This is a genomic window from Celerinatantimonas diazotrophica, from assembly GCF_004339545.1.
In the GTDB taxonomy this organism is placed as follows: Bacteria; Pseudomonadota; Gammaproteobacteria; order Enterobacterales; family Celerinatantimonadaceae; genus Celerinatantimonas; species Celerinatantimonas diazotrophica.
This window is the reverse complement of record NZ_SMGD01000017.1, coordinates 1-57671: the sequence shown is the minus strand read 5'-3', so window position 1 is coordinate 57671 and position 57671 is coordinate 1. Positions and strand designations below refer to the sequence as shown.

Sequence of the window (57671 nt, the reverse complement as noted above, 5' to 3'; positions counted from 1 at the left end):
ATGGCCCCGCCGATGTCAACCAGTTTCATGCCGCTGGCGGCGTCCCGTTGCTGTTGAAAACGCTCAACGAGCAACAAATGTTACACACCGATGTACTGACCTGCTATGGCACGCTGGCCGATTACTTTAAAGTTCCGACTCTCATCAATGATCAGTTAGTTTGGCAGGATGTTCCAAAGAGCAGCAATCCTGAAATTATTGCCAGCGCCAGCGAACCATTCTCGAGCCATGGTGGGTTAGCCCTTTTAGCTGGGAATTTAGGCCGAGGAGTGATGAAGATCAGTGCGGTTAAGCCAATTCACCGTAAAATATGTGCACCCGCTCGTGTTTTTGATTCGCAAAATGCTGTTGAAGCTGCCTACAAACGGGATGAATTTCAACAAGATTGTGTGATTGTGGTACGTTATAATGGCCCTTCAGCCAACGGCATGCCTGAGTTACATAAGTTAATGCCAATTTTAGCTAACTTGATGAAACAAGGGTTGCAGGTAGCTCTGATAACCGATGGGCGTCTGTCAGGAGCCTCGGGGAAAGTCCCCTCCGTGTTGCATATCACTCCCGAAGCCAAGCGCGGTGGCCCGCTAAGCCAGTTAAAAGACGGCGACATCATCGCTATCGATGCTGAATCGGGTTCGATGATGTGTCACAGTGACTTGACTAACAGACCGATAACCGGACCTCAGCAGTGGCAGCAACAAGGATGTGGTCGAGAGCTTTTTACCGCATTTCGTCATTGTGTAACGAGTGCTGAGCAAGGCGCAACAATTTTGTTTAACCCTGAGTTTTAATGGGTGCCTGAGCGACAATGTCGCTGCAAATAAGAATATTTCGACACCAATTGAGCGCGGGTAAAAGCCAACTCAACAATTAAGGAATCATTATGTCAAAAGTGACTGCCGCTCAGGTTTTTGCGGCTTCTCCGATCATCCCGGTGATGGTTATTGACGATGTTAAAGATGCACTTCCATTAGCTAAAGCCTTGGCTGACGGCGGTATTAATGTCTTTGAAATCACGCTGCGAACAGATGCAGCCATTGCATCCATTGCCGCTATCAGTCAAGAAATGCCGGATGCTATCGTCGGTGCTGGCACCGTGATCAACCCTAAGCAGTACCAGGCCGCATTAGATGCCGGAGCTCAGTTTGTTATCTCTCCTGGATTTAGCCCTGAACTGCTAGAATTCAGCCAAACTAAAGAAGTCCCTTATATTCCAGGCGTTGCAACAGCCTCGGAAATGATCACAGCACTGAGCTATGGTTTGGATCATCTGAAATTCTTCCCAGCTGAAGCCAACGGTGGCGCCCCCGTGCTCAAGGCGGTCAGTGCAGCCCTGCCGCAGATCAAATTCTGCCCAACAGGCGGAGTAAAAGAAGCGAATCTGGCCAACTATCTTGCTTTAGATTGCGTCGGCACAGTCGGTGGCACTTGGATGATTCCAGCCGCCGCGATCCAAAGTCAAAGCTGGGCAGAAATCACCCAGCTTAGTAAAAAAGCATGTGAATTGGTCGCATCTTTACGCGGCTAGTTAAATGCTTGCGCCACGCGCAATTTGAAAGCCTAAGTCGGTCATCGGCTTAGGCTTTATATCTTTTTCAAGACAAGCCAGTAACTGCTCAGCGGCTTTTTGTCCAATAGCCTCACGTGGCGTAATGACAGAGGCAAGCTTTGGCGTTAACGTTTGACCAATATCTAAACCATGAAATCCAGCAATGGCTAATTGTTTAGGAATCGCAATATTCTGGCGCTGGCACTCAAATACGGCCCCTACCGCTAAATCGTCATTGGTACAAAAAATACCGTCGCAATTTGGATATTGCGCCAATACCTTCCGTAGTAATTCAGAACCTAGAGAGAATGACGAGGGTTGTTCTGTCAGTACCGAATGCGGTTCGAACCCTGCCTCTTGCATCGCTTGCTGATAGCCTTGTTGCTTAAGCTTGGTTCGGGTATCGAGCCGTGCGCCTAGATAGATAATCTGCCGATAGCCACTGGCGAGCATTGTCGCAACCATCTGTCTGGCGGCTTCACGGTTATTAAAACCAACAACCGGATAATTCATGGGATCATCGGTTTCAACCATCTCGATGACGGGGATCCCCGCACTTGCGATCACTCGCTCCGTACGCGGGGTATGAATGCGATCGCTCAGTAACAGACCATCGATGTTATAGGACAAAAGTGATTCGATGCGGCGTTCTTCGATTTTTGGATCATAACCGTAGTGGGCTAACATCGTTTGATAACCACTGACTTCGGTGACTGATTCTAAACCGCGCAATAGTTCGGCAAACACTTGGTTGGTTAATGACGGCAGCAACACCCCAATCGCATGGCTTTTAGCATTCGATAAAATATCTGGCGCTCGACTGGGAACATAGCCAAGTTCATCGATGACCTCTTGAATGCGCTCGGCAGTTTTTGCTGCCACCTGCTTGGGATTGCGCAGATAACGGCTCACCGTCATCTTGGTAACCCCCACCAATTGGGCCACATCAGTTAAAGTTGGGCGTTTGTGAACTCCACTCATAAGCTTCAATGTTACAGTAACATTTCTCTATACTAACGAATTAGTGGGCAAATGCTAGTTTTTTCAATCACACTCGCCCATGTTGCTGTTCTTTTGTCTCGTTTTATTCATAATCTATTGTTTCATAATGATTTCATGCCTTTCGAAAAATCTAGGCATAACCCATTTTTCGGCAATGATAACAACCGACTATGCAGCCATTGGTAAGCTAATACGCCCTCAACTCCAATTAGATGCCACTGATTAATCCACCATCACAACGCACTTTGGAGCCAGTCACATAACTTGCTTGCTCACTCAATAAAAACGCGGCAACGGCGGCAAACTCTTCAACTTTGCCATAACGAGCCACTGGAATTTGGGCACAGGCTTGCTCCCGTATTTTTTCGATTGGCAATCCCTGACGTTGAGCCGCAGCCGCATCGAGTGAATCAACGCGCTGAGTATGAATTCGCCCAGGAATTAAAACATTGCTCGTAATGCCAAATGGTGCCAGCTCGTTGGATAAACTTTTTGACCAACCGACCAACGCACTACGCAATGTATTAGAAATACCGAGGTTAGCAATCGGTGCTTCGACGCCGCTAGAGGTCACCGTCAGGATGCGTCCCCACTGTTGAGCTTTCATCGGTTCAATAAACTGCCGAGTCATCTCCATTAACGAGGCGATCATCGTCTGAAAATAACTTAACCATTCCTCATGCTCGACTTCAGAGGCCATGCCTGGACGCGGACCCCCGCTATTATTAACCAGAATATCTAGCCCCTGCCAAGACGCTTTAACTTGATCGATAGTCGCTTGAACACTGTCCCAGTCACTTAAATCCACACAAGAGGTTAAAACTTCAGCGCCCGTTGCCGCATGCAGTTTGTCGGCCTGCTCTTGAAGTTTGTCACTCGAGCGACCACACAACATGACTTTAGCCCCTTCTTTAGCTAACTCACTGGCGATTCCTAGCCCTAAACCTTGTGATGAAGCCATCACCAGTGCTCGTTTACCTTGTATATGTAGATCCATAAAAACGCCTCAATTGTTGTCGGTTCATTGAATGGAGAATCATCGATTCTAACAGTTCAGCCACTTTAAGTTTACCGCTTAAAATCAGCCCGTTGTTTATAGTAACAGGTCATAACCTTGCGCCATATCGCCTCAAGCGAATCGCCCTATTCAGTGTTAGTCAACCAGCTGAACTGGTAATTTTTCACTCAAGCTAACAGTGCGGATTGCCATCACCATATCGAAGTTGCGACCATGCCAATCGTCACTGCCATTGAGACGGCTAAATGAATACGACAAGTGAGCCGTGATGACTTTAGCCCTTAATGAATTAAGTCGCTCTGAGGTCGGTAACTATGCTATGGTCTCTTTTTTATTGTTGATTTTTTATGCATGCTTCAATCACAGTCCCAAGCCTACATTTACGGCATCATTGCAGTCTTGCTCTGGTCAACTGTTGCGACCGCTTTTAAGTTAGCCTTAGGTTATCTAACCCCGCTGCAATTGATAGCCATCGCGTCATTCAGTTCAACGATTGTTCTTGGCGTGATGATCAGCATACAAGGCAAGCTCACTCTGTGTCTTAAGTATCTCAAACGTCATTTTGGATATTACTTACTGCTTGGGCTGATCAATCCTTTTGGTTACTACTTTATTTTATTTCAGGCCTATGATCGCTTGCCGGCCCAACAAGCCCAACCACTGAACTATAGCTGGGCTATCACACTAAGTCTCATGGCGGCGGTATTACTCGGACACAAACTGACCCGCGGCGATATTGGGGCAATGCTGCTGGGCTATTTGGGAGTGGTTGTCATTGCCACTCAAGGCAATTTTTTAGCACTGCACTTTACCAGTCTTAGCGGTGTTGCATTGGCGTTATTGAGTACCTTATTTTGGGCACTATATTGGATTTTAAACCAGCGCCGGAATGATGACCCAGTGGCTGGGCTGTTTTGCGGATTTTTGCTCAGTCAGCCAGTAATTTGGGGCACTTGCCTGATAACTGAGCCGTTAATCCATCTGCATTGGCAGGCCCTCGCCGGCGGAGTCTATGTCGGATTATTCGAGATGGGGATTACATTTGTCTGTTGGGTTATGGCACTGAAAAAAACAGAGAAAACCGCACGAATTTCGAATTTGATTTTTATCTCGCCATTTTTATCTTTGTTTTTTATCAACAAATTCCTCCATGAAAATATTCACCATGCGACTTATACGGGGCTGATACTGATCATTGCCGGGCTGATGATCCAACAGTACTCGAACCGTCGCAGCGTAAAACCAATACCAGAGGATTGACATCTCTTTTGCTCACCTTATTATTAATATAAAACTCAATAACAAGGTGAAATAAGATGCGTTCGTTCACGTCAGCGATACTCCCCGCGATCTTCTCTGCCCTGCCTCTCGTCGTAATTGCCCATCCCATTTCTGTTCAATTAGCCATGAATTACCAGAACCAAGATGTCCTTCACTACCTCGTTAGTGAAAAGTACGATGGTATTCGCGCATATTGGGATGGGAAGCAACTCTGGACCCGCCATGGCAACCGGATTAAAGCTCCCAAAAGTTTCACGAAAGGTTTCCCCAATCAGCCGTTAGATGGCGAATTATGGATTGATTTTGGCCATTTCAGTGATATGGAAGGGTTAATTCAACAGCAGACCAGTACCGATAAACAATGGCAAAACGTCCACTATATGGTATTTGACCTCCCTGCAGATAAATCCCCATTTGCCATACGCTACCAACATCTACAAAAAGTGCTTACAGCCAAATCACCGCGTCATATTCAATTGGTCAGGCAATTTAGTGTTGAAAACACTCAGGCTCTTTTAAACCAATTGGACAAAGTCGTGGCGCATCACGGCGAAGGGCTCGTCTTACATCGCAAAAATGCACTCTATATGAGTGGCCGTAGCGGTCATCTTTTAAAATTAAAACCTTATAAAGATGATGAAGCAGTTGTCATCGGTTATCGCGATGGACATGGTAAATACCAAGGGTTAGTGGGTGCCTTAAAAGTAAGAATGGCCGATGGGACAACGTTTGCGATTGGCAGTGGCTTAAGCGATGAATTGCGTGTTCATCCTCCTAAACTAGGTTCCATGATTACCTTTCGGTATAACGGCATGACCAGTCATGATATTCCCCGCTTTGCTCGCTTTGTCAGGATGTATCATCGTTTATAAAAAGATATGAAAACGTCAGAACCGATTCGTGGATTGTCATTCGATAGACTTACCAGATAGATAGAATTAGGATATCGGATGAGTTCACTTAAAGGAGCATTATGTTAAGGCCTTTCATTCAACAGCTATTTAATCAGCCGCCCGAAGCGACTTTATATCACTACACGACTTTGTCCGGACTGTTAGGTATTGTCCGCTCTGAGGTGTTGTGGGCCAGTGATGTCCGCTATATGAATGATTCAGCAGAGCTACATCACATGCTCGATCTGCTCACTGAGGGGATCCAGAGTCGAATTATCAGCGGCGATCCTAAAGCACAATTACTGAACCATTTTGCGCAATGGATTAATGAACGACTCAATCAGGGCCATATGCTCTTTGCTGCCTCATTTCGTGCTAATGGCAACCTGTTGAGCCAATGGCGTGGCTACAGCAGCATAGGCAAAGGAGTGAGTTTAGGGTTTCACCCAGACCACATTAGCCATTGGGCAAAAGAGCAGCAATTTGAAATTGGCCGCTGTATCTATGATACCCACACCCAGACCCAACTAGTACAACAAGCGATTGACTCTGTCTGTCAGATTGATCTGCCTGAAGATGAATTATTTGCAGAGGTAGAAACCGATTTATTACGACTAGCAGTCTTATTGAAACATCCTTCATTTCGTGAAGAAGATGAATGGCGAGTCGTTTTACCCATTACCCATCAGGAACTGGATCCGCGAGTCAAATTTCGCGAGGGGAGCGCCATGCTAAAACCCTATACGGAATTTGCCTTATCCAGTCGTGATCAGCCGATGGCGCTAGAGCATGTTTATCTCGGTCCATCGCCTGATTCCACACTATCAATTAACTCATTACGGTTATTTTTCAGGCAGCATAAACTGATGCCGATTCGGGGAATAGAAGATAGCAAAATCCCCTTCAGGGCTTGTTAGGACACATTTAGGCACGTGATTTTTTAGCTCAAAACTCGCTGATAAAAATCAGTCATGGCATGTTTCGGATTGGGTTTTAAATAATGCCAGCCAAAGCGCTGATAATGTCTTAGGGCGCGTTGATTCGTGCGGCTCACCGACAATAAACAGCGCTGACAACCGGCGGCAATTAGCTCATTGGCAATATAATCTTGCAATTTGCCAGCGAGACCTTGTCCCCGATACTCAGCTTTTAAATAAATGAGATTCACATACCCGGTATGCTCATCGACATCGTCTATTTCACAGTAAGTTCGAAATTCCAGTTGGCCGATTATTTCACCTTCCAGCCAGATATGCCGATAAAACCAGCAGGGATGGTTGATGCGCGCAACAATCCGCTCCCGATATCCAGACAAAAAGTGCTCAAAGCCAGTCAACGACTGAAAACTACAAACGTATGCATCCCGACGAAACGCAACACATTGTGCAAAATCCTGCTCGACATGAATAGGTTTAAAAACCAGCGTCATCCATCCCTCCGACAGGCTTTCGCCTAACACGACGATGTTTCCTCAAATATAAGCTGCTTAGTGCTGATATCAATTATCGTTATATATTTCAGGTTGTTGCGAATTTAAGAACCCTGCCTTTGCAAGAATACTCACGGTAGACATTCTCTTTAATCATTGACAATTAGAAATGATAATAATTATCATTAGCATGATTATTATCATAAATTTTACTTTTCATTCTGTCAATAGCTCTGTCCCATTCATAAGAAAGTTTAAAAACAAGGAATATTAAGCATGAGGTTTCATCTAATACAGCTACTGCCTGCATTATCATTCGCTGTATTTATCCATACCGCCCAAGGCAGTACGCCATTACCCCATCAGCACCCGGACAAGGATTCAGCCACACCAAACAAGCCGCAAAAAACCAGTACTCATGCGCAACAATCCTCCAGCAATCCAGAAACGCTGGCTCCCGTGAAGGTTTATGCAAACACTTACCGCTCGACTGGCACCAAGACAGATCTAAGCCCGATGGAAGCACCAATGAGCTATGAAGTCTATGATGCTGATTATCTCAGGCAGCATCAGGTTGACAGTATCAACGAAGCGTTGCGCTATGTTCCTGGTATCACCACAGAGAATCGTAGTACTGCGACACTATTTGATCAATATACGATTCGTGGGTTTGTCAGTTATAACAATTACTACAATGGCCTACCGCTGCAATATATTCATAACTGGAACCTATACCCTCAGGTCGATGCCTTTGCGACCCAAAGCATCGAAGTACTCAAAGGTCCGACCTCATCACTGTATGGTTCCGCACCACCTGGGGGGATGATCAATCAGATCGGAAAACAGCCAGAACGCTATGAACATACACAGCTAAAACTCAGCACGGGCAACAATTATCTTCAAGAATTGGGCATTGATCACAACGGCGTGGTCAATGATGATTTCGACTATCGGATTGTCGCATTGGCCCGTAAACAACATGCTCAAATGAAGACCACCCGGCAAGAGCGTAAATTATTCGCACCATCTGCAACTTGGCGAATCACTCCCAAAACAACTCTGAATCTAAACCTTTATTATCAAGATGATCCCAAGCTCGTTCCATCCACACCACTCCCAGCAGCCGGGGCCGTTTATGCAGCCCCTTGGGGTAAATTAGCCAGTGATGCGTATGCCGGCGATAAAAACTGGAATAATGCGGCTCGGCGCGTCACGATGCTCGGTTATAAAATCAACCATCGTTTCAATAACCATTTAAAATTTTTACAAAATTTCCGTTATACCAAGGGCTCATTGCTACAACGTAATACTTATACGTCTAGCATTTCTGGCCCCATCTTAAATCGCAACGCCTATGAAACCGATGAGAAGATGAATGGCTATGCCATCGACAACCAATTAGCCTGGGATACAAAGTTAGGCAGCACCGAACATAAGCTGTTATTTGGGATCGATTATCAACGCTTACAATCATCAGTCACCTATCAGGATACTTTCGGCTCAGGCACACCGAGTATTAATTTAGCCGATCCCAATTATTATCAATTTAATCCCAGCAGCATTGTCAGTCACTTTACGTACAAACAAACCAGTAGTACTAAAAGCAACCAACTCGGCTTGTATGCTCAAGATGAAATGCACTGGAAGTCGTTCACTCTTTTAGGCGATATTCGCCACGATCACTACCGCAGTGATGATAATCAGATCACCAGTGGTAGCGCATCATCGACCAAGATTGATCAACACCATATTTCCACTCGCCTAGCGGGTATTTACACCTTTGATAATGGTCTTGCGCCTTATCTTAGTTATGCCACTTCTTACCAGCCCACCTCCGGTAGGGATGTCAAAACGGGTAAAACCGTCAAACCGACCACCGCCAAGCAATACGAGGTCGGTGTTAAGTTCAAAACACCCTCACGAAGTATCAAATTTACGGCCGCAGCCTTTGATATTATCCAAAGCAACATTGTCAAATATGACAGCGCCCCAGCCAATTACACCCAGGTCGGCGAGGTGACATCTAAGGGGATAGAAACCACGCTTTGGAGCCGCTTAACCGAGCAGTTGGATGTCCAGGCAAACTACACATATCAACATGTTGAGGTGACCAAAAATGCCGATTCAAGCCTGATCGGCAAAACCCCCGTGTGGGTTGCTAACACTAAAGCATCGATTTGGGGAACTTACTATATGAACCCAGCTTTTGATTTTAGCTTAGGGATTCGTTATGTGGGCAAAACCCCCATTGATGATGCCAATTCTGACTTTGTCTCGGGCCATACACTGGCTGATTTAGCCTCGACCTATCGCTTTAATGACAACTACAAAGTCAATTTCACGGTAACCAACCTGACCAATAAACGCTACGTGGGGGCCTGTTACGACACCACAAACTGTTGGATGGGGGCCGAACGAGAAGCCAAGCTTAGTTTGCTCGTGGATTTCTAACCCTAAAGGGAGCCTGATATGACCACATCCACCCAGTCGCTCTTTGCCATGGCTAAACGGTATCACCCTGCGCTGCAGGGCGATACGTCATTGCCATTATCTGACGCACTGCTGTTGGGACAAGACAATACTCAAGGGATCCGAACACTCTACCAGCATTGGCAACGCCAATCCCCCGAAGCGGGAAATCGTTATTGGGCCGCGCGCTGCTGGTCGTTGCTCATTTGGCAACCCATTTATCTGTCGATCGTGGCTGTGCATGGCTGCCAAATCAAAATACCACTTGAGCAGATCGTCCAACACCTCAAACAAGGGGTCGTCGCGGGCTACACCCTCACCCCAGACCAATTGCAGCACGCGCCAGAACAGCTGTGCCTATCTATCGCAGCCAACCAGCTGAAACAGATGCACCAAACTTTTTTCAACCAATGCCAGAGCATCTTTAATTTACGCCCCAACTTTGCATCACGTCTGGCGGCCGATATTGTGCTTAGCGGACTTATCCAGCTCACTACCATTGAACCGTCAATCACCAATAAACAGATTCAGGAATTAGCAATACAGTGGCTCGCTGAGCTGGGCTGGTCAAATGAAAGCCACTTAATGCTCATTTTTCTTAATGACGACACACCGCATCTGGCGCTGAATCGCAAAAGCTGTTGTTTTAATTATTGCCGAGCCGATGGGGAACTCTGTTCAACCTGCCCCAAATTATCGCTTGATGAGCGAAAACGGCGAATTGCCCAGGAATTATCCACTCATGCTTAAATTAGAAAATATCCGTGTGCAACGCTCTCAGCGCGACATTCTTTGTATACCGGCACTTGAGCTCCAATTGGACCAGTTAACCGTGATTCTTGGACACAATGGCTCAGGAAAATCGACCCTGCTCAAACTGCTTGCCCGCCAACTTTCGCCTGATGCTGGTGCGCTCAGCTATGACGATCGCCTTTTCAGCCAAATCAAGCAAAGAGAGTTGGCCCGCAAAATTGCTTATCTTCCCCAAAACCTGCCCGCCATCGCAGGATTAACAGTTACAGAACTCGTGCGCTTGGGCCGCTTTCCATGGCGCGGCAGTTTTGGTCGGTGGCGAGCGAGTGATCAAGAAATCATAAGCCAAGCCATCACCGATACACAACTTGCTGAATATTCGAATCATCAGGTCGACGAGCTTTCTGGCGGAGAACGCCAGCGTGCCTGGATCGCCATGTTATTGGCCCAACAGTCTCCTTTGTTGCTCCTTGACGAACCGACCTCGGCACTTGATCCGGCCCATCAGTATGAGCTGATGCAACTACTTGCGCACCTCAACCGAGAACAACAACGCGGTATTGTAGTGATCCTGCATGATATCAATCTGGCGCTGCGTTATGCCCAACGCATCATTGCCTTAAAACAGGGACAGCTCATATTTGATGGCACCCCCGAGCAGTTGTTAACCCCACAACACCTGCATCAATTATATGGCGTCGAGATGCAGATCATCGAACACCCGACATTACCGACCCCCATTGTTGCGATGAGTTAATTAAAGGAAGAACCATGTTAAAACGTCTCTATTTTCTATTGATCTGTTGCCCACTGTGGGCCTGTGCCGCACCTTCTGTAACCATTAACGATAGTCTTGGCCCACATACATTTAAGCAGGTCCCTAAACGGGTGATTGCGCTAAACTGGTCAGCGACGGGGAACTTGTTAGCCCTTGGGATTACGCCTGTCGCGATCGCGAATCCCGAAGGCTACCGAACTTGGGCCAGAGAGCCAGCTTTAGCACAATCTGTCATTAATGTTGGCACCCGCGCAACGCCCAATATCGAGAGAATTGCACAACTCAAACCCGATCTGATCATCATCGGCTCATCACAGTCGGGACTTCTGAGGCTATTGCGTCCAATTGCACCGGTTTTAATGTTTAAAAACTTTAGCCGCCACCATAACAATGCCAAAGCGGCTACTCGGACCTTTCTGACTCTCGCGACTTTATTTAATAAACGTCCCCGGGCCCATCGTCTTCTAGCGCAGATGGATCAGCAACTTGCCAAATGGAGAGCACAGATCAACGCGCACTTTCATGGACATCCACCGCGCGTGACGTGTGTTCGTTTTAATTCAACCGCATTAGTCTGGGTGTTTGGTGACAATTCAATGCCGCAATATGCCCTTGAAAAACTCGGACTCAAACCTGCGTTGGCTCAACCCACTAGCAAATGGGGCGCAACCCAGAAAAAAGTCATTGCATTGGCCGCTATCGATCACGGGGTTCTTTTATACTTCAAACCGTTCCCACAACAGCAAAAACTCTTTAAAACACCACTTTGGCAAGCCATGCCTTTTGTCCAAAATCACCGAATTGCAGCACTGCCGGCCGCCTGGACCTATGGCGGAGCTTTATCGATTCAAACGATGGCATCTGCCATCACCCAACAACTTTTAACTATCGAGCCTTAAACTGTGATATTTCGATCATTCGCTTATCTGGCGCTATTGCTCCTGAGCTTTTGGCTACACTTACAATTGAGCTCAGCGCTTGGCTTTGCCCAACAGTGGCACCTTATTTGGGGCGCAACACCTCATGGATTCCCAGAATTCCAATATCTTTATGCATCGCTTCCACGGGCAATCCTGGCGCTTAGCATCGGGGCAACCTTAGGATTTTGTGGCAGTCTGTTACAACAAATGACGCAAAATCATCTAGCTTCGCCTCTCACTTTGGGATTATCTGCCGGTGCTTGGCTGGCACTGGTCGTTACAGGCGTATGGGCACCAACAATCTTAGCCGCCCATGGCGCATGGGTGGCCATGGGTGGAGCATTAATTGCGTCGCTATTTATCTGGATAATCGCAGCCAAACAAGGTCTGAATGGCTTTTCGATCATTCTCACTGGGATTGCAGTCAACATTCTCTGTGCCACATTAGCCTCTGCGTTCATTTTGCTCCATGAACAAGCCACTCTGTCTTTATTTATCTGGGGAGCTGGCGATTTAACTCAAACCGACTGGCATTGGGTGAAATGGCTCGTGCCTAAATTAATCATCCTCCCGATCATCATGCTCATCGCCCATCGGCCTCTGACCCTGTTAAAATTAGGGGAGCAAAATGCAAGAGCCCGAGGAATGTCGATCGGTGTGACCATGCTGGTGATCGGCTTCGCTATTTTATGGTTAATTGGCAGTGCCATTGCCGCCGTCGGCGTGATTGGATTTATCAGTCTACTGGCCCCTAATCTAGCTCGATATTTAGGTAGTCGTCGTAGTCTTGATGAACTCATATTCAGTAGCTTACTGGGTGCGATCCTTTTGTTGGTCACCGATTCAATCGCTGTGCTGGCAGGCCAATACAGTGATCAGGTGATTCCCAGTGGGTCAACGGCCACGTTAATCGGCGCCCCCTTTCTGATCATTCTGTTACGTCAACAGATGAAAGCCTCTGATCACACCAGCTTACAACTTCCGAAGTCGCTCTTTACATGGTCCAACCGCACTGCTCTTGTTCTGCTGGCTCTGATTGGTGCGAGTGTGCTCTTCTCGCTAACCTACTCCCCCAGCTATTCACTGGTTAGCCATCACACTCTCTGGCAGTTTCACTGGCCTAATCAAACTCTATGGCATTTGCGCTGGCCGGCCCTGCTCACCGCTACGGGAAGCGGCATCGGAATGTCTGTTGCCGGAGTCATTTTACAACGATTAATCAAAAACCCGCTGGCCAGTCCCGGGATGATGGGACTGACAGCGGGCTCAACGTTAGTGCTCGTTCTCTATGCCATGTTTTTTGAGCAAGCGATTACCAGCGTAAATCCAATCATTGCCTATAGCGGCAGTCTGGCGGCTTTGTGTATTCTGTTACTCTTGGGGCGTAAACATCATTTTGCGCCGGGCAGTCTGATCTTAACCGGGATTGCCTTAACTGCCGCAATGGATGGCGTGATCCAATTCTTTTTGGCACAAGGCAATGATGATGTTTATAGCATCACCCGTTGGATGAGTGGCTCTATTTACAATGTGACAGGGACTAAAAGTCTTTGGTTGATATTCTGTGTGACCGGATTCACCGCTATCAGTTTTGTATTTCGTGATTGGCTAACCTTACTCGCGGCCAGTGATCCGCTCGCACAATCGTTAGGTGTAAGGCCACAGCGGGCACGGCTCACGCTACTCATTCTAGCCGCTCTGCTGGTCTCTAGTGTCACCGCATTTGTCGGTCCAATTGCATTTATTGGTCTCATTGCTCCCCACATGGCGGTGATGCTCGGCGCCAAAAAAACCGCTCAACAATTATGGACTGCCGCATTACTGGGAACACTGTTAATGCTCATCGCTGACTGGCTGGCTCGCACCATAGCTTACCCGGCTCAATTACCCACGGGCATTATTGCAGCCGTGATCGGAAGTGTTTATCTGGTTTTTCTCATGATAAAAAGCCAGTCACCACACTAGAGCGATGTTTAAACTGGTTATTTTTATAGAGGGAGTCAGCTCTTTACACTAATAAAGCGCCTCGGAGACAATCATTGCCAATACAAAGTATGAACAGCAAACGGTTCGGAGAGGGTTGCTCAATCTGGCAGTGCTTCAAATTGAGGCAGCACCTCAAAATGGCCATCCCAAGCCGCTTTGCTGGATACAAAAATGTGGGCCGTTGGCAACATCTTAATGTCACTGTCCAAACATCCCGCTGGGACAACGAGCGCGCCATCTATCGAGGTACAGGGGACTGCTGAGCCACACAATTTACAAAAGCTCTTTTGATGACGAGTGCCTGGCAACGTATAAGAAGTCACCGCATCGGTTCCTGACAGCCAGAGTAATTTAGCTGACTGGGAAAATAGATTTGCCGCATGGGCTGAGCCGGTGTCTTTTTGACAATACTGACAATGGCACAGATAAAAGCAGTCAAACGTACCGGTGATTTTAAAGCTCACGGTACCACACAGACAAGAACCGAAATAATCAGTCATACCAACCCCCAGCCATCATTAGTCGGTGAAATATGCGTCACAAACCCGCTATCAGGGCAGAACGTAAAGCTGACACAAACATCCAACCCCCAACGCCAACGAGCATTGTTCCATAGACCACATTTTGTTTCTTTAAAAAACTGTCACTTTGAATAAGCCGACTGGATATTTGACCCACACCGTTCCACAGCACGTGTCCCACAATACAAATTAGGACAAAACAGACGGCCAACCCAAAAGAATATCCCCAGTTGTCAGATGAAAACTGCGAATACATCACAACCAGAACAGTCATAACTTTAAAATTCAGTGCGCTAATCACAAACCCCGCTCTAAATCCATACTGAACCCCAACGACACTGCACTCAGAAGTCGATCTGATGAGATGAATGCCTAGGGACTGTTGACCTTTGGTGGTTGAATTTTGTTCAAATTAAACGCATTTTAAACGCGGCACCAGTCTGTCATGGTTAAAAAGGATATACCCCAAATGTTCAGCCATCATCTATCGCTGACAGATTTCTAGAATGAACACAGCAAGCCCGCTGCCAGACACCAAGTTTACTTACCAACACCACGCAATGGCATCACGTCTGAGGGCGTTGGGTCGTTATGCATTTATGTTTTGTGCAGTACTTATTTTGATCCAAAAGGCTTCTTGGCAATGATTAATAAAATTTTTGTGCTTAGGTGTAATATCATAATCTTCTGGCTCAAATAAAACTTCATAGTCAATAAAGGATTCTTCGCACACGACCTCAGGATTCACAGATTCAAGATCCTTTTCAATACTTTGTTTTATAATGACACCATTGCTAAATTTGACGATTTGCTCAGAATACTGAGTCACGATCCCATTATCTTCGACTAACTCTTTGACAACATTTCGCTCCACAATGAATTCATTTTCACAAGCATCGTTGATCGCCGATACATATGTAAATAAATGATTATTTATCATATAAACACCCTAAAAGTAGTGGTATTGATACCTCCCCTTATAAGCAGGCGAGAGATACGCCACGTATTCAGTGAGGTTAAATTCATTGATTTATTTAAATTCCGTAGTCGCGCTCGACCTTCGATATACGAGTCTTAAACGATGAATACCATTGCTCACGCCCTAGCTTTTGCGCTACTTGATGCTCTGCATTCGCTTTCCACTGCTTAATAGCTTCCAGATCAGACCAGTATGAAACGGTAATGCCAACATCTTCCCGTGCAGACTCTATACCTAAAAAACCAGGTTGTTTTGCAGCTAATTCAACCATTCGAGCCGCCATTGGGCCGTAACCGTGATCATCTTCGGTTCGCTGTGATGTAAAAATCACCGCGTAATATGGCGGCTTTGGGGTCTTAGCGATGAGAGACATCTTTACTCCTTAGAAATTTAATGGCGTCGAGAAATGACTAACACCAAATTTTACATGGATTATCAACCACCGTGCAGCGCCCCGGAATGGCTTTGTTATATGCCTTTTGACGCAAGTCTGGAGATTTCAATTTCCTCCATTCTAAATACGCATATTTCATCTAGTTTTTTTGCGCCAATTTTTTTATAAAACTGTATTGCTGGGTCATTAGTTTTTAAAGCCCACCATTCAAAACGTGAACATTTTTGTTTGATTGCTAATTTTGATAAATAGCTAAGCACTTTTTTTCCAATGCCTTGACCTTGTAATTCAGGTTGAATGTATAAATCATCAAGATGCAGTCCACGCCTTCCTGTAGTAGTAGAAAATGTATAATAAAAAACAGCAAAACCACATGCTATTTTATTTACGTAACAAATGATAGCTTCTGCATCAGGATTAGATTTAAATAAATTATTTTCAATATCCGATTTAGTAACTGATATTTCATACGGAAAATTTTCAAATGCTGCTAACTCTTTTATGAATGTTAGTAATAATTCTGAATCTTCGATTTTTGCAGGTAATATTTCTAGCATATTAATTCCTGATTGAGGCATATAACAGCTTATTATATTGTTAATTACATTTGAGCCAACATGTCCAGCCTCGAAAGCGAGAAAATCATTCTCGATATGGTGGCGAATTCGAATCATACCAAGCAGCGACTTGGCATTATCTATCAATCCAAAATGGCCACACAATACATAACTTTCTCAAAGATTGACTCCTCAAGCCTCATCTCACTTGGTGCATGAACACTTATTTGACCAGACGAGCTCCCAGAGCAAAGCCACTAGAATGCGCATCCGCACGAGCATGTATAAAATCAATATAATAATAAAAATGAGGGAGCCCTTCAGCTGCTGATGAGCTCCAATAAGGTGCTGAATTCTCACCCAGATCCTGAATATCTGTAAATAGTTTGCTGTGGGTTGCTTTCCCGGTACAAGGGTTTATGAGCAAAGAATATAACTCTCCGGCAGTGGGAACACGCCAACCATCGCCTGCTTTTTTTGCAGCACTTTTCGCTTCAGTTAAACTCAGCAGAGCAATCTCACCGGTACATTTGCTGCCATTCCATCTCATACCTTCACTACAGCGTTTCCAAATGAGGTGTGTTTGGTGATCAATGAGCGTTTCACCCTGAAAGGAAAAGCGCTTTTTATCGGTTAGGCAAACAGCATCTTGAGCGAACGCATTGCCAAAAAATACAACTGAAACAAATAGTAATAAAAACTTCAATGAAAGCTCTCCGAAATGCAACTGGAAGCAATAGCCATGGCTTCGTTTATTGATAACATAGTAAACCACATTTATTGTCATTTACTACGATCAATTAACGCATAAAGTGAGTAGCTGCAGTGATGCTGCGCGCATCCAAATGGTGGCGCTCCTGAAAGTGAGTCGCAATATAGAGCGCATCAAACCTTTGGCAAACATCCCCGTGTCAGACCCAAGACCGCAGTGAGCGATCATCTGGTAGGCTATCGCAGTGGGGAAATGCTGCATATAATAAAAAGCCTTAGAAAAGTTGAGTGACTCTTCTAAGGCTCGTACCCTAATCTTTTTCCTATCTATTTATGACTGAGATGAGGGTTTCTCTCCATATTGCATGGTCGTCCAACGTTGTTTTAAAACGTAAGCTGCTGATTTCGGCCGTCTGTCTCGGGTAAAAATACCTTTCTTATTGCCGCCGACCCGAACGATACCTTGAGATGTGGCAAAATCTGCAAAATTCCAGACTTGCTCACCGACCAGAAATGGCAGGCGATCAAACACCCGATGGTACATATTTAGAAAATCGCACTGATATTCCTCTGACCACATTTCGTTATAAATAGAATGGAGTCCAGACAAGGTATCAGTCCCGTATTCTGTGATGATAATTGGCTTTTGATGCTTCTCATGCCAGGCCCGCAACTCTTGCTCCAGAACCGTTTCGGCTTCTGATAAATCGGCAGGGTTTTCATACCATCCATAATAGCGATTCAGGCACAATACATCGAATAAATCGCAAATTTGATCTTCATGCAATGAAGACTTAGTGATATTGACACAACAGATTGGTCTGGACGCATCCAACTCCCGAGTCGCTGAAACTAACGGTAAAAAGTAGTCTCGGCTGGCTTTTTCACGTGCATCGGGTTCATTCGCAATGCACCACATGACAACACAGGGGTGATTTTTATCTCTTGCGATTAATTCTTCAATCGCCGACAGATGGGCTTGTTGCGTTTCGCTGTTGATTGCTTCATCACAAAACAGTTTTTCTGGCCGCTTAAAATTTCTTAACATCGGCAAAGAGACGTTAAAACCGACAGCCGGCGTTTCGTCGATCACCACAATGCCATGCTCATCGGCCCAATCAAGCGTTTCTTCCGCATAAGGATAGTGTGATGTCCGATAAGAATTTGCCCCAATCCAATCCAGTAAGGCATGGTCATGAACCAGCATCACATTATCAAAACCTTTACCCCGAAAATCTGAATCTTCATGGCGACCAAAGCCCGTGAAATAAAATGGTTTACCGTTAATCAAGAATTTATCTTTTTCTACGGCAATGGTCCGAATCCCGACTCTCAGCTCATACTGATCGTCTTTACAACTGATGACTAGCGTATAAAGGTAAGCATCGCCAGGATTCCATAAGCGAGGCGTTTGCACAATTAATGTCCCTTGATTGCCTTTCCCTTCGGCCACCTTTTGTCCAGCATGATCGATTAACTGACAGTCACAAACATCGTCCGCCAGAACCTCATAGTCAATATACCCCTGAGAATGATCGTCATTGACGCGAGTGACAACCGAGACATCATGAATAAACTCTTTCGGCGTCGAGTACAACCAAACATGGCGATGAATCCCAGCATAGTTAAAGAAATCATGGAAATAATGTTGTTTCTTGCGACCATTATTTTCCACGACCACACCCGGCGGTATGGTTTGCCACGACAATTCATTGTTAACACAGACAGTAATCCGGACACGCTCGCCACTTTCAATAAATTCACTAATATCCGCCTCAAACGGTGTATATCCTCCACTGTGTTCGGCGACACAAGTATCATTACACCAGACCGTTCCCTTATGGGTGACTGAATCGAATCTCAATACAATACGTCTGGCGTGCCAACCTTGTGGTACTTGTACTTCGGTTTGATACCAAACATTACCAACATGGTTTTTAATTTTCTCGTCAGCGAATTGATCATTAAAACTGCCAGGTACTGCAACTTTCAATTTATTTTCAAACGGTGATGAATACCAACTTTCTTTATATCCGACGTTAGAAGAATCTAATTTAAAGTCCCATAAACCGTCGAGTAATTTTGTTTCTCGAGCTCTATTTTCTATTGGTTTTAACATAATGTGCCTTTGCAAGAGATAAATTTATATTTACAGATTGAAGTCATACTGAATACCAGATTTAACATCCCAATAATCTAAGTGCTCTCCTAAAGAGCCGCCATGACGTTTTTCTCTGGCGATATCAGATGCAATAAAAGCTTTCAATCCAGCAAGTGGCCCAGAATTAACTTTGTAGAATAAAGCTCCCAACAGTGCTCTTCCTTTAACCGTAGTTGTTCTTCTAGGATCGACATATCCATGAGTCATTAAAGGAGCCACCATTACGGAGAAGTTATTATTCACAATATAATGAGCACCGATTTGGAATGAATACATGTTCTCTCTATTCCTATCTATACTCAGATCTCCGACATAACCAATATCTGTATTCACATTAGTACCGATATTATTTAATACATGGCTAACGTAGCCTAGCGCACCAAAATAACTTATCTTGGAATTGGAATAAGTCACTTTGCCTGAATAGACTTGAGTATTATTGTGATAACTTGCTTCTTTGGATAAACCAGTTAATGAAGCATTCAGAGTCAGGAATTGATAACGTATATGACTGCCGTTACTCAAAGTGTCATCTCTTTGATATTTCAACTCAGCTTGAGAAGAAACTTCATTCTGCCAAGAATAGCCCAGGTCAACTCTATTTTGAGAGTCGTGCCAACTACCGGCTAAGAATGCCCGAGGCTCTTTCTTGGAATAACTCCCGGTACTTGGGTTAAAAACCCCCTCATCCCGGACACCCGTTGCAACATCGGTCCAAAGGAACACCCGCTGGCGCCACATCCCCCAAAGTTCTACATTCTTGTTGAGGTTGTAATGAACAATAGCCCCTTGAGATAGCGTTGGCATCGTGCGGTTCGAATTACTCGAAATCAACGGGACATCATAAGGTAAACTGCCATAACCGCTATCCGTGCCAAAGCGCCCAACCTTTAAGTTGAGATCATCAGTGAGTTTAAATTTCAGAGCTGCCTGAGTCAGTGAAAAGCTGTGGTATCCTCTTAAATAACCTCGGGTACTCTCTGAGCCATCAGCACCTAACTTGTGAACATTGTAAGCACTGGCTGTCACACCGACAAAGTCTCTAAAATAGTGAGTGTTTAAATCGACCATCGTGCCTTGTACCCAGGCATAGATATTTTCACCACTTGGGCCGGCACTCGGGCGCTCCGCTTTGCGGAAATCATTCTTTAAACGTAATCGTAATGAATCGGTGTTACTGTCATATGGATCGGCGAAAACAGAAGTTGATAACATTGCGACGATTACAGCACTCAAAGTTGGAATCAATAATTTCTTCATGGTTTACTCTCCCTCGTTTACTTTTGTTAAACGAGAAGATTCCATATCGGAAATACTATCCTCGTTCTGTTCCTTTTTCGCGTCCTCACATTCTTCACGATAAGATTCATTATCAGCTTTTCTAAAGAATGGGTACCAACAAACAATTTGTAAAAGCACTAAAAAGACCTGCAATACTGCAATTTTCCAGCTTCCTTCCATAATTCCGTTTAATATAATCGGCATGCCTGCCATTGGTGTAATACCGGCCACTCTTGGGACTAAGCCAATATATGTAACAAAGTAAGCAATGGCTAAACAAACAGCATTTAAAAAGATGAACGGAATAAAGAAACGGAAATTAAAGACCAGCGGTGTACCAAATACCAAAGGCTCACTTATACCGAATAATGCGGGTATAGTTGTGAGCTTACCCATTTTTTTATAACGCTGACTTTTGGAGGCAAACATCATTAAAAGAGTAAAGCCAATGGCACTCGCGGACATCGTATAGGTACTCACAAAAGCACGACCAGTAATATGAGGAAGTGCGGTTCCTGCTGCGTATGCGGAAAGTTGCGTCGCGTCCATTGCGGTAAATATAGGAAGAACAACCGAGTAAATAACGAGTGTGCCATGGATACCCACAAACCAAAGCAGCTGAGCAAATGTCCATAAGATAATAATGGATACAATATTACCACCAACCCCTTCTAAAGGTATTTGCAGAAATGAATAAACAAACTGATGAATACTACCAAAAGAAGTGAATTTGAAAATAACAGAAACAGCTGTAAAAAATATAATCGATGCGAATCCGGGAATTAAACTACTAAAACTATCGGAAACAACCGGTGGCACACTACTCGGCATTTTTATGGTGAAGCCTTTAAGCCTTAGGTAGATATACAGTCGGGTAGAGACAATACTGACGACAATCCCGGTAAAAATGCCAAATCCACCTAACCATTTCATATTAATGACAGGCACGCTACCAGAAGAAATAGTCATCGGTGTCACGATGAAAAAACAGATAAATGCTAATATTGCACAGAATAATGGATCTTCATCATGTTGTTTGGCATAACTCCCGGCAATCGAGACACAAAATATCACTGCTAAAAAGTTAGTTGTGAATGTAACGATGAGTTTGAGCGCTGTTTCTATACCCGATGAAGCGATAAATTCTTTATAGCCATCGATGGGTAAATGTAGAAACAATGCGGCAAAGGCACCTAAGATAGTAATCGGCATGGCAGCCATCATGCCACCTGTAATACCATTTACAAATTGACTTCTCTGAATTTTATTAACATATTTATTTACATTTTTTATTAATGTATTATTATTTTTAATATTCATAACATTACCATATGTAGGGTGAGGTAAATGGAATTATTCTAATAATAAAAGCGCATCATCCAGAACTTTATCACCATTCATGCTGCCGTAATCAACCATATCAATCACAGCAACTTTAACGCCTTTTTTTTCATATATTTCACGAATTTTATCTTCTAGATAAATAATTTGTGGACCTAAAAGTAATATGTCTATTTGCCCCTTATGTGTATCTAGCCTTCCTTCAGGCATCGCCAAAACACTAATATCTAGGTTCCTTTTTTTTGCACTATCTTTCATTTTTTGCATCAGCATAGAAGTCGACATACCAGCAGCACAAATCAATACTATATTAATCATTTTAATCACCTTTATTTACTATGAATTAATTTATACATATCGATCATCTCAATTGCGAGATCACGAGATGTAATCGCATTCATTAAATGGTCTTGACCATGAACAATAACTAAGGAAACATTTGAGAGGTGGTTTCCATTTGCTTCTTCTTGAAGTAGATGAGTTTGAAATTGATGAGCTTTTAATAGTGCTTTATTTGCTTCTTTAATACAGGTTTCAGCATCCGAGAACAAGCCCTTTTTGGCACATTGGATCGCCATGATAGACTTACTTTTTGCTAATCCGCCATTCACAACCAACTCAGTTACAATATCTTCTAATGATATATCCATCAATCACTCCTATTAATTATAATTACATAATAAATAGACCATAGAAAAACTCTATTTAGATATTTTCCCTTTCTAATGTGGAAATTTTCGGTGATGTTACAAGAGAGAGATAAAATTATCGAATGACGGATTATCAATTAATTGTTTGACTGCATTCTCATCAAATACAAAACGACTTGTTCTCGCATAGAATATTTCTTGGGCTTCATTCTCTTTTGATGACACTGAAATCAATAGAACAACCTGAACGTAGTTTTTACCCCACCAAATGGGTTCTTTAAGTATTCCAACAATTACAAAGTCCTGATCACTGATAATTTTATATGGGTGAGGAGTCGCAACTAGGTTCCCAAAATCAGTTTGTCCGAGCTCTTCCCTCTTTCTGACTGAATCGATAAATTTTTCAGGTATCTGAATGAACTCAGATGCGAGCTCACATAACCGCTTTATGACATCTTCTTTACTTTTTTCATTAATATCATTAAAAAATAGCTCGCTTCTATAAAATGTGGTTACGATGCTATCCTTTTCAAACATATCCGTATATAAGTCAATCTCTTTACTTTCTAAGAAATGGCTCACTTCAACGATGGGCACTGGAATATCTATATCAATCTTCACAGTAGAAAAAACATAATCAATTTTATTTCCCACAAAATCAAAATTAGCAAGTTTATAAGAGGGGCATTCAAATATTTTATCGATGTAATCCCCAAAGACACTTTTATATTTTCTTATAATAAGTTGACTCGTACTTTTGCCTGAGGAACAAGCAATAACAATATTTTTCTTTACCCCTCCCTTCCTACTTTTATCTAAGGCGAGTTCAATTAACATTGCAAAATAAGTTACTTCATCTTCACTAATTTTACTGCCATAGTGAATAGATAGTGCCAAGCTCGCAGTACTCGCTAAAGTAAAAGCAAAAGGTAACTCTTTAATAATTTCCAGCTTTAAGGGGTTTATTGCGGGAATGCCATATTTTATTCTTAAGTCGAAGGGAACTAAGTGTTTATTAATTGATAGTCTAAGATCAAAATTTTGGAACAAATTGATGTTGTGTGAATCAAGAATTTCTTTGAACATTTTACTTGTTAAATCATCTATTTCTTTTGATATCACTAGATTATTATTTGTTTTATACGCACTGGAGGGCAATTTTGCTGACAATAGCAAAGATAAATATTCAACTTCCTCTTTTGAAAGGTAGATATTAAATTCGGTCGCAATACAATCCGATATTTCACGCGCAGCTAACAATAGCTCAGCATTTTCCTCACGAGAAAAGTTCTCAATATTAACAATCTCAAACCCATTTTTAAATCTTTCCAGAGAAATAAAAATATGCTCGACCAGATCATCCAGACAGGATTCAGAAATCTCGATGTATTTACTCATAAGAGTAGTTACAACAATCTTGCTGATTGATTTTATACAACTATGTGATAGATTAAATTCTAATACGTTAAATTGTCTATTTATTATTTGTTCAGAAATACACATTCTTTTATGAATTTCTTCACCTTCGATAATAATTCCATAATTTGGTCGCCGATTAATAACCAACTGATAATCATTTAAAATGATTTCAACCTTTTTTATATCAGAGCTAAGGGTATTCCTTGACACAAAAATATTATCGCAAATATCATCTATTTTTATATAATCTTTTTTAGCGATTAAAAATGATAACAAAAAAACAACTCTTTCATCTGGTGTTCTAGGATGTGTAATATCCGAAAAAAATCGACGTTGATATTGAGAGAAAATGACATTATTGTAAATAGTTAAAATATACCCCATATTGGGCTTTGAAGAGATAACCGCACCGTGTTCGTATAACTCATCATTGAGTAATTTAATTCTATTCCTGACTGTTTTTTCACTTGTATTTATTTTTCTCCCAATATCTTTAGCAGACTGATAGCAATCATCTCTCAACAACTTCAGTACATCAAACAGCTTATGATTCATCAGCTCCTCCTTAATTATTTTTTTCCTTATTTTTCTCCTTTATAGTATTTCAGCCCTAGATACTACTCCAGATAATCTTTAGGTTGATAGATGTGGAAAAATCTTGTGTGAACTTTTACATGATTAGAGAAGGGGTAGACTTTATCTTTGATTTAAACTTTTTACCACAACTCGCGCTATGCTAATCCTCTCCCTCGATATATCGATGAGTTAGCAACCATTTATTGATATATTTAATAAAATAAATAGATGGCACACCTTATCAAGGCTAGAGCCAATCAGCGCTGCTGGACACATTTAGTTGCAACTAAAAATCCCCGCAGAATAATTTCTGAAGGGATTTAAGAGCTTTATTAATCCATCATGTAATGGCAAGACAGACCAATTAGGAGGGTTGCCGTTTGAGGTTGAATTTTGAGCAAATTAAACACATGTTGAATACTCTGTACCGCTTACTAAGTTCATTCGCTATTACCTTGCCGCTCAAGAGCAAGATGGCTCAGCTTAAATCTACATTCTTACTACCCACAAAGTAAGTCGCCAAGAACCCCGCTATATAAGAGACTATCAAACCAGCAACAAACACTGCCATGCCGGCAAAGATACCGCGGTTGGAGGTCATCAGCGGAATGGCCACAATCCCTGATGGACCAAATACCGTGTTTAACCCAACGGGCAACCCCAAATAAGAGACAAGCCCAATAAAGAACCCTCCGGCGGCCCCACCAAAACAGGCCGTTACAAAAGGTTTAACCCGAGGTAACGTCACGCCATATATCAGCGGCTCCCCAATACCAAGGATCCCTGGGATAATTGCGCCTTTGATCTGCGTTCGTAAAACTGCACCTTTATTTGCTTTAACATATAACGCCAATGACGCGCCAACCTGTCCAGCCCCAGCCATTGCCAAAATCGGGAATAAAGAGTTAAAACCTTGAGCTTGCATGAGCGCAAAGTACACCGGGACGAAACCTTGGTGAATCCCAAACACTACGGCGATCAAGAACAATCCAGCCAGAAGCGCTGCCCCCAACGGGTTATCATTGAGATGCATAAATAACCACGACATCCCCTTAAACAGTTCCCCGCCGATCGGCATGATCACCACATAAGTCACCACTCCCATAACCAGTAGTGTCACCACTGACGTTAAGATCATATCGAGATCGTCCGGCATATATTCGCGCACTTTACGTTCCACCTGTGCACCAATAATTGCAGCTAATAATACGCCGATAATGTTCCCTCGAGGGTCGATGGTATAGCCAAAAAAGTCGCTCATCCCCGAATAAATTCCCGAAGTTGCATGGGGGTCATAACCCAGCACAAACAAAGACGCGAGAATTGCGCCGTTGACACCTGAACCGCCAAATTCTCGTTGGGCGTTGTAGCCAATCAAAATACTGAGAAATGCAAATAACCCTTTACTGAATACCTTCATATAAGCAGTCAGTTCCAACATAAACTGACTGGGTGATTGCCCCAGCACATAAACCTGATCCAACAAGGTAGCAAAGCCCAGCAACAGGCCTGCCGCAATAAATCCTGGGATCAATGGCGTAAAGATGTTGGCAAACTTACTCAAAAACCGCTGAACTGCACTGGTTTGCTTACTCTTCATTTGCTTTTTCTGCGTTGCCGCTATCGCTGAAAGGTCCTCAGATCCCGGCGCCTCGTCGATGGGCAACGCCGTTCCATGAGTGATGCTGTCTATTAGCTGGTTCATCAGCTCGGCGGCTTGCTGCGCTTTACCAGGCCCTAAAATAATCTGCAACTGCTCATGACTGTCTACCACCCCCATCACCCCGGGAATCTGTTTGATAGCGGCTTGATCAACAGCGTCATTGTTAACCAGACTCAGGCGCAATCGGGTCATGCAATTACCACATTGAATCACATTGCTAGGACCACCGACGCCGGATAGAATCTGCGATATCATTGTTTGGCTAATTTTTGCCATAACGCACTCCTTAGGAACCTGAAGAGTTTATTCGTCGTTAAGCGCAGCGCGAATAAATCCATTATGCTGCTGTAATTTGCTGGCGGCTTGCTGAGCATCCAACCCTGAGAGAATCATCAAAATTGCGGTTTTGCAGTGACGATTACAAGCATTAAGCGCGGCCTTGGCATCTTCAGCAGAAGAGCCTGTAGCTTCCATGACAATATTGACCTGGCGTTGAATCAGCTTGGCATTCGAGGCTTCGACATCGACCATTAAATTACTAAATACTTTACCGCTGCGAATCATCGCACCGGTGGTCAGCATGTTGAGAACCAGTTTCTGTGCCGTGCCCGCTTTCATGCGCGAAGACCCCGTTACGACTTCCGGCCCCACAACTGGCAGAATCGCGATTTTCGCAACATCAGCCATCGGACATTCCTGATTACAAGCAACAGCCACCGTCATCGCCTCAATCTTGTTCGCATAAGCCAACCCCTCTAGCACATAAGGCGTGCGGCCACTCGCAGCGATCCCTACAACCACATCACGTGCACTCAAATGAAGCGATTGCAGATCAGACTTAGCGAGTTCACGATTATCCTCGGCATTTTCCACAGCATTCAATATCGCCGGATGCCCACCAGCAATCAGTCCGATCACCTGTTCATGCGACGTACCATAAGTAGGCGGGCACTCACTGGCATCCAGAATACCCAATCGGCCAGATGTGCCAGCCCCCATATAGATCAAGCGTCCACCTTCAGCGAAAGCTCGGGTAATTTCATCAACAGCCAGAGCAATTTGCGCAAGTACCGCTTTGACCGCCAGAGCGACTTTCTGATCTTCTTGATTGATGACTTCTAACATCGCCAGCGTCGATAAGGTATCAATCTCGACACTCGCCGGATTACGGCTTTCGGTGACCAGACGGCTTAAATCAATGCTCATAACTGCATCTCTTGGGAAAATGGGACTAAGAGCGATTCTATGGAATAAAATATTCTATTTAGGTGACAACTATCACACTTGAAGCTATTCTTAAGAGCGCTAAATTCTGGAATAATAGCGATTATGGGAAGGAAAAATGGTGCATTTACCATTGAAAATAACTGTTATTTTAATTAGTTGTTTATATTTATTGTTATTTCTCAAATGGAATAATTTATTTCATTTGCATGGGGTTCTCACATGACTGTCGTCCATAAAATTGTCTCAAAACGGACTCTATTATCGAAAAGTGGTCGCCAAATTGGCGATTGGATTGTGGAGCACCCGCTGCAAGCTGCCCAGTTAACCAGCCAAGAGTTGGCACAAACGGTACACGTCAGCCAGTCGAGTATTGTGAAATTTACCCAGCGATTAGGCTATAAAGGATATAGTGCATTTAAACTAGCATTAACTGAAGAGATTGGTCGTAAGCAAGCCATGCAAAGCACACCGTTACATCACGATATTCTTGTCGACGATCCGCTGGCAGTGATTGCTCAGAAACTCGTGAAAGCCAAAACCGAGGCCATGTTCCACACCACTAATGCACTCTCGATACAAGCATGCCATCAAGCGGTTCAGTGGTTAAATGACGCTCGCCGCGTCCAGATTGTCGGTATTGGCGGTTCGGCGCTAACGGCCAAAGACCTCAGTTATAAATTGCTCAAACTCGGCATCACGACGCTCGTCGAACAGGACAGCCACGTGCAAATAGCGGTGGCCCGCACACTGACAGAACAAGATGTACAAATAGCTATCTCTTTTTCTGGCGATCGTAAAGAGATATTAGTGGCCGCCGAAGCGGCACAAGAACAAGGTGCGAAAGTCATTGCTCTGACCTCACTGGCTAAAAGTCGGCTCAGACAGATGGCAGACATGACATTCGATACCATCGCAGATGAAACCGAGCACCGTAGTTCAGCCATTGCGTCACGCACGGCTCAAAATGTCATTACCGATTTACTATTCATTATTCTTGTTCAACTTCGGGATGAAAGCGCAAGAGAAATGATCAGCAATATCTCTTCGGATATCAGTTTAATTTTGTAACTTAGGCACAGCAAAAATAGGTTCAAATTAACGCAGTTCTTATGTTAACGACAGCATTCATGGTTGGTAGCTCATGGTTATTTCTTTACCATCACGAGAGATGGCGGTGAAGCCCGCACGAGAATAAGCATCTAAAGCAGATTTATTTTCTTCATAAACAGTTAAAACTAAACTAGACCGTTTATGTTGTATCAGCTGAGACTTTGCCTCAGACAACAATCCTTGACCAACTCCGTTGCCTTGAAATTCAGCTCTCACATACATTTGTACAATTAAAAACTGATTGCCTTCGGTTGTGATGAGCCCACACAAACCGATTAAAATATTATCTCTATATGCCCCAATCATGATATTTTCAGGACTCGCGCTTTTAATCTGGCTTTCGAAAAACAATTCAGGTTGATTAAGCTCATCGTCATAATTCGATCCGTAATACTCTGGATATAATTTCAAACTTTCCAACCTGATATGACGATAAGATAAAGCATCGTCACTTTTTAAACGTCTATAGCTGAAAGTCATTTTCGCTCCCCGGAACATAACCGTTGTTGATCGCCCATAGATATATTTGCTAACAGCTAAATGAGGTCACTGACCATTCCTTTATGAATAGACTTTTTACTTGGGAAGTGACGATAATTACAGCTTCAAACCACTCTAAAGCAACCCCAATTCTATTTGCTGGTGCTTGCTCAAGCCTTCCGATACAATCCGATAAGACTCTGATAGATAATATTTTAAATCATCATCCAAGGGTCCTGATGTTTCCACTTGTTGGATCCATTTCAAGCCTCGGCTGGCAAAATACGGTGCAGGAATATAGCCTTCATACTCACGTAGAAATTCAAAGTTCAATGCCGAGGTTTTAAACGTAAACGCTGGCTCACCGGTTTTACTCCGCGTGCCAATGGCAAAGACTTTACCGCCAATTTTCCAAACATCTGAGTTGCCCCACTGAACCACATGAGTGGTGGCGGGCAGAGCACGACAAAATTGATTAAATTCGTTGTGATCCATTATTTATTTCCTGAAAACTGCTCGCATAGTTTAAAACCGAACGGCTGACCTGAACTTAACGCGCCACAACGCAAAGCTCTAACGTAGCAAATGACCGTTAAAGATGACACCATCGCCACAGACACATAGACGCGAAATATGTCTTCGTTCAGTTTATAAAATGCGCATTGACATGCCACATGACTGGGGCATTTCAGCTTTCTTAAATCCGAACTTCGCATAAAATTCAGGCGTGCCATGGTCAGCCATTAAGCTTATATAGGCAGTCTTCGGCGCATTCTCCTTAAGCCAATTAACTAGGTGTTCCATGATCATTCGACCAACACCGTCACTTTGATGCGCAGGTAATACCGCTATATCGGTTATTTCAAAGAAACAACCGCCATCGCCGATAATTCGGCCTATCCCCACTTTTTGCTCAGCGCAATAAACAGTCACACCATATATCGTATTGGGTAACGCTATTGCAGCGGCTTCTTCAGATTTTCGCGACAAGCCTGCCGCAAGTCGAATTTCGATATATTCCTTAACCGATGGAATCTCAGCTTTCACTTGGTACATATTGATCCTTTGAAACAAAACGCAATATCAGTGGCTATCGGCAAACATCAACAAAACAGATGCCCAACCCCCACGGATGACGAATGTTAAGCCCACTGACTTGATTGAGGCATTTCTAAGCCCAACCCATAGACTAATCGTATCATTTGACCTTCGTGCATCACCTCATGCTCGTAAAGACTGGCCAGTAGCTTTTCTGTACTTTCAGACCAATGAACATCACAGAGGACGCGATCAAATCTAGCTTGGGTTTCCTGCAACGCTCTTTCGTAGTTGGATTGATCACTGTCGTCTGCTAAAGAGCAATGAAACCCCTGCCACTGGCCTGCCAATAATGCCCTAAAATAACTTTCACGAGCACCGATAATACACCAAAGGTGCTCTTCTACACTTTTAGACTTGGGCACATCTAGCTTTGAACAAAATTGCTCTTGCGTTAAAGACTTCGCCAGTTCATTTAGAACATTAAAACGATCTTTCATGTTTCTGATGATAATTTCTCTCATATTCACCTACATCAATGCCGTTGTACTCAGCACGAAAATTGCGCGCCACCACGAGCCATTTATCCGTTATAGCACTTGATTTGCTTCATGCTGAATTGCGACTAAAGGCAGACCATAATAAGCCTAAGCCAGATAGCGTAAACATCCCAGAGGCAAAACGGTCAACCCAATGACCAATTTTCTGATAAGCATTCATCACACCATCAAGAGAAAACAACACTGAATACAAAGCATTGACCAGAAAACCAACCAACATACATACGAACACCGCTGAAATTAAAAAGAATACATCGCTGCTTGCCCCCATCCCGACAGATAATGCGACCATCCAGGCAATGATCGTTTTAGGGTTAGATGAATTCAAAATAAAGCCTCGCATAAACCATTTGAAATAACTTGTTTCTTTAGCCTCACTTTGCAAGATGGTCACTTTTGAGTTAAAAGATGACTTAAACGAAAGGTACGCTAACCACAAAAGATAAATGCCTCCAATAATTTTGAGCAGCATTAGCAGATAGACCGAACCTTGTAAAATGACCCCGAATCCACTTGCGGCAACTACCCCCCACAACAAAAGTCCCATCGAAAGCCCTGCACCATACACAAGACTTACTTTTCTACCTTTGCGCATAGCGATGGTTGCATTGGATATAGTTGCAGGCCCTGGCGAAACCGCCACAAAGAAGAACGCAAAACCTATTGAAATTAAAGACCAAATATCAGCCATAATTGTTCCTTTGCAATTAAAACTAACAAAGAATTTACACTATAATTACCAAGCAGTGCAGCATTTAAATTGCCACGACCATTAACGGTTGTTTGAGAGGCCAACGATTGAAAAATGATGGCTGGCAATTTTGAAGCTTTCACGAAAATAGAATTTATGCGCCGAAAAACGCTGAACACCCGAATCTAAATGAATTTGCTCACAGCCATTTGCTATGGCATACGCTTTAAACCAATTGATCAAAAAATTCCCCACCCCTCGTGAACGGAACTCGCTGTTCGTCACTAAATCGTCGATGTAAACATATTTACCCCACGCCAGCTTTTCACCAACATTGAAACCGGCAACAGCCAGTATCCCTTCAGACGATTTAACATAGACGACTTGGTATCCCTGCGCCCGCTGTTTTTCGATTTGCGCAGACAATGAATCTAGATTGTAATTTGGCCGAAGTTGCAACAACACCGCCAAGACTGATTGATAATCAGCGTTTTTCTCTAAGAATTGGACTCGCATATTTTCTCCATTTTTAGCCGTTAACCTCACTAGAATCGAGCTATAAAGCCATCCCAATGCAGCTATTTGGCAAAATCGCAACATTCAACGGACCAGACTTTAGCAAACATCTCAAGTTCATATTGAGCAATAAATTAGCAAATACCACCCCACAAATGCGAATACATTTATAGACAAATCACTATAAAACATGGTACCTACTTCATCTATCAATCAAATAAAGCGAATTCCGCTCATGATGCACAATATAACGACGATGGCTATCACTGTCTTTATGGGATTTTTTGCCATGATGAATCCTATCGCGAATACCGCCGTATTCATTGGAATGACTGCTAACCAAAATCAGCAGCAGCGGAAAAAAACGACGATTAAAGCATTGGTCACGGCTTTTGTGATCATCACCGCTTTCTGTTTGCTGGGAAAAGGGATCTTCGAAGTCTTTGGCATTACCTTGCCTGCATTACGACTTTCTGGTGGTATTTTAGTATTTATCGTTGGTTATCAGATGTTACATGGAAGCGCTTCTAAGCTTCACTCTCATTCAACAAACACGCCTGATGCTGACAAAGATATTGCCATCTCGCCTTTAGCACTGCCTATTCTGGCTGGGCCCGGCACCATTGCCACCGCGATGAACTACTCAGCATCTGGACAAATGCTGCATATTGTTATCACCATTGTTGCCTTTGCTTTACTGTGCCTCATTACTTTCGTTTGCTTTTTGTATGGCGCCAAATTGATTGAAAAATTAGGCGAAGCGGGGGTTAGTATTACAACCCGATTAATGGGCCTGATCCTAACCATCATCGGCGCTCAGATGTTCATACAAGGCGTCCACGATGCATATATACTCTTTCAGAGTTCAAATATCAGCAGCTAACGACGGCCCGCCAACGGGTAGTATAAAACTGCAACCAGAAATGCTGGTTGCAGTTTTATATCATGTTCGTCAATCCAACTGGGGTAAACGCTGGCCCATGAGCAATGCGAAGTTTTTCAGGACTTTCTCATCCAGCGCTGGCTCGTTCGAGTCGTCGGATCACATATTAAGCGGTAAAATTTAAATCGAAAGCTTGACAGCAAGAGCATCCTGACGGCGTCAGAATTTTCGCGACTTATCGGCAGATAAGTGGGCCTGGGCCATGAAGTTCAGGGAGAAGGTAAACAAGACAGAGGAATTCCTCTGCACCAACGGCTCAGAGGAGACTGAAACCTAAACGGTTATCAGAGGTTGTTTTCCAGATATTCGCGAATTGCTAGATCATTGAAAACACAATTGTGGTTGCCACCAAAACCGACTTCGATAGAGAAAACACCATCAGCAATGCTCATATTTTTGTTTTCTTCTGCGTTATCAGTCAGATTTTTAATATGCAGGGTTTTAATCTGAGCGATGATCTCTTCTTTGGCATCTGGATCTGCTGCCAAGGTCTGAAAAGCTGATCTGACACGGTGCAAGGCGTAAGTTGGTACAAATTTAATCTCGTCGGCACTTGTGAAGCTGTCCCAGTCGAAGCTCACATCAATGTCTGCTGCCAGAGCCTGCTTAACGTCGTTTTTAAACTCCACTACGTGCTCTTCTTCGATAGAGCGCATCAATTTCTTTTCTTGTAAACCCATATCGTACGTCTCTCGTTATTGGCCTTTTAAGCCTGATTATCAATCATATCGGCCTCTCTCGGGAGATCGGATGCCGAATTAAAAGCCTAAAAAACATATCTGTTACTTAATAAAGACGCTAGGAAAAACAATATTTTAATCAATTTTTGTGATTTATATCACATATTTTAATATTAACCACTAAATCAGTGTGACATCATGAACAACGCTTCCAGCAAAGGCAATGAGGCATGGGCAAAAATACCGTGCAAAGTCGTAAGAGCACCATATAAGAACCCCGCTGCTCGAGGCTATTTTAGGCCTCGAACCCAGCCGATACTCAGCAGGTAACGATTACCGGAAGTCACCGGAGTGACTGAATGTTCACTAATATCGGGCCGGAAAAACTTGATTCGATTAGTACAGTAAATCGGAGTTTCGCAAATAAATTGGCCGCCGGACTTGGCGTGCTTGAGAACAATATTGAGCCGGTAATGCCGACCACTTTGCACATCATCGGTGTGAGTTGGAACCTCACCCCCCTCAGGGAACTTGAGCAAATACAGATCAAATTTGATAGGCCATAAAGCACGAGCCAAAAGCATTTTTTCATAGCCGCTCTTTTGACGACCTTTCTGCCATATAAAAAGCTTGCTAAACATACTCATCGTCCTCTTTGCTATTTAACGCCTTTGTTAAGAACGGCAAAAATAGGCAATATTCTGTTTCAGCACATTCCTGATTGCCGATTTCATCGTGGCTGATATTTATACGGTCCTCTGTTCGAAAGCTAAAATATTCTCAAATGCTATTTTGAAGTACAGCTCGTAACTGTTTTGTTCTACATACCCTAGATGGGGTGTAGCGGTAACGTTGGCTAACGAAAGCAACGGTTCATTAGCCAACGATGCTGGCTCATCATCAAACACATCTACAGCGGCGCGTTTCGTTGGAACCACGAGAAGCTCATTATAAAGTGCTGAGGTCTCGACCAGCTCTGAACGACTGATATTTAGAAATAGCGAATCTGGTTTCATTAGGCTTAAATCTTGTGCTGTCACACATCCCCGCGTTACGTCATTAAGACGCAAGTGAAGCGATACAATATCTGCATTCGAAAAGAACGCTTGCTTGGAAGCCGCCGCTTCAAAGCCATGTTCAAGGGCGAGTTTTCGAGACGCTTCACTCCCCCAAACCACCACTGACATTTCGAAGGCTTTTGCGTATTGGGCAATGCGTTGCCCGATTTTACCGTAACCCCAAATACCTAGCTTTAAACCCTTCAAAGTGCGACCTAATCCAAGCTTGCCTGAGTTTTGCCATTGGTTATTTTGAAGGTTAGAAACATAGGTCGGGATATGACGACTGGCGGCCATGAGCAGCGCCCAGCACAACTCAGAAGGAGCAACTGGGGAACCACGACCTTCGAGGACTTTAACACCGTATCTCTCACACAGTGAGACATCAATGTGATTACTAACTTTACCCGTCTGACTGATCACTTTAAGAGATGGCAATTGGGAAAGTAGCGATTCAGTAATAACGGTACGCTCGCGGATTAACACGAGTGCTTCGGTGTATTTGAGCTTAGCAACTAACTCGGCTTCCGTGAGGGGCTTATTCAGAACCGTTACATCATGACCTGACAGGCACGCAAAGCAATCTAAAGTTTTAACCACGTCCTGATAGTCATCTAAAATTGTTATTTTCACTCACTCATCCTTATGGTTATAAGGCGAATCTCTTAGGCTAAAAAACAGCGCGCGCCGGCTCCTCGTTCGTAACCACTTGTTACATTGACATGGCTACCAATGGATAATTAATGGTAAAACTGGGCGCAAGTCTTTTGCTAACCCACAACGGCCATGATCAAGCGTAAGTATCATCATGTGTTCAGCACCAAGCTCAAGCTCAAGTCTATCAGCCGATTGTAATGTGCTCAGTGTCTCTGACATTTTCTTGAGCGGGATAGATATCCGCACACGACTAATGGACTTAAATGTTCCTATTTCTGCAATTCTGGTAACTGGAGCAATAAAAGGCACATAAATAGATAAAGGCTCTTCCAATATTGCAGAATTATCGCCAACATGGAATGCATTGGGCGGCTCAAAATAATCGGGTTGATATGTCCAACCGCTATACGGCCTATCTAATTCAGAACCACAAGTTCGAGTCAAAACGATGCCAAATGGCGATGCATTTTCTTTTTGTATCCGTTCAGGAAATCTCAAATTTCTAGCGGGACCATGCTTAGCTTCTTCGCTATCACGAACATATAGTATTTCAAGCATTCCATTAGAAAACACAAATCGACGATTTGCAGTCCCCTGCCCCGGATGGTCTCGACTAAAGCTTTCATCAAGCCCCATAGAGACTAAGAGGTCACCCGCTTCTTTAGGGTGTTTGGTCAGGATAAAAACGTGATCTAACTCTAAATCCACTTCACTTTCCCACTTTTAGACATGGCACTACTATAACCGTCCATGAGAGCATCAACACCGAAATCACCAAAAGCGTTTCAAACCCAGCATGCCAGACTTTATATACACCTATTAAAATTGCTGATCCGTGTTTTCAATGAATTCAAATGTCTCTTATTGATTTAGTTTTTTATTTTCATAAGCAGTTCGAAATTCAAAAACCATGGCAAATAGCTCAGGCAAAGTCTCGACCATGGCGGCTCCCCAATCTCTATTTAAATCAAGGGGGCTCAGCTCATATGTTAAAGATGAATGAGCGTTAAGTTCTTCAACCATACCTTGCACTCCCACGAGTTCCCAACTTAATTTCTCATTTATACTGGATCTGATGTCATAAGCTGTGAGGGTACTTTCAATGCACTTAATTAAATTTAAACCTTTCTCAATTAGTTCATCCATAAAAGAGACTCTTTATTTTCACAGACACATAACGTTAAGTTGAGTGGCAAATGCCACGTGAGAGCTTCCTTGCAAAGTACCACTTGCAAATTCCGATCAACTTTCAATGGTACGGGACAGTCTAGACACATTGTTAGCCTTTCAGGCTTGCTTGATCGATTGGCTGACAGTGGTGTATAAGAAAATCGGCGACTAGGTGGCAACAATTGATGGTCAAACGCTGCAAGTTCATACCATCAATGTGGCATCATCGTTAACACTTCAGGCAAGGTGCTAGAGAGTTAAATTCCCCCCAAAGAAGCCGTCCCTAATTGATGAATAACCCATAGCCAAAAGGGCCAAGCCAGTATGCTCAACCAGCAGCTCAGTAAAATGGCTGAACTGACCGTTGGGGCATCGCCACCATTACTGCGAACCACGACATAGGCGTTAATGCCAACTGGACCACTTGCCATCACCACCAGCACAGACGTAATCCGTATAGGCATCGCAAAAACAAAATGGCTCAACACTAAGACCAAAAATGGCAGGATGAGCAACTTTCCCACCAGAATTAAGACAACTTGCCATTTCCCGTGCTTAAAACTGATATCAGCAAGCGATGCCCCCATGACGATCAAAGCACACGGCAAAGCGGCTCTGGCGCCCATACTTAACGTATTAATGAGCATTTTTGGTAATGAAATATGAATGAGATTCGCAATAAGACCTAGCAACAGGCTAACCACGATTGGATTTTTCAGTGGTTTCATTAAAACGCTGAGCTGTATTTTGCCTTCATTTCCTAATGAATCGGCAAAATAATAAAGTGAAAAGAGTATTAAGCTATGAAATGCAACGATCGGGAATAAATAAGAAAGAGCCTGTTCACCAAATAGGTTACTGACTACGGGTACACCAACATAAACAAGGTTTGAAAATGCCCCGGCTAAGGCAATTGGAGCCCGTTCTTTTTGCTTACTTTGCACAAAATATAAAAACCAGAAAAGCAGCAACAAAGCGATGTAAAACGATAACAAAATTCCCCAGGACTGCTGTCCCGGTAACCCGTGGCGATACATTCCAAGAAATAACAGACAAGGGACCAATACTCGCGCGGTCAATGCATTCACGCCTTTTGACCAACCAACCGGCAGATAGCGATTAGTTTTAGCAAACCCCCAACCTATAATCGCCAAAATAAATAATGGCATGATAAGTGGCAAAATAGACACAAAGTTCCTTTTAATTCGGCAATGAAAACAACACTGAACGGGCCTAATAGCCACCTAGCGGTCATTCATGAATTTGTGATAAAACAGACTATTTACTGAGCTTTCAGATAACTTGACTCACGAGCCTTAAACCATTCATTGTATGAATCGAATTAATCAGCGAGAGCTAACAAGGTCCGGTAAAAAGCTGCAACTGTTTTACTGTCGATGACAGCCCCGGAACGAATTTGCTCGGTTAAATCACGCTGATTGAAACGCTGCATCTCAATAATTTCATCTTCATCAGGATTGGCCGAAACCACCGATAATTCTTGAGCAAGAAACAGATGTTGCACCTCATTACAAAATCCAGGTGCAGGTAACATGGTTCCTAGATTTTGCCAATGCTGCGCGGCTAAACCAACCTCTTCGGCTAACTCACGTTTCGCACATTCAAGCGGATCTTCCCCACGCTCCATCGTGCCAGCCGGAAACTCCAACAACCAACGATCCACCGCCGCCCGATATTGTCTTTCTAGAACAAACTCCCCTTGCCCCCCAATTGGCACAATCACCACCGCACCGGGATGTTCCATACGGGTCACTTCTCGCTCACATCCGTCAGGGTAACGTTGTAACGATTGGCAAATCGAAAAATGGCTCCAACTAAATAATTTTTCACCACTCATAAGGCAAAGTCCTCCATGCAAGCTAAACGAGTCATTGTAACCAGTAGCCACTATAACGGCTCATAGAGACGTCGACTAGCCTCGGTAGTCGACATTTATTATTGAGAACATTGACAGTTAGGCCGTTTTTGCATCTGAAGATGAAACCACTCACCACTTAAGCCATCAAAGCTGCTGAATCGACCAACGGCTGCAGACTCAATTTGGCATATCATTTTAATGCACTCCAGCGCCTGCAGCGAGCCTATCACCCCGACCAATGGCCCCAACACTCCGGCAGTCGAACAATTAAGAACGGCATCACTGGCTTGCGGAAATAAACATCGATAGCAAGGGCTATCGGGTTGGCGAAAATCAAACACCATCAGTTGCCCATCAAAGGCAACCGCAGCACCGCTGACTAACGGCACTTTTAATTTTTGACAAGTATCACTGAGCGCATAGCGGGTCTGAATATTGTCAGAGCAATCTAGCACCACATCAGCTTGCATGACTTCCATCTGCAGAATCTGCTCACTTAAGCGGCGCTGTACAGGTCGAATATGGATATCATGATTCAGTGCCTGCAATCGATCTCGGGCAGCATTCACTTTACTCTGCCCCAATTGTTTTTCGCTGTAGACAATTTGGCGCTGCAGGTTTGATTCACTGACAATGTCATCATCGGCTAACACCAACTTGCCAACCCCAGCTCCCGCTAAATACAATCCAGCGGGCGCGCCGAGCCCGCCCATCCCCACAATCAAAACAGATGCATTGGCTAATTTAAGCTGTCCGGCTTCTCCCACCTGAGCCAATAACAGATGACGACTATATCGCTTGAGCTGAGCATCCGTTAATTGTGAGTCGCCCATGATCCTACTCTCCTATGATGTCATTAAATTTAGCAATGGTCTCTAAATAAGCATGGCTTTGGCTAAGCGCACTCACCACCGCTAAACCATCAGCACCAGCCTCAATAACTGGCCGGGCGTTGTCAAGATCAATGCCTCCAATCGCCACAATCGGACAATCATCCACCAGCGTACAAAGCTGGCGAAATCGCGTTAATCCAAGCGCGGCACTTGGCATGACTTTGCTCTGGGTCGCAAAAACCTGTCCCATCGCCACATAACTGGGGTTAAGCGCTAGGGCGCGAAGCAACTCGTATTCACCATGGCTACTTACGCCCAGCCGTATTCCAGCACGGGCGATCGCTTCCAAGTCGACCGCATTTGCCGCGATATCCTCTTGCCCTAGATGCACACCATACGCCCCTGCTTCTATCGCTAGTTGCCAATAATCATTAATGAACAACTGGGCCCGATACTGCTTGGCTAACTGCACACTTTGAAAAATACAGTGCTTAAGAGCGGCTGGAGCCATCTCTTTGATACGCAGCTGCAGCGTGCGAACCCCCGCGTGCAACAGCTTCTCAACCCATTCAAAACAATCGACAAGCGGATAAAATCCGGGTTGTTCATCCAGACGGGCAAATGCAGTTTGCGGAGCAACTGGCCAGTTGGAAAGAGCGCTATAACGTCGCCCTATCTCAGTTTTCGATGACTCAATCACGGGATAATCTGCAAATTGGTCGGCTCGCCCCCAATGCGCCACAGCGCCGGGCAACGAGTTTTGCCCCACAGCAAGGCGTAAGCCGCGACTGATATAGGCTTTGCCCGCAACCACTGCATCAAACAGGGAATACCCATGCGCCAGCATTGCCGCGATAGCCGACGATAAACTACAACCCGTGCCATGACTATGCGCAGTGTCAATTCGGGGGGCAGATAATACGAGTTCGCTGCCAAAATGACACAACACATCCACACAACGCTCACCAAATGAACTATCACCACCTTTGGCTAGAACCGCACACTGGCAACGTTGCGCCAGTTGCTGGGCAGCCTTGACCAAATCTTCGGGCGAGTGGATTGAAGTATCAGTTAGCGTCATCAGCTCTGGGATGTTTGGCGTAATTAAATCAGCTTCAGCAAACAATCTATCAAATCGAGCGACTCGCTCAACATCCCCCAGATTGTAACCGCTACTACTAACTAAAACCGGATCGATCACGACTTTCAGATCCGGTTGTTGTCTCTTGAGCTGATGCAACGTTTGAGTTAACACATCTACCTGCTCTAAATTAGCCAACATGCCCACTTTAATCGCACACGGTTGCAACATGGCGATCGCATCAAACTGCAGTTTAAAAAAATCAACCGAACAGGGTTCAACCCCCAGCAACTGCTGGGAGTTTTGTGCAGTCAAGGCACTGATCACAACCGAAGGGGTGACATCAAAATCATGGGTAGTCAGCAAATCAGCGACAATACCAGCACCACCGCTAGAATCTTGACCGGCGATAATCCACATCAATGGTTTTTGCTTATTCATGGTCATCTCCTGAGGCGGCAGAGAGATAAATTTCACTCCCGTGGGCTCGAAATTGCCGAGATTTTTCTTGCAGTCCGCGCGCTTTCTCATCGCTTTTGGCAAGTTCTGTCACTGCTATTTCTTTCGAGTCAAAATGGGTTGTGCGGATCTCTTGAGAAATTTTCATCGAGCAAAATTTAGGACCACACATGGAGCAAAAATGAGCCGTTCGGGCAGATTGCTGCGGTAGTGTCGCATCATGGTAGCTGCGAGCGGTATCAGGGTCTAAAGCCAAATTGAATTGATCTTCCCAACGAAACTCAAAACGCGCGAGGCTCATTGCGTTATCGCGGATCTGGGCACCTGGATGCCCTTTGGCGAGATCGGCGGCGTGTGCCGCAATTTTATATGCAATCAGTCCCTGTTTCACATCATCTTTATCGGGTAATCCCAAATGTTCTTTGGGGGTGACATAGCAGAGCATGGCACAACCATACCAGCCAATCATCGCCGCACCAATGCCGGATGAAATATGATCATACCCCGGCGATATATCTGTCACCAATGGGCCCAGTGTATAAAACGGCGCTTCATTACAAACCTCCAGCTGCTTATCCATATTGGCTTTAATTAATTGCATTGGAATATGCCCCGGACCTTCGATAATTACTTGCACCTCATGCTGGCTGGCAATTTTGGCGAGTTCACCGAGCGTTTCAAGCTCGGCAAACTGAGCACGATCATTGGCATCCGCTACCGAACCAGGACGCAATCCATCTCCCAAACTCAGGCTCACGTCATAGCGCTGACAGATCTGACAAATCTCAGCAAAATGGCTATAAAGAAAGTTCTCTTGATGATGCGCCAAACACCACTTAGCCATGATAGAGCCGCCACGAGAAACAATCCCCGTCACTCTTGAGGTTGTCAGAGGAATATGAGCTAAACGTAAGCCGGCATGAATCGTGAAATAATCGACCCCTTGTTCAGCCTGCTCGATCAGTGTATCCCGAAACATCTCCCAATTGAGATCCTCAGCCACACCATTTACTTTTTCCAAAGCCTGATACACCGGAACCGTACCGATAGGCACCGCGCTATTGCGAATAATCCATTCACGAGTTTCATGAATATGTCGGCCTGTCGATAAATCCATGACCGTGTCAGCGCCCCAGCGAGTTGCCCAGACCAGTTTTTCAACCTCTTCTTCAATGGAAGAGCTCACCGCTGAATTGCCAATATTCGCATTGACCTTGACCAGAAAATTGCGCCCGATGATCATCGGTTCGCACTCTGGATGATTAATATTTGCGGGAATTATCGCCCGTCCCCGCGCCACTTCTGAGCGTACAAATTCGGCGGTGATGACATCTGGAATTGCCGCCCCAAAAGATTCACCAGCATGCTGCTGCAAGAGAACATCTTGACGAGCTTTATCGCGTGCGCAATTTTCACGAATGGCAATATATTCCATCTCCGGCGTAATAATTCCGGCTCGCGCATAATGCAGCTGTGTCACCACATGCCCAAGTTTGGCTCGTATGGGTAAGGCTTTATTGGTAAAGCGAATCGCATCAAACCCCTGATTTTCATCTCGCTGACGCGTATACAAGGAGCTCTTTTGCATCAGTGGTTCACAATCGGCACGTTCATCAATCCAATTCTGGCGAATTCGAATGAGCCCCTTACGCACATCAATCTGTGCATCCGGATCACCATAACTTCCGGATGTATCGTATACGCAGACTGCTTGATTCGGCCGCGAGCCTTGCTCAGTAACCGTTGGGGTTAGTGTAATCTGACGCATCGGCACGTTTAAATCGGCTCGGGAACCGCGCACATAAACCTTTTGCGATTGAGGGAAAGACTGTCCTTGCAAGTTATGAATAAACTGCTCGGCTGACTGGCGTTGTTTTCTTTGATTCATGACAGGGCCTCGAATAGTTAAAAAGAGGCTTGCCGGGGAGTATCGATAGAGGGAAATAGCGCCAGCAGAACACTGTTGTAGCGACTATTTTCACACTTGTTCCCTTCGCAGGCATTACCCTGATCAGGTGATACGGATCCGCTGCAACCAAATGGGGTTGCAACGTCTCAGCCTTATGGCACTCCGACAAGTATTTCTTGAGTTTACTGGGCACTGAATAAAAAATTCAGCTTAGACCACAGCAGCTTTAGTATAAAAACTTTCTAATAAAGCTCAACCGATATGTCACGAAATCACTCAATTTACCCAGTTAGATTAAAGCGGATGCATGCTTATTAATAACCCAACGGACAAAGTGACATTAGCCAAAAGGGAGAGTTTGGCCGTTGTTTTTAACAAGCCATCTAGAATTTTCGGATCCTGACTGCGATAAACGGTCCAACCCGATTTGACCAGTGGAATAGCCGCCAATAAGACCAAATACCCCGCATAACCATGGACTTCACTGACAAAAATGACAAATGCCACCAGCGCGCCAACCACGAGCAATTGATGATAAATACGCGCCAAATGAGCCCCTAAACGCACCGCCAAGGTATTTTTGCCAGCCGCTTTATCCGGTTCTAAGTCACGAATGTTATTAATATTTAGAACCGCAGCAGAAAGTAAGCCACTGGCGATCGCTGGCAGCCAAACTGAACGCTCTAATGCCCCTGTGTGCAGATAATAACTACCCGCGACGCCAAGCAGACCAAAAAATAAAAACACGCTGACATCGCCAAAACCGCGATAGCCATATGGCATTTTGCCCATAGTATAAGTAATTGCAGCTATCACTGCCGCCACCCCTAGCCCAATAAAACAAGCCCAAGCACGCCAGTTCTCCCCTAAGCTAACAGTCAATAGTGCCAATCCTGAAACCATAGCCAAAATCGCACAGATGATAACTGCCTTTTTGACACTGGCGGCACTCAATGCTCCCGATTGAATCGCTCGCGCTGGTCCAACCCGAGTTTCATTGTCAGTACCATGTACTGCGTCACCATAATCGTTGGCAAAGTTAGATAGAATCTGTAATAACAATGCAGTGCTCATCGCTAAGATAAACACGCTGGTTTTAAAGCCATGATGATAAGCAGCCAAGGCGCTGCCCAATATAATCGAAGCAGTTGCCAGCGGCAGCGTCCGCAAGCGCATCGCTTCAATCCAAGTTGAAATAACCATAACCCCACCTTTGTGAGCATCGAAATTGTTTTGCATCAAATAGCTTACAGATCCTTCTGATAAGCTTTGCTGTCATCGACAAGAGCGTCGCTATTGTCATCATAGAGGATCTTAGCTATGTTAATGATTGATCCAAAACAACTTGACCGAGCTATCTGGGGCAAACAAGAAAATAAACTGCCAACAATGCAATCGATCAAGTTTCCAGTAAAAGTCCACTCGGCCTTAGGCTGGTTAGCAGCACAATCAGATATGTATAAAGGGTATTGGCAAGATCGAGAAGGTGAAAAAGTATGTTATTTGGGCGCCTTAATAAAAATAACTTCATTAAGCGATATTTCTAGCTATTTAGCACAGTACCCTGAGCAGCGCTTTTATGGCGGTGTCACCTTTGACCAAACCCAGCCACAATGGCCAGGATTTCCCGCGTGCCAGTTTATTTTGCCGCAGATAGAGCTGCGGTTGAATGACGATGAGCAGTGGTTATATATTCACAACTGGCAATCCATGAGCGCCGAGCAACGAATCGCAACATTAAAGTCGCTACGTTCAGAAACCAAATTACGCTGGCAATCGCCCCAGTTTAAACTAGTCGCTCAGCATCCCAGCCAGCCGATGTGGCACTCACTGGTCAACTCAGTGACCCAAGCGGACGCGCTCAAAGCTTGCCCCAAAGTGGTTTTAGCCAGACAAAGTATTTATCAGGCAAATGAGCATATTAATGCTCTGGCCCTGCTGGAACAATGGCAGCAATTGCAACCGGATAACTACGCCTTTTACCTCTCAAACCAACCGGATCAGAGCTTCTTTGGTGTCCCCCCAGAGCGACTTTATCAACGTTTAGGGCAATCGCTTGCAACAGAAGCTCTGGCAGGAACAGGCCAATCGAGCGAGCAACAACATACCCGTGCCAAATTAGGGCAAAAACTGCTGCATGACACCAAAAACAATCATGAAAATCAGTTTGTTGCCGATGCAATTTATCAGGCATTAACCTCGATGAGTCAGAACATTCAGATTGCCCCCATGCAGCTGGTTGAACAACGTCATCTACAACATCTTTGTCAAAAAATAACGGCCCAATTACATCCTCACACCACCGATACCGACTTACTGACTGCGCTTCATCCGACCCCTGCGGTGGCAGGCCTGCCAAGAGTGAAAGCGCAGCATTATCTAGCAGAGCACGAACCATTCGATCGCGGTTGGTATGCGGGGGCAGTCGGTTTTATTAGCCAAAAGAAAAGTGATTTTACCGTTGCGATTCGCTGCGCTCATCAAAACCAGCAGCAGCTCTCAGTTTATGCTGGAGCAGGCATTGTAAAAGGTTCCGAGGCGCAAAGTGAATGGCAGGAACTGCAACGCAAAAGTGCCACGATCCAAGGATTATTAAATGTTTGACCCTGTTTGCGATAATCTCAATTTACTCTGGGCTCGGTTGTTAATCGAGGAATGTACTCGTCTGAATATTCAAGATGTCTGCATTGCTCCGGGCTCAAGAAGTGCCCCCTTAACGATAGCCTGTGCGCATCATGCAAAATTGCGTTGTCATACGCATTTTGATGAGCGCGGTTTGGGATATATGGCACTAGGAATGGCGAAAGCTAGCGACCATCCCGTCTTGGTCATCTGTACATCGGGTACAGCCGTGGCCAATCTCTATCCGGCATTTATTGAAGCGGCTCAAACCGGTGTTTTACTGCTAATTGCCTGTGCCGATCGCCCTGATGAACTGCTCAACTGCGGGGCCAATCAAGCCATCTCGCAGCCTGGCATATTTGCTCATTATCCTGTTGCAGAAGTGGCTCTGCCTGCCCCTGACGAACATTTTCCAGCTCGGGCCTTACTCGGCAAACTCGATGACTTAGTCGCCCAAATGCGCTCGCAACAAGGCCCCGCATTATTAAATTGCCCTTTTCGAGAACCTTTTTATCCGCACAGTCAAGCCATCGATTTTTCAGCTTATTTAGCAGATGTTGAGCACTGGCTTAGCCATGATCAACCCCTTAACTGTTTTACTCCATCGCTGACCGGACAAGTACGCACGCCTTCTTGGCCGCCCGCAGAACAGACCAAAGTACTTATCATTTTAGGGGCGATGGATGCCGATCAGGCAAACGCGGTATTAAATTGGGCAAAAAATACCGGTTGGCCAATCATGGCAGATGTCCAGTCCCAAGTCGCTGGCTCGAGTAGGGTGATCAGCGCCGTTGACCTTTTATTGCGTCATTCAAAATTAGCCTCGTCCCAATTTGACTTGATCATTCAGTTTGGCGGCCGCTTAGTCAGTAAAATCCTCGGACAATGGCTGAACACTCAAACCGGTGAATATTATCAGATTGAACCCCGGGGGAAGCGGCTTGATCCGAACTGGCAGACCACTCACCGCTTTTATGCTGATGCTAAAAGCTGGATTAACGCCCACCCAGCACCCAGCTATCAACTTGACGATGCCATGCACTGGCTCCAAGCCCAACAACAATTACCAATCCCCCAAGGCGATGACGAGTTGGCAATGGTCGCCACATTGGCCACACTGATCCCGACTCAAAGCGCGTTGATGCTGGGCAACAGTTTAGCAATTCGTCATATGCAGCTGGTTGCCAACCACCTTCCCAAAGCACTCAACATTTATACCAACCGGGGCTGTTCAGGAATTGATGGATTGCTAGCAAGTGGTTGCGGTATTGCCCAATACGCAGCGGTTACAACCGTTTTATTAGGCGATACTTCTCTATTGCATGATCTGAACTCGCTGGCTCTGGCCAGAACGACTCGCACAACGCTTATAATTTGCGTGATAAATAACGACGGAGGCGGTATCTTTGAACTATTGCCAGTACCTACACAAAATCATCTGGCAAGAGATTATTACCAATTGCCCCATGGCATTGAATTTCGGGCAGCGGCTGTGCAATTTGGGATAAACTATCAACGCGTTATTAATCCCAGCACTTTGAGTACAGCGTATGAACAAGCATTACAACAAGGTGGAACACATTTGTTGGAAATTTTAAGTGAGCCAGGGGCGGCCAGCAAAGCGATCCACCGATTAGGAGAACAGGTGCGTGAACTCTCTTCACTTTAGCGTCAAAGGATCCAAGACTAATCCAGCACTGGTTTTTCTGCATGGCTTTATGGGCAATAACAGTGATTGGGGATACATCACTTCAGCATTAAGTGATCAATACTACTGCATTAGTGTGGATCTGCCAGGTCACGGGATGAGTCAAGCACTCAAACCCGATGTTCGCCATGGATTCCGCCAAGTGCATCGTTTATTAGAACATACGTTGAAACATTTAGGAGTCCGCGAATATTCGCTGGTCGGATATAGCATGGGCGGGAGATTGGCCGCTTTTCATGCCAGTTTAAAACCCAAGGGGCTCAGAGCTGTCATTTTAGAATCGGCGCATTTGGGACTTAACGACGAAGCGCAAAAAAACATCCGACTCGACCGTGATAAAAAATGGGCAACACGGCTGCGCCAAGAATCGTTTGAGCAAGTTCTGCAAGATTGGTATCAGCAACCTATTTTTGCCAATTTAAGCGAGCTGGAACGTCAACATCAAATTGAGATTAAACGTCAATACGATCCTAAGCCTTTAGCCGCGATGCTTGAAGCCACCAGCCTGGCTCGCCAGATTGAACTCAGTGAGAAGCTGGCCAAACTTCAGTTTCCCATTGCCCTAGTGGTCGGCAACGAAGATACCAAATTTGCGACCCTTGCCGAAGAGTTATTAGGTAAGCTTAAACAGGCCAAGCGCTATCAAATCGCTGGCGCAGGACACAATACTCATGTCGCCAAACCCGAGGAGTTCATAGCGATTGTTCGGCAATTTTTAGGTGAGTCTGAGCTCCCCCATAAATAAATAGTTTGGTTCGGAGCAGGTAACGCGATTAATTGATGGATATCAATTACCTATTTAGTGATTACTGTCAGGCTTAAGCTCTCGACGTAATCTCAAGAGGTTTGTATGCCTATCTATACATCAGAGGATCTGAATGCGCCAGTTCAATGGCAAGATGTCAGCGACGCTTATCAAGACATCCGTTATCATAAATCCGCCTGTGGAATTGCCAAAATAACCATCAACCGCCCTCAGGTTCGTAATGCTTTTCGTCCTCAAACCGTGAAGGAGATGATTCAAGCGTTAAGTGATGCTCGCTATGATTCCAACGTTGGTGTCGTTATTTTTACGGGTGAAGGTGATTTAGCATTTTGTAGTGGTGGTGATCAAAAAATTCGTGGCGATAGTGGCTATAAAGATGACAGCGGTATTCATCATCTTAATGTTCTAGATTTACAACGGGACATTCGAACTTGCCCCAAACCAGTAGTGGCAATGGTCGCCGGTTACGCTGTGGGAGGCGGGCACGTTTTACATATGATGTGTGATTTAACCATCGCAGCTGATAATGCTCAATTTGGCCAAACTGGGCCACGAGTGGGTTCCTTCGATGGGGGTTGGGGCGCCAGCTACATGGCACGTTTAGTCGGCCAGAAAAAAGCCCGTGAAATTTGGTTTTTATGCCGAATGTATGACGCCCAGCAAGCCCTCGATATGGGTTTAGTCAATACCGTTGTGCCTTTAGCCGATCTTGAAAAAGAAACCGTGAAGTGGTGCCGAGAAATGCTACGCAATAGCCCTATGGCTCTGCGCTGTTTGAAAGCGGCGCTCAATGCCGACTGTGATGGTCAAGCCGGATTACAAGAGTTAGCGGGTAACGCAACGATGCTATTTTATATGACCGATGAAGGTCAGGAAGGACGCAACGCGTTTAACGAACATCGGGCCCCCGATTTCACCCGTTTTACCCGTAATCCGTAGACACGCCCATGCATCACTGGCAGGTAAAAATCTGGTTATATCGGCAACATTGGCATTGTCCATGGGATCCCCAGCAATCCATTCGCCGTGGCCTCTATCTGCAACTACAACATCCTGAAGGTAGTTGCAGTTGGGGCGAAATTGCCCCCCTGCCAGGCTTTAGCTCGCACACTCTTAGCGAGAGTTTCCAACAGCTGACGGATTTTTTAGAGCATCGGCATGACGCTTCTCTTCGCTCAGCAGCAACCTATTGGGGGATTCAATGTGCCAAAGAACAGCGCCCCCAAGCAGAACCTGACTCGTTAAACCAGCGATACCCACTCTTGCAGGGCGATGAGCAAGCCATTTTAAGTTATCTTGAGCAATATCCAGGCCCCCTGACGCTAGCCAAATTAAAAGTGGCCCGACGAGCACTCACCGAGGAGGTGTCACTCATCGCGCATATTAATCAAGCTTATCCGCAGCTTAAATTACGTCTGGATGCCAATGGCCACTGGAACTATCAGCAAGCGGAGTCTTTTCTAGCTCAGATCAATACCGCCAACCTTGCCTATTTAGAGCAGCCCTGCGCTAGCTTAGCTGACTGCTTAAAACTGGCTAAAGCAGATGTTCCAATTGCGTTGGATGAATCACTCCAACACCAACGCATCGATGCACAGACATTAGCCAATATTCAAACACTGGTGCTCAAACCAACATTACTTGGCAAGAATACCGATTACTATCTGCAAATTGCCAAAACGCTTAACATTCCCATCAGTATCAGCTCTAGCTTTGAAAGCCGCTTAGGACTTTTGCAGTTGAAGAGTTTAGCCAATCAATACGGTGATCTTTATCCGGGGTTGGATACTTTGCGCTACTTTTCACACAAGCAAGTGACTCGCCTCATTTATTTTCGCCAATTTGCCGACAATCCCCTGCTTTATTGATCCATTTAAAAAACACCTTTAATTAACAACGGCATACTTCAATCATCGATTACTCAAGTTGTACCCTGGCATGTCAACAACCACTGTCTCTCCGCTGTTCAAACAGTTACAGGAAAATCCGCTGGCACCATTTATCTATACGCCAGAACAAACCATTAGCTACCAGATGACCTGCCACTGGGTAAGCTCATTAATCCAACAGTTACGGCAAGCCGATATTCCCCCTCAGGCTCGGATCGGTTGGATTGTAGACAACCCTCTACACAGCGTATTGCTGCAGTTGGCATGCTTACATGGCAACTGGATCTATTGTGCAGTCAGTCCACATCTTCGCGCTCAGGCATTGCAACAAGCAATGCAGACAATTGATGCCGATGTCATGATTACTTCCACAGCCTTAGATAACTGCGCGACGCTCACGCTCGACTGGCAATACCAAGAGGCAGACATTATTCTTCAACCACGCTGCGCTTTTAACCAGTGGGTCGACATGATTCTGACTTCGGGAAGTAGTGGTGAGCCCAAAGCAGTTATTCATAGCTGGCAGAATCTCTATTACAGTGCTATCGGCAGTCAGGCGCGAATTCAACTGAGTCAGGGAGACTGCTGGCTGGCTTCCCTGCCACTCTTTCATGTGGGGGGACAGGCGTTAATTTATCGGGCACTACTATGTGGGGCGAGCATCGCGCTTAGTTTTGATTCATTAGAGAAGACGCTTGGTCGCTTTCCAATTACTCATTTATCCTTAGTTCCAACCCAGCTCTATCGGTTGCTCAAGCAGGAAAACTTTCACAGCAATGTTCTTCACTTAAAACATATCTTAATTGGTGGAGGGCCATGCAATGAAACCCAATTGCAGGCTACATTAAACCGTGGATTTATCGCTTATATGAGCTATGGCAGCTCGGAAATGAGTTCCCAAGTTGCCACTCGCGTCGTTGGTCAAGGACAGGGAGCGGGTACCCTTTTACCTTATCAAGAGGTAAAAATTAACACCAATCATGAAGTCCTTCTTAGAGGATTGACACTCTCGCCGGGATATTTCAAGGCAGGAAAGCGGGTTCCTTTGAGTGATGAACAAGGATGGTTTCATAGTGGTGATTGCGGTGATTACATTGATAATCAGCTCGTGATTCATGGCCGATTGGATCAAATGTTTATTTGTGGGGGAGAAAATATACAACCGGAAGAGATCGAAATGGCTCTATTGAACCATCCGCAAATTATTGCAGCCACAGTGGTTGCAATAGCCGATGAAGAATACGGTAAACGTCCCGTTGCTTTTATAAAAAGCAACGATACATTAACTCGTGCGAGTCTAGATGATTTTCTGAAACCGAAACTTTCGGCTTTTAAACGGCCTGTCTATTACTTTGAACAGCCTAAACAGGCCGGGTTAAAAGTTCAAAGAACGCAGCTTATTCGTTGGTTGAATCAGCTAACTGACTATTCCAGCGTTGAAATTCAGTGATAGAGATCCATCCCTGTTGATATGCGTGAGACAGTGCACTCCGTGATAATTCCTGATCAGATTCTTTTTCTTGAATGATAAATTGACAATCTGTATTAAAAAAACGCTCGCGAGCTTTGAGATAGCGATCAACAAAACCACTTTCCGCAAAACTTAACGCAGCAGAATGATTCACTTGCATAGCATTCCTCGACAAAAAGTAAACGCAATTTCAATTAACCACGTTTGTATATATTGTGCAAGCTTTTAACGATGTTTCATGCAATATAAGGCCCTCTCAGATAAAAAAGCATCACAAGAGTTGAATCATGTGCATATTGGCCGTTGACTACCACTCTTTTAATAACAGACTCAAAAGCAAGCCGGCCACAAAGAGAGGGATTCGGATAAAAATATAAAAAGCCGATATCAGAGAGATACATCGGCTTTAAAAATGACGAAACACTTAAATGTTCAAGAGCAAAGCTCTGTTTATCACCTAACTCGCTTTTGCTTCTAATTGCTGACGGTACTCAACAATATCTTCAATCGACAAAACCACCATCTGCTGTTTGTGGGCAAACGCGACAATCTCCGGCAAACGAGCCATAGTGCCATCTGGATTGGTAATCTCAGCCAAGATACCATAAGGTTTCAAACCTGCCAGAAGCATTAAATCAACCGTTCCTTCGGTATGACCACGGCGGGCAAAGACGCCTCCCGGATGAGCCCGCAGGGGAAAGACATGGCCGGGACGCACCAAATCAGTCGGTTGGCAGTCATCGGCTATTGCGGTTTTAATCGTGGTCACGCGATCGGCAGCTGAAACGCCGGTGGTTACCCCTTCCTTGGCCTCGATGGTCACTGCAAAAGCGGTTTGGTTATGGTTGGTATTATGTTCTACCATTGGCGGTAGCTGTAACTGTTTTAAACGCTCATCTGGCATACACAGGCAGACAATGCCGCTACTTTCGCGGATCATCAACCCCATCTGGGCGGGTGTAATACGCTCAGCGCTATAAATCAGATCCCCTTCGTTTTCTCGATCTTCATCATCAACCACTAATACACCTTGCCCATCACGTAGAGCTGCTAGTGCTGTTTCAACCCGTTCAATTGCGTTCCCAAAAGAAGCTAAAAGATTCTGACTCATGTTCATTCCTTCAAAAAAAATTTGAGTCAGGGCATAAAGAGACAGCGGTATCCACCGCTAGAAAGCATTCTTGAAAAAGAATAGCTCCGAGGTATGTGTCTGCTTCTCTCTCATCCGGACTATAACCGTCGGCCTTGGAATCACACCAAGTCTGCTGACCTTTATGCAAAAAAACATAAAGCGCTCGCGGGCTTAATATCTATTGATATATTACCGCCGGTGGGGACTTCCACCCCGCCCTGAGAATATCTGTTAAATTACTCGATAATGGTAAGACGATCGGCGATGTCACGCAAATAATCTTTGAGACAATTTGTGAAAAATCAAAAGAAATATAAAGATTGCCTACAATAATTGCTAATGAGAATAGTTTTTATTAAAATTAAGCTGTGAATTGCAAAAAGGGGGACTCAAGATGTTTGTCTGTATATGTCAAGGTGTAACCGATAGCCAGATCCGTCAGGCCGTTAACGAAGGCAAGACTTCACTTGCCCAGATACAACAGCATCTGCATGTTGCGCAGCATTGTGGGCGATGTACTCAGGCGACAAAAACGATTATTCGTCAGGAAATCGAAAAACTGGCACAGCAAGCCGACTTCTACGAAGTCGCTTAGAGCGGCTCAAATTTCAATTCACCTTCACTAAATACGGCTTGGCTAGGACCATACACCCGTTCACTGACTACTTCTTGTCCAGCCAGTTTAAAATGAACATTGGGGTAGATATGCTTTTTAGCAATAAATCGGCTATGACTTAAATAAGCCTCAATCGCCTTTTCGATTTCCTCTATTTCTGTTTCAGCTTGGGCCATTAACACGTGATCATGTTGAATCGTCGCAGCGACTTTATTCTGCATCGCAATCCGTTTCTCTTCTTCGGGGATCTTGGCACTGGCGATTTGCACCTCCATCAGTTCATCTAGACGAAATTGAATTTTTTCACAACGCTGCTGCAATGCTTTACGCCGTTCGTACAACCGCTCGTATTCACCCTCAACCAGTATATAAGTATTTGTCCCGGCTTCACTGCCAACGTTCACCGATTCTAAACGCTCCCCGACATTAAATTCGCCACCGACCAATAATCCTCTATATCCTTTTTCGTCCCCGACAAAAACACTCTGTAAAGAACGCACTAAACAATGGCTAAGCTCGCGAGTAATGTTGATATCTTTCCCGGCACTCAGTTGGCTATATTGGGCATTGCGGGCATGAATACTGCCATCAGCCTTAAGTACACACGAAATCTGCCCATTTGGACGTCGATGACCAATGATCCCTTTTTCAACTAAGATATCGCCCCCCGATTTAAGATACGCTGAATCAACATAACCCAGCACATGAATGTCGCCCCGGGCGGTCACTCTCATCTCTTCTCGTACATCGCCACTGATCACAATAGAACCAGCAAAATCAATATGCCCAGTTCCAACATTCACCTCTTTCATCGCCAATACTTCATCGACACGCATCCCGTGTTCAATTTCCATCGGCAATCCCACATCCGCAGCAATTAACAGATTTGGGTCATCCGGACAGATTATTGTTCGCTCTCCGGCCACAAGCGCAGCATCTTCACCAGAAATACTGGGGAGGACTTCTCCGTATACATTTTTGCCATCTTTGCCCTGAGAATGAGGCAGTTTACGCATTAATTCATCGCCAGCACGAACAGAACACATCTGCCCTAAATCGCGCATGTCAACGCGATTTTTATCTATCGGTTGAGGTTGCAACAAGCGCTCTTTGGGAGTCGAGACAAGCCGTTTGAACCGTGCGTTACGTCCATTTTCAGCCGGTCTACCGACCGCGATGATCTCCTCCATCCGAATCCCAGGATCAGCGGCAGCCGCCGCTTTTAAAAACTGCAGCGTGCGCTGTGTCTGTAAGCCAAAACTGACTTTCGCTTCATGTAATTTATCAATGAGTTTCGGCAAACCAATGTGTTTCCCACCCTGAGCGGTAATCAAAACCGCCTTAACGGTCATCGCATCATCAGCAATAGCCAGTTCTATAGTTGCATCTATACGCTCTGCAATGACAAAGGGCACATCCTGTGAGTGGCCATCTTGAGTGCGATTCACATATTCAACTAAATGCTGGACTGCTTTTTGATGAATGCAGCAATCGGCATAATTCGACAATGCCAAACTGGCCAGAATGTCATCTGGCGATAAGGGAGCAATAAGTGTGGAAGGCGTCAATCCGACATGACGCTGGTCATCCATTAGAACGAAATCATCTGGTTTGATCATACGTACAACTGGATCCAAAGCCATTAATTGTCAAACATCACTACAGCAAAATTTATCAATAATGGCAAATACCTAAGCATCAATAAGTTAGCTGTATCATATTTTCTAAGATTATTATTAATAACGGCTAATAGCGAAATAACTTTAATTATTATCTAGAGTTATTTGCTTCCCCCTCGGCCATGCAACATTGACGACTCCCATCAAGCAGTTTACCAATAATCGTCACTTCAATTTGTTTGAACTCTGATAAAAACACCACCATCTGGAAATCGCCCGCCATCAAATTTAACTTATTGATATATTTGGTTAATTCAAGTATCACCTAGCAATCTCTAACACCAATTGAGTCACCATCGTTCACTAAGCTGGCAGCTTGGTAAGAAATGGCCTTTTTCCTTTAAAGTCAGACCTACTTTTTCACCGCTCATAGGCGGATTCACAATGAATGATATACAGCTATAAACGAGGACATCCCACGCCACATCCTCATCCTCTATTTCAACCACTATGATTAACAAGACTCACGGTTAATACTAACAAAAAAGATTAGAACAAATTTTAATCATTTGTAATTTTTATATTTTATTGTTATTTACTATTGGAGAGAACAGCTTGCTGGCTTAAACTAGAGAGCAATAATTAAATACTGTTACGGACTCTAAGCTATATGCCATTACTTTTACTTGTCACCGCGGTTTGGGCTTTCTCGTTTAGCCTGATCGGTGTGTATCTATCGGGTCAGGTTGATGCCTGGTTTTCGGTATGGATACGTATTGCACTGGCTACTTTGGTTTTTCTGCCATTTTTGAGATTAAAGAATGTGTCATTTCAACTAGCTGTGAAATTGATGCTAATCGGTGCTATACAGCTTGGGGTGATGTATGGCTTTTATTACCAATCGTTTCTCTACCTATCCGTGCCTGCAGTGCTGCTATTTACAGTCTTAACGCCAATGTATGTCACATTGTTTAACGACTTAATGGATAAGCATCTCAATCGGCAGTTCTTCATTACTGCTTTTTTAGCCACAATTGGAGCCATTGCGATTCGCTATCAGCATATCGATGGAAACTTTATTCGAGGATTATTAATGGTTCAGGGAGCAAACATCAGCTTTGCTCTAGGGCAAGTGGCCTATAAACGTTTAGTTGAAAAACAAGTCGCTCATATTCCCCAAAAAAGTTTCTTTGGTTGGTTTTTCATTGGTGCCTTAATCACGGCTAGTATTGGCTACTTACTCTGGGGCCATTCTGACAAACTACCGCACACTACCGAGCAATGGAGCATCTTAATCTACCTTGGGGTGATTGCCTCTGGCTGGGGATATTTTGCGTTCAACAAAGGAGCGACGCAAGTTAACGTTGGAGCTTTGGCTATTATTAATAATCTTCTGATTCCCGCAGGGATCTTAGTCAACCTTGTAATCTGGAACCACAATGCCGACATTCTGCGCCTAAGCATTGGTGGAATCATTATCGTCATGGCGCTGATAGTCAACCAGCGCCTGTCAAAACGATTTGCCAGGGCTTAAGACAAAAGCGAGGCTATATAGGTAGCCTCGTAACCCGCCATCCATCATATGCCATAGCAACTTCAGTAAACACTAAACCGACAACTATTTTTTCCTAAACTTATGCGTTATGATCGAAATGCCCTTGAAGGGGTTCTTTAAGTATATCGAGTGTGACCTTTGCGCTAACCAAAATTAAGCAAGAGATGCGGGATATGATGGAACCTTGGAATAATGGTGAACAATATTTAGAACATTCCTTCGATAAACTACAACTTTCAGAACGTTGCTTTAAAGATATTGAGTTCGAAGAATGCCTGTTTAGCGATTGTGATCTATCTGGCGTGCAGTTCCAACACTGTAAGCTTATCAACTGCAAATTTGAGCGGTGTAACCTCAGTGTGGCTCATTTCCCCAATAGTTACTTGTTTGGTGTATCATTTCAAGATAGTAAATTAGTTGGTATCGATTGGACAAAAGCTGTTTGGCCAATCTATCACCGAGATTTTGAGCTTAAGTTTCAACGTTGCATCATGAACGACAGTTCCTTTTTTGGACTCACCTTAAATGAGCTCGTTTTAGATGAATGTAAGTTGCACGATGTTGACTTTCGAGAAGGGGATTTTACTGGTTCGACAATGAATGCCTGCGACTTTACACATAGTTTGTTCATGCATACGAACTTACAAGATGTCGATTTTAGCGAATCAACCAACTACGCAATTCATATCTTAGACAATCAGGTGCAAGGAGCCAAATTCACGCGATATGAAGCCTTGAATCTATTAGAATATTTAGGAATAGAATTGCTCGATTAGCATTTATAGCCCAGCCAAACTAACTCATTGCCACCCATTTGGCCTATGTGCTTGTTCCAACTGCGCAAATTTTAATTTTCTACCATTATAAAGATTTCGATACCCTAGAACACCATCGTCAGTGTCATCATCAATAGTGACGACAGTGCGGCGCAGTTCGATTGCAATAATTTTGGTCGGCAGCCGTCTTATGAAAGCGATAGCTAATACTACTCTCGATCAATCAGATTGAGCATCCCAACAAAATGACTAGTCAGTGTATTTCAATCTATTCTAATATCCGAAGCCAATGCGAAGAGCTTCATCCCATCAACGTAGTCACCAGATCAAACGGTATCACTATAGAGCAAATCGCTTGAGAGCTCAGATCATTGCGCTTTTAATGGCTTGACCAGACTATCTAGCCCTTCAATCTTAAGCTCTAGACACAACTGCATTAGCTGCCCCAGCTCGCCTTCTGGGAAGCCCTTTTTCTCAAACCACAATAGATATTCATCAGGAAGGTCAATTAAAAAACGCCCAGCATATTTCCCAAAGGGCATTTTAACTCGTGCCAATTTAACAAGATTCTCTTTGCTTAGCATAACCTGCTAATATCTCCCAAAAGCGTCATAACCACCATTCATCTTATCAGAATTAACCAACTACCAAAGATCATTAAGAGAAACAGAGATCTTCCGGACTAGCAAACCATCAGTCCAAGAATTCTTTTATGACAGCGACAGGCATGGCAGTGTCCTGTCAATCAACAGCAATCCGTGACAGGGACCCGAATCCCACCCATAAAAAAAGCCCCATCCAATGGATGGGGCTCAATTCGAAGCCTGGCAGTGACCTACTTTCACATGGGGAAACCCCACACTATCATCGGCGCTGTTGCGTTTCACGTCTGAGTTCG

The 57671-nt window shown here is 44.5% G+C and carries 59 protein-coding genes, 1 rRNA gene and 2 riboswitches (1 of these 62 running past the window's edge); of the genes, 21 read left to right on the top strand and 39 right to left on the bottom strand.

Annotated elements, in window-relative coordinates; all coding sequences use genetic code 11:
* Together edd and EV690_RS15945 are read left to right on the top strand one after the other, a co-directional pair.
* Positions 1-788: the 3' portion of a phosphogluconate dehydratase gene (edd, locus tag EV690_RS15950; protein WP_165872794.1), read on the top strand. Its footprint begins 1015 nt before the window's first position; 788 of the gene's 1803 nt are visible here — the last part of the coding sequence; its start codon lies off the left edge, out of view; it ends in the stop codon at positions 786-788.
* A gap of 92 nt (positions 789-880) precedes the next feature.
* Positions 881-1525 carry a bifunctional 4-hydroxy-2-oxoglutarate aldolase/2-dehydro-3-deoxy-phosphogluconate aldolase gene (locus tag EV690_RS15945; protein WP_131914016.1) on the top strand — a complete coding sequence of 215 codons (645 nt, stop codon included), beginning with the start codon at positions 881-883 and terminating at the stop codon, positions 1523-1525.
* On the opposite strand, the gene gntR is transcribed toward EV690_RS15945, so the two are convergent.
* Positions 1526-2527 carry a gluconate operon transcriptional repressor GntR gene (gene gntR / locus EV690_RS15940; RefSeq protein WP_131914015.1) on the bottom strand — a complete coding sequence of 334 codons (1002 nt, stop codon included), beginning with the start codon at positions 2525-2527 and terminating at the stop codon, positions 1526-1528.
* A 229-nt stretch (positions 2528-2756) separates the two neighbouring features.
* Positions 2757-3545 carry an SDR family oxidoreductase gene (locus tag EV690_RS15935; RefSeq protein ID WP_131914014.1) on the bottom strand — a complete coding sequence of 263 codons (789 nt, stop codon included), beginning with the start codon at positions 3543-3545 and terminating at the stop codon, positions 2757-2759.
* A gap of 372 nt (positions 3546-3917) precedes the next feature.
* On the opposite strand from EV690_RS15935, the gene EV690_RS15930 reads away from it, so the two are divergent.
* The 3 genes from EV690_RS15930 (at position 3918) to EV690_RS15920 (ending at position 6657) form a co-directional block, all read left to right on the top strand.
* Positions 3918-4826 (top strand): DMT family transporter, encoded by a 909-nt coding sequence (locus EV690_RS15930; RefSeq protein ID WP_131914013.1) that lies wholly within the window; start codon positions 3918-3920, stop codon positions 4824-4826.
* Positions 4827-4882: 56 nt separating this feature from the next.
* Positions 4883-5719, top strand: coding sequence for a DNA ligase (locus EV690_RS15925; protein ID WP_131914012.1), 837 nt, complete (start codon positions 4883-4885; stop codon positions 5717-5719).
* Between the two features lie 101 nt (positions 5720-5820).
* On the top strand, positions 5821-6657 hold the full coding sequence (locus tag EV690_RS15920) for a DUF2971 domain-containing protein (protein WP_131914011.1): 837 nt from the start codon (positions 5821-5823) through the stop codon (positions 6655-6657).
* A 23-nt stretch (positions 6658-6680) separates the two neighbouring features.
* Here the strand turns inward: EV690_RS15920 and EV690_RS15915 are convergent, their stop codons facing one another.
* Complete coding sequence (locus EV690_RS15915) at positions 6681-7169, bottom strand: GNAT family N-acetyltransferase (RefSeq protein ID WP_131914010.1); 489 nt, start codon at positions 7167-7169, stop codon at positions 6681-6683.
* Positions 7170-7445: 276 nt separating this feature from the next.
* On the opposite strand from EV690_RS15915, the gene EV690_RS15910 reads away from it, so the two are divergent.
* The 5 genes from EV690_RS15910 to fhuB are packed head-to-tail and all read left to right on the top strand — an operon-like array spanning position 7446 to position 14054.
* Complete coding sequence (locus EV690_RS15910; RefSeq protein ID WP_131914009.1) at positions 7446-9620, top strand: TonB-dependent siderophore receptor; 2175 nt, start codon at positions 7446-7448, stop codon at positions 9618-9620.
* Positions 9621-9638: 18 nt separating this feature from the next.
* Positions 9639-10388, top strand: a complete 750-nt coding sequence (locus tag EV690_RS15905) for a siderophore ferric iron reductase (protein WP_131914008.1) — start codon at positions 9639-9641, stop codon at positions 10386-10388.
* Positions 10381-11148 carry an ABC transporter ATP-binding protein gene (locus tag EV690_RS15900; RefSeq protein WP_131914007.1) on the top strand — a complete coding sequence of 256 codons (768 nt, stop codon included), beginning with the start codon at positions 10381-10383 and terminating at the stop codon, positions 11146-11148. Before EV690_RS15905 ends, EV690_RS15900 begins: the two co-directional genes overlap by 8 nt.
* Before the next feature lie 14 nt (positions 11149-11162).
* Positions 11163-12068, top strand: a complete 906-nt coding sequence (locus EV690_RS15895) for an ABC transporter substrate-binding protein (RefSeq protein WP_131914006.1) — start codon at positions 11163-11165, stop codon at positions 12066-12068.
* A 3-nt stretch (positions 12069-12071) separates the two neighbouring features.
* Positions 12072-14054, top strand: a complete 1983-nt coding sequence (gene fhuB, locus EV690_RS15890; protein ID WP_224054970.1) for a Fe(3+)-hydroxamate ABC transporter permease FhuB — start codon at positions 12072-12074, stop codon at positions 14052-14054.
* A gap of 119 nt (positions 14055-14173) precedes the next feature.
* Here fhuB and EV690_RS15885 read toward each other — a convergent pair whose 3' ends face one another.
* The 14 genes from EV690_RS15885 to murQ all read right to left on the bottom strand — a co-directional run bounded on the left by EV690_RS15885 (position 14174) and on the right by murQ (position 27534).
* On the bottom strand, positions 14174-14575 hold the full coding sequence (locus EV690_RS15885; protein WP_131914005.1) for a GFA family protein: 402 nt from the start codon (positions 14573-14575) through the stop codon (positions 14174-14176).
* Between the two features lie 610 nt (positions 14576-15185).
* A complete protein-coding gene (locus tag EV690_RS15880; RefSeq protein WP_131914004.1) occupies positions 15186-15536 on the bottom strand; it encodes a hypothetical protein in 351 nt (116 codons plus the stop codon).
* Between the two features lie 94 nt (positions 15537-15630).
* On the bottom strand, positions 15631-15948 hold the full coding sequence (locus EV690_RS15875; protein WP_131914003.1) for an antibiotic biosynthesis monooxygenase family protein: 318 nt from the start codon (positions 15946-15948) through the stop codon (positions 15631-15633).
* A 95-nt stretch (positions 15949-16043) separates the two neighbouring features.
* Positions 16044-16526, bottom strand: a complete 483-nt coding sequence (locus tag EV690_RS15870; protein ID WP_131914002.1) for a GNAT family N-acetyltransferase — start codon at positions 16524-16526, stop codon at positions 16044-16046.
* 223 nt (positions 16527-16749) lie between these two features.
* Entirely contained in the window at positions 16750-17232 is a 483-nt protein-coding gene (locus EV690_RS15865; protein ID WP_165872786.1) for an Lcl C-terminal domain-containing protein, read from the bottom strand.
* 90 nt (positions 17233-17322) lie between these two features.
* On the bottom strand, positions 17323-17499 hold the full coding sequence (locus EV690_RS18285; protein ID WP_165872785.1) for a hypothetical protein: 177 nt from the start codon (positions 17497-17499) through the stop codon (positions 17323-17325).
* A gap of 69 nt (positions 17500-17568) precedes the next feature.
* Positions 17569-19356: a beta-glucuronidase gene (uidA, locus tag EV690_RS15860; RefSeq protein ID WP_131914000.1), complete on the bottom strand. Its 1788-nt coding sequence runs from the start codon at positions 19354-19356 to the stop codon at positions 17569-17571.
* Positions 19357-19386: 30 nt separating this feature from the next.
* Positions 19387-20658 (bottom strand): glucuronide uptake porin UidC, encoded by a 1272-nt coding sequence (uidC, locus tag EV690_RS15855; protein ID WP_131913999.1) that lies wholly within the window; start codon positions 20656-20658, stop codon positions 19387-19389.
* Positions 20659-20661: 3 nt separating this feature from the next.
* On the bottom strand, positions 20662-21999 hold the full coding sequence (locus EV690_RS15850) for a PTS sugar transporter subunit IIC (protein ID WP_131913998.1): 1338 nt from the start codon (positions 21997-21999) through the stop codon (positions 20662-20664).
* Between the two features lie 33 nt (positions 22000-22032).
* Entirely contained in the window at positions 22033-22338 is a 306-nt protein-coding gene (locus tag EV690_RS15845; RefSeq protein WP_131913997.1) for a PTS sugar transporter subunit IIB, read from the bottom strand.
* 11 nt (positions 22339-22349) lie between these two features.
* The gene (locus EV690_RS15840; RefSeq protein WP_131913996.1) at positions 22350-22670 is read right to left on the bottom strand and encodes a PTS lactose/cellobiose transporter subunit IIA; all 321 of its coding nucleotides are present in this window, start codon (positions 22668-22670) and stop codon (positions 22350-22352) included.
* A gap of 96 nt (positions 22671-22766) precedes the next feature.
* On the bottom strand, positions 22767-24644 hold the full coding sequence (locus EV690_RS15835; RefSeq protein ID WP_131913995.1) for a BglG family transcription antiterminator: 1878 nt from the start codon (positions 24642-24644) through the stop codon (positions 22767-22769).
* A gap of 499 nt (positions 24645-25143) precedes the next feature.
* Positions 25144-26604: a PTS N-acetylmuramic acid transporter subunit IIBC gene (murP, locus tag EV690_RS15830; RefSeq protein WP_131913994.1), complete on the bottom strand. Its 1461-nt coding sequence runs from the start codon at positions 26602-26604 to the stop codon at positions 25144-25146.
* Positions 26605-26631: 27 nt separating this feature from the next.
* On the bottom strand, positions 26632-27534 hold the full coding sequence (gene murQ / locus EV690_RS15825) for an N-acetylmuramic acid 6-phosphate etherase (RefSeq protein ID WP_131913993.1): 903 nt from the start codon (positions 27532-27534) through the stop codon (positions 26632-26634).
* Positions 27535-27774: 240 nt separating this feature from the next.
* On the opposite strand from murQ, the gene EV690_RS15820 reads away from it, so the two are divergent.
* Positions 27775-28623, top strand: coding sequence for an SIS domain-containing protein (locus EV690_RS15820; RefSeq protein WP_131913992.1), 849 nt, complete (start codon positions 27775-27777; stop codon positions 28621-28623).
* A gap of 57 nt (positions 28624-28680) precedes the next feature.
* Here the strand turns inward: EV690_RS15820 and EV690_RS15815 are convergent, their stop codons facing one another.
* From EV690_RS15815 to EV690_RS15790, 6 genes are all read right to left on the bottom strand, one after another.
* Complete coding sequence (locus tag EV690_RS15815; RefSeq protein ID WP_165872784.1) at positions 28681-29145, bottom strand: GNAT family N-acetyltransferase; 465 nt, start codon at positions 29143-29145, stop codon at positions 28681-28683.
* Between the two features lie 135 nt (positions 29146-29280).
* Positions 29281-29640: an MmcQ/YjbR family DNA-binding protein gene (locus tag EV690_RS15810; protein ID WP_131913990.1), complete on the bottom strand. Its 360-nt coding sequence runs from the start codon at positions 29638-29640 to the stop codon at positions 29281-29283.
* A 153-nt stretch (positions 29641-29793) separates the two neighbouring features.
* A complete protein-coding gene (locus EV690_RS15805; RefSeq protein ID WP_131913989.1) occupies positions 29794-30201 on the bottom strand; it encodes a GNAT family N-acetyltransferase in 408 nt (135 codons plus the stop codon).
* Between the two features lie 86 nt (positions 30202-30287).
* Positions 30288-30707 (bottom strand): DinB family protein, encoded by a 420-nt coding sequence (locus tag EV690_RS15800; RefSeq protein ID WP_131913988.1) that lies wholly within the window; start codon positions 30705-30707, stop codon positions 30288-30290.
* Positions 30708-30792: 85 nt separating this feature from the next.
* The gene (locus EV690_RS15795; protein ID WP_131913987.1) at positions 30793-31434 is read right to left on the bottom strand and encodes a LysE family translocator; all 642 of its coding nucleotides are present in this window, start codon (positions 31432-31434) and stop codon (positions 30793-30795) included.
* An 81-nt stretch (positions 31435-31515) separates the two neighbouring features.
* Positions 31516-31950 carry a GNAT family N-acetyltransferase gene (locus EV690_RS15790; protein ID WP_131913986.1) on the bottom strand — a complete coding sequence of 145 codons (435 nt, stop codon included), beginning with the start codon at positions 31948-31950 and terminating at the stop codon, positions 31516-31518.
* A 238-nt stretch (positions 31951-32188) separates the two neighbouring features.
* Here EV690_RS15790 and EV690_RS15785 point away from each other — a divergent pair, with 238 nt between their 5' ends.
* Positions 32189-32833 (top strand): MarC family protein, encoded by a 645-nt coding sequence (locus tag EV690_RS15785; RefSeq protein ID WP_131914151.1) that lies wholly within the window; start codon positions 32189-32191, stop codon positions 32831-32833.
* Between the two features lie 344 nt (positions 32834-33177).
* Here the strand turns inward: EV690_RS15785 and EV690_RS15780 are convergent, their stop codons facing one another.
* The 11 genes from EV690_RS15780 to EV690_RS15730 all read right to left on the bottom strand — a co-directional run bounded on the left by EV690_RS15780 (position 33178) and on the right by EV690_RS15730 (position 43822).
* On the bottom strand, positions 33178-33573 hold the full coding sequence (locus EV690_RS15780) for a hypothetical protein (RefSeq protein ID WP_131913985.1): 396 nt from the start codon (positions 33571-33573) through the stop codon (positions 33178-33180).
* 290 nt (positions 33574-33863) lie between these two features.
* Positions 33864-34220: a 2OG-Fe(II) oxygenase family protein gene (locus EV690_RS15775; RefSeq protein ID WP_131913984.1), complete on the bottom strand. Its 357-nt coding sequence runs from the start codon at positions 34218-34220 to the stop codon at positions 33864-33866.
* A 99-nt stretch (positions 34221-34319) separates the two neighbouring features.
* Positions 34320-35264 (bottom strand): D-2-hydroxyacid dehydrogenase family protein, encoded by a 945-nt coding sequence (locus EV690_RS15770; protein ID WP_131913983.1) that lies wholly within the window; start codon positions 35262-35264, stop codon positions 34320-34322.
* Positions 35265-35357: 93 nt separating this feature from the next.
* Positions 35358-35996, bottom strand: coding sequence for a VOC family protein (locus tag EV690_RS15765; RefSeq protein WP_131913982.1), 639 nt, complete (start codon positions 35994-35996; stop codon positions 35358-35360).
* Positions 35997-36149: 153 nt separating this feature from the next.
* Complete coding sequence (locus EV690_RS15760) at positions 36150-36434, bottom strand: hypothetical protein (RefSeq protein ID WP_131913981.1); 285 nt, start codon at positions 36432-36434, stop codon at positions 36150-36152.
* Positions 36435-36715: 281 nt separating this feature from the next.
* Positions 36716-37648 (bottom strand): AEC family transporter, encoded by a 933-nt coding sequence (locus EV690_RS15755; protein WP_131913980.1) that lies wholly within the window; start codon positions 37646-37648, stop codon positions 36716-36718.
* 152 nt (positions 37649-37800) lie between these two features.
* Complete coding sequence (locus EV690_RS15750; RefSeq protein ID WP_131913979.1) at positions 37801-38316, bottom strand: NUDIX hydrolase; 516 nt, start codon at positions 38314-38316, stop codon at positions 37801-37803.
* A 98-nt stretch (positions 38317-38414) separates the two neighbouring features.
* Entirely contained in the window at positions 38415-39170 is a 756-nt protein-coding gene (locus tag EV690_RS15745; RefSeq protein WP_131913978.1) for a HesA/MoeB/ThiF family protein, read from the bottom strand.
* A 4-nt stretch (positions 39171-39174) separates the two neighbouring features.
* The gene (thiE, locus tag EV690_RS15740; protein WP_165872783.1) at positions 39175-40692 is read right to left on the bottom strand and encodes a thiamine phosphate synthase; all 1518 of its coding nucleotides are present in this window, start codon (positions 40690-40692) and stop codon (positions 39175-39177) included.
* On the bottom strand, positions 40685-42598 hold the full coding sequence (thiC, locus tag EV690_RS15735) for a phosphomethylpyrimidine synthase ThiC (protein WP_131913976.1): 1914 nt from the start codon (positions 42596-42598) through the stop codon (positions 40685-40687). Before thiC ends, thiE begins: the two co-directional genes overlap by 8 nt.
* An 83-nt stretch (positions 42599-42681) precedes the next feature.
* A riboswitch (TPP riboswitch) is annotated at positions 42682-42794 on the bottom strand.
* Positions 42795-42913: 119 nt separating this feature from the next.
* Positions 42914-43822, bottom strand: coding sequence for a 1,4-dihydroxy-2-naphthoate polyprenyltransferase (locus tag EV690_RS15730; RefSeq protein WP_131913975.1), 909 nt, complete (start codon positions 43820-43822; stop codon positions 42914-42916).
* Positions 43823-43939: 117 nt separating this feature from the next.
* Between EV690_RS15730 and EV690_RS15725 the strand changes: the two genes are divergently transcribed.
* The 6 genes from EV690_RS15725 (at position 43940) to menE (ending at position 51054) form a co-directional block, all read left to right on the top strand.
* On the top strand, positions 43940-45223 hold the full coding sequence (locus tag EV690_RS15725) for an isochorismate synthase (RefSeq protein ID WP_131913974.1): 1284 nt from the start codon (positions 43940-43942) through the stop codon (positions 45221-45223).
* On the top strand, positions 45216-46910 hold the full coding sequence (menD, locus tag EV690_RS15720; protein WP_131913973.1) for a 2-succinyl-5-enolpyruvyl-6-hydroxy-3-cyclohexene-1-carboxylic-acid synthase: 1695 nt from the start codon (positions 45216-45218) through the stop codon (positions 46908-46910). Before EV690_RS15725 ends, menD begins: the two co-directional genes overlap by 8 nt.
* Positions 46891-47694 carry a 2-succinyl-6-hydroxy-2,4-cyclohexadiene-1-carboxylate synthase gene (menH, locus tag EV690_RS15715; protein ID WP_131913972.1) on the top strand — a complete coding sequence of 268 codons (804 nt, stop codon included), beginning with the start codon at positions 46891-46893 and terminating at the stop codon, positions 47692-47694. Before menD ends, menH begins: the two co-directional genes overlap by 20 nt.
* Positions 47695-47799: 105 nt before the next feature.
* Positions 47800-48654 (top strand): 1,4-dihydroxy-2-naphthoyl-CoA synthase, encoded by an 855-nt coding sequence (gene menB, locus EV690_RS15710; RefSeq protein WP_131913971.1) that lies wholly within the window; start codon positions 47800-47802, stop codon positions 48652-48654.
* 8 nt (positions 48655-48662) lie between these two features.
* On the top strand, positions 48663-49583 hold the full coding sequence (gene menC, locus EV690_RS15705) for an o-succinylbenzoate synthase (protein ID WP_131913970.1): 921 nt from the start codon (positions 48663-48665) through the stop codon (positions 49581-49583).
* Between the two features lie 70 nt (positions 49584-49653).
* Positions 49654-51054 (top strand): o-succinylbenzoate--CoA ligase, encoded by a 1401-nt coding sequence (gene menE / locus EV690_RS15700; RefSeq protein ID WP_131913969.1) that lies wholly within the window; start codon positions 49654-49656, stop codon positions 51052-51054.
* Here the strand turns inward: menE and EV690_RS15695 are convergent.
* Together EV690_RS15695 and ribB are read right to left on the bottom strand one after the other, a co-directional pair.
* Positions 51002-51235, bottom strand: a complete 234-nt coding sequence (locus tag EV690_RS15695) for a hypothetical protein (RefSeq protein ID WP_131913968.1) — start codon at positions 51233-51235, stop codon at positions 51002-51004. The genes menE and EV690_RS15695 overlap by 53 nt on opposite strands.
* 297 nt (positions 51236-51532) lie before the next feature.
* Positions 51533-52186 (bottom strand): 3,4-dihydroxy-2-butanone-4-phosphate synthase, encoded by a 654-nt coding sequence (ribB, locus tag EV690_RS15690; protein ID WP_131913967.1) that lies wholly within the window; start codon positions 52184-52186, stop codon positions 51533-51535.
* Between the two features lie 98 nt (positions 52187-52284).
* Positions 52285-52437: riboswitch (FMN riboswitch) on the bottom strand.
* A 164-nt stretch (positions 52438-52601) separates the two neighbouring features.
* On the opposite strand from ribB, the gene EV690_RS15685 reads away from it, so the two are divergent.
* On the top strand, positions 52602-52802 hold the full coding sequence (locus EV690_RS15685) for a (2Fe-2S)-binding protein (protein WP_131913966.1): 201 nt from the start codon (positions 52602-52604) through the stop codon (positions 52800-52802).
* Here the strand turns inward: EV690_RS15685 and EV690_RS15680 are convergent.
* Positions 52799-54442 (bottom strand): DUF342 domain-containing protein, encoded by a 1644-nt coding sequence (locus tag EV690_RS15680; protein ID WP_165872782.1) that lies wholly within the window; start codon positions 54440-54442, stop codon positions 52799-52801. The genes EV690_RS15685 and EV690_RS15680 overlap by 4 nt on opposite strands.
* Before the next feature lie 670 nt (positions 54443-55112).
* On the opposite strand from EV690_RS15680, the gene EV690_RS15675 reads away from it, so the two are divergent.
* On the top strand, positions 55113-55976 hold the full coding sequence (locus EV690_RS15675; RefSeq protein WP_131913964.1) for an EamA family transporter: 864 nt from the start codon (positions 55113-55115) through the stop codon (positions 55974-55976).
* Between the two features lie 197 nt (positions 55977-56173).
* Positions 56174-56773, top strand: a complete 600-nt coding sequence (locus EV690_RS15670; protein WP_131914150.1) for a pentapeptide repeat-containing protein — start codon at positions 56174-56176, stop codon at positions 56771-56773.
* Positions 56774-57141: 368 nt separating this feature from the next.
* Here the strand turns inward: EV690_RS15670 and EV690_RS15665 are convergent, their stop codons facing one another.
* A complete protein-coding gene (locus EV690_RS15665; protein ID WP_131913963.1) occupies positions 57142-57357 on the bottom strand; it encodes a DUF3820 family protein in 216 nt (71 codons plus the stop codon).
* A gap of 238 nt (positions 57358-57595) precedes the next feature.
* Positions 57596-57671 (bottom strand): 5S ribosomal RNA (gene rrf / locus EV690_RS18810); the annotation flags it as partial.

Coding starts and splice junctions, on each gene's coding strand:
- menD (WP_131913973.1), top strand. CDS start 45,216: ATGTTTGACCCTGTTTGCGATAATCTCAATTTACTCTGGGCTCGGTTG.
- EV690_RS15930 (WP_131914013.1), top strand. CDS start 3,918: ATGCTTCAATCACAGTCCCAAGCCTACATTTACGGCATCATTGCAGTC.
- menB (WP_131913971.1), top strand. CDS start 47,800: ATGCCTATCTATACATCAGAGGATCTGAATGCGCCAGTTCAATGGCAA.
- EV690_RS15775 (WP_131913984.1), bottom strand. CDS start 34,220: ATGAGTATGTTTAGCAAGCTTTTTATATGGCAGAAAGGTCGTCAAAAG.
- EV690_RS15820 (WP_131913992.1), top strand. CDS start 27,775: ATGACTGTCGTCCATAAAATTGTCTCAAAACGGACTCTATTATCGAAA.
- EV690_RS15910 (WP_131914009.1), top strand. CDS start 7,446: ATGAGGTTTCATCTAATACAGCTACTGCCTGCATTATCATTCGCTGTA.
- EV690_RS15850 (WP_131913998.1), bottom strand. CDS start 21,999: ATGAATATTAAAAATAATAATACATTAATAAAAAATGTAAATAAATAT.
- thiE (WP_165872783.1), bottom strand. CDS start 40,692: ATGAATAAGCAAAAACCATTGATGTGGATTATCGCCGGTCAAGATTCT.
- EV690_RS15795 (WP_131913987.1), bottom strand. CDS start 31,434: ATGGCTGATATTTGGTCTTTAATTTCAATAGGTTTTGCGTTCTTCTTT.
- EV690_RS15880 (WP_131914004.1), bottom strand. CDS start 15,536: ATGATAAATAATCATTTATTTACATATGTATCGGCGATCAACGATGCT.
- EV690_RS15905 (WP_131914008.1), top strand. CDS start 9,639: ATGACCACATCCACCCAGTCGCTCTTTGCCATGGCTAAACGGTATCAC.
- menE (WP_131913969.1), top strand. CDS start 49,654: ATGTCAACAACCACTGTCTCTCCGCTGTTCAAACAGTTACAGGAAAAT.
- EV690_RS15680 (WP_165872782.1), bottom strand. CDS start 54,442: ATGATCAAACCAGATGATTTCGTTCTAATGGATGACCAGCGTCATGTC.
- EV690_RS15935 (WP_131914014.1), bottom strand. CDS start 3,545: ATGGATCTACATATACAAGGTAAACGAGCACTGGTGATGGCTTCATCA.
- uidA (WP_131914000.1), bottom strand. CDS start 19,356: ATGTTAAAACCAATAGAAAATAGAGCTCGAGAAACAAAATTACTCGAC.
- EV690_RS15875 (WP_131914003.1), bottom strand. CDS start 15,948: ATGTCTCTCATCGCTAAGACCCCAAAGCCGCCATATTACGCGGTGATT.
- EV690_RS15815 (WP_165872784.1), bottom strand. CDS start 29,145: ATGACTTTCAGCTATAGACGTTTAAAAAGTGACGATGCTTTATCTTAT.
- EV690_RS15780 (WP_131913985.1), bottom strand. CDS start 33,573: ATGGGTTTACAAGAAAAGAAATTGATGCGCTCTATCGAAGAAGAGCAC.
- thiC (WP_131913976.1), bottom strand. CDS start 42,598: ATGAATCAAAGAAAACAACGCCAGTCAGCCGAGCAGTTTATTCATAAC.
- EV690_RS15915 (WP_131914010.1), bottom strand. CDS start 7,169: ATGACGCTGGTTTTTAAACCTATTCATGTCGAGCAGGATTTTGCACAA.
- murQ (WP_131913993.1), bottom strand. CDS start 27,534: ATGAGCATTGATTTAAGCCGTCTGGTCACCGAAAGCCGTAATCCGGCG.
- EV690_RS15695 (WP_131913968.1), bottom strand. CDS start 51,235: ATGCAAGTGAATCATTCTGCTGCGTTAAGTTTTGCGGAAAGTGGTTTT.
- EV690_RS15895 (WP_131914006.1), top strand. CDS start 11,163: ATGTTAAAACGTCTCTATTTTCTATTGATCTGTTGCCCACTGTGGGCC.
- uidC (WP_131913999.1), bottom strand. CDS start 20,658: ATGAAGAAATTATTGATTCCAACTTTGAGTGCTGTAATCGTCGCAATG.
- ribB (WP_131913967.1), bottom strand. CDS start 52,186: ATGAGTCAGAATCTTTTAGCTTCTTTTGGGAACGCAATTGAACGGGTT.
- EV690_RS15665 (WP_131913963.1), bottom strand. CDS start 57,357: ATGCTAAGCAAAGAGAATCTTGTTAAATTGGCACGAGTTAAAATGCCC.
- gntR (WP_131914015.1), bottom strand. CDS start 2,527: ATGAGTGGAGTTCACAAACGCCCAACTTTAACTGATGTGGCCCAATTG.
- EV690_RS15920 (WP_131914011.1), top strand. CDS start 5,821: ATGTTAAGGCCTTTCATTCAACAGCTATTTAATCAGCCGCCCGAAGCG.
- EV690_RS15945 (WP_131914016.1), top strand. CDS start 881: ATGTCAAAAGTGACTGCCGCTCAGGTTTTTGCGGCTTCTCCGATCATC.
- EV690_RS15800 (WP_131913988.1), bottom strand. CDS start 30,707: ATGAGAGAAATTATCATCAGAAACATGAAAGATCGTTTTAATGTTCTA.
- EV690_RS15675 (WP_131913964.1), top strand. CDS start 55,113: ATGCCATTACTTTTACTTGTCACCGCGGTTTGGGCTTTCTCGTTTAGC.
- EV690_RS15885 (WP_131914005.1), bottom strand. CDS start 14,575: ATGACTGATTATTTCGGTTCTTGTCTGTGTGGTACCGTGAGCTTTAAA.
- EV690_RS15835 (WP_131913995.1), bottom strand. CDS start 24,644: ATGAATCATAAGCTGTTTGATGTACTGAAGTTGTTGAGAGATGATTGC.
- EV690_RS15790 (WP_131913986.1), bottom strand. CDS start 31,950: ATGCGAGTCCAATTCTTAGAGAAAAACGCTGATTATCAATCAGTCTTG.
- EV690_RS15785 (WP_131914151.1), top strand. CDS start 32,189: ATGCACAATATAACGACGATGGCTATCACTGTCTTTATGGGATTTTTT.
- murP (WP_131913994.1), bottom strand. CDS start 26,604: ATGGCAAAAATTAGCCAAACAATGATATCGCAGATTCTATCCGGCGTC.
- EV690_RS15840 (WP_131913996.1), bottom strand. CDS start 22,670: ATGGATATATCATTAGAAGATATTGTAACTGAGTTGGTTGTGAATGGC.
- EV690_RS18285 (WP_165872785.1), bottom strand. CDS start 17,499: ATGCAGCATTTCCCCACTGCGATAGCCTACCAGATGATCGCTCACTGC.
- EV690_RS15750 (WP_131913979.1), bottom strand. CDS start 38,316: ATGAGTGGTGAAAAATTATTTAGTTGGAGCCATTTTTCGATTTGCCAA.
- EV690_RS15725 (WP_131913974.1), top strand. CDS start 43,940: ATGTTAATGATTGATCCAAAACAACTTGACCGAGCTATCTGGGGCAAA.
- EV690_RS15805 (WP_131913989.1), bottom strand. CDS start 30,201: ATGTACCAAGTGAAAGCTGAGATTCCATCGGTTAAGGAATATATCGAA.
- EV690_RS15760 (WP_131913981.1), bottom strand. CDS start 36,434: ATGGATGAACTAATTGAGAAAGGTTTAAATTTAATTAAGTGCATTGAA.
- EV690_RS15670 (WP_131914150.1), top strand. CDS start 56,174: ATGGAACCTTGGAATAATGGTGAACAATATTTAGAACATTCCTTCGAT.
- EV690_RS15870 (WP_131914002.1), bottom strand. CDS start 16,526: ATGCTAGAAATATTACCTGCAAAAATCGAAGATTCAGAATTATTACTA.
- EV690_RS15730 (WP_131913975.1), bottom strand. CDS start 43,822: ATGGTTATTTCAACTTGGATTGAAGCGATGCGCTTGCGGACGCTGCCG.
- EV690_RS15745 (WP_131913978.1), bottom strand. CDS start 39,170: ATGGGCGACTCACAATTAACGGATGCTCAGCTCAAGCGATATAGTCGT.
- EV690_RS15900 (WP_131914007.1), top strand. CDS start 10,381: ATGCTTAAATTAGAAAATATCCGTGTGCAACGCTCTCAGCGCGACATT.
- EV690_RS15810 (WP_131913990.1), bottom strand. CDS start 29,640: ATGGATCACAACGAATTTAATCAATTTTGTCGTGCTCTGCCCGCCACC.
- EV690_RS15845 (WP_131913997.1), bottom strand. CDS start 22,338: ATGATTAATATAGTATTGATTTGTGCTGCTGGTATGTCGACTTCTATG.
- EV690_RS15925 (WP_131914012.1), top strand. CDS start 4,883: ATGCGTTCGTTCACGTCAGCGATACTCCCCGCGATCTTCTCTGCCCTG.
- EV690_RS15685 (WP_131913966.1), top strand. CDS start 52,602: ATGTTTGTCTGTATATGTCAAGGTGTAACCGATAGCCAGATCCGTCAG.
- menC (WP_131913970.1), top strand. CDS start 48,663: ATGCATCACTGGCAGGTAAAAATCTGGTTATATCGGCAACATTGGCAT.